Origin of the sequence: Aquimarina aggregata (genome assembly GCF_001632745.1) — a bacterium.
GTDB classification, from domain to species: domain Bacteria; phylum Bacteroidota; class Bacteroidia; order Flavobacteriales; family Flavobacteriaceae; genus Aquimarina; species Aquimarina aggregata.
In genome coordinates, this window is sequence record NZ_LQRT01000035.1 from 576,714 (window position 1) to 622,573 (window position 45,860).

Sequence of the window (45,860 nt, forward strand, 5' to 3'; positions counted from 1 at the left end):
GTGCTACCCCAATAGTTGTACCCGTATTATCATTATTAAAAAATCCACGATCACCTTCTGAGTTTATGTAATTCGTTGTTAACGATAATTTTGCTTTTTTATCAAAAAAGTCGTGATCAAGATTAAAACGTATAGATTTTCTATCATATCCTGTGTTTTTTACGATACCATCTTCTTCATTATTAGAAAATGCAGCATAAAACAATGTGTTTTCTGATCCCCCAGAAATGTTTACACTTGTGTTAGAAATGAATCCTTTTTCCCCATATATTTCATCTTCAAAATCAACTAAAGTTCCGTTATTCTGCGCTGCAGTAAATAAGGCACCATTACCAGCTCCCAATGCTTCTGCAGTTGCTGCTGTAAAATTTCTTTGTCCTCTTGCTCTTAATATGGTATTAAATCCAACATCTTGAGAGAACGATATTTTAGTTTTACCTCTTTTACCTTTTTTTGTGGTAATAATAATTACCCCAGCAGCTGCTCTTGCTCCATAAATTGCAGCAGCAGAAGCTCCTTTAAGGATTTCTAAACTCTCGATATCATCTGGATTTATATCTGCAATCCTGTTTGATGGATTATCTTGGTTAGACGCATTACCGCCTCCAGCAGCTCCAGAGACCGCATTTAAACCAGCCGCAGCAATACTACTGTTATTTACGTATACCCCATCAACGATATAAAGTGGTTGTGAATTACCATTGATCGAAGTTACACCTCTTAATTTAACAGCGATACCACCTCCTGGTGCTCCTGAACTCTTTGTAATTAAAGCACCAGCAAATTTACCTGCTAAGGCTCCATCTAAAGTTTGTGGTGGTGTTAGACCAGCCAACTCTTCTGCAGATACAGAGGCTACTGCATTTGCTGCATTACTTCTTTTAACAGAAGTTGCCAGACCTGTTACGACTACCTCGTCTAAGGCTTCAGAAGATTCTGCGATTGTTATTGTAATAGCATCTGTACTAGAAACAGACACTACTTTTTCTGCAAATCCCAAGGCAAAAACTTTAATATTTACTGGTAAACTGCTTACAGAAAGTGTAAAATTACCATCAATATCGGTTGCAGTACCGTTGCTAGTACCATCTTCGACAACGTTAATAAAAGAAGCTCCAACTCCCGACCCCTCGATGACTACTTTCCCAGTAATAGTCTCTTGAGCTAATAGTATAGCCGGAACAAAAATTAATAATAGCAGAATCTTCATTCTGCTAAAATGAGTTTGTTTTTTCATAATGATTTGTTTAAATTATGCCTAAATCTATTAAAAGATAATCATAAATAAATGTTAAAACTAACAATTGTTCGTGCCCAAACCCGCCTTTAACGACAAAATAAATATGATAATTCTTAAAAACTTGTATTATTAACAATTTTCATTCTGTTGTTTAATATTTAACAAATTATTGTTCGTTGTATTTTCTTATGATCCTTACTTATTAACCTTAAAACTTTCTTATTTTTGCAGCCTTAATAACACTATTATGTACAGAAGTCATTCCTGTGGAGACCTACGTCTCGCTGATGTAAATAAAGAAATCACCTTATCTGGTTGGGTTCAAAAGACAAGAGACAAAGGTTTTATGATATGGGTCGACCTAAGAGATCGTTATGGGATTACCCAACTTATATTTGATGAAGACCGTACTCCAAAAGAAGTAGTTGAAACAGCCAAAACACTTGGAAGAGAGTTTGTTATACAAATAAAAGGAACTGTTATTGAGCGTGAATCTAAAAACCCTAACATTCCAACAGGAGATATTGAAATTTTGGTTTCTGAATTAACTATTCTTAATGAAGCCATTGTACCTCCTTTTACCATTGAAGACAATACAGATGGTGGTGAAGATATCAGAATGAAATACCGCTATCTTGATATTCGTCGTAACCCTGTAAAAAACAGCTTACTGTTTCGTCATCAAGTAGCAATGTTAGTGCGTAACTACCTATCTACAGAAGGTTTTGTAGAAGTAGAAACTCCTTATTTGATTAAATCTACTCCTGAAGGGGCAAGAGACTTTGTTGTCCCATCAAGGATGAACGAAGGACAATTTTATGCATTACCCCAATCACCACAAACGTTTAAACAACTTTTGATGGTTGGTGGTATGGATAAATATTTTCAAATTGTAAAGTGTTTTAGAGATGAAGATCTTAGAGCCGATAGACAGCCAGAATTTACACAAATAGATTGTGAAATGGCCTTTGTAGAACAAGAAGATATCTTAGGTATATTTGAAAATCTCACACGTCATTTATTAAAAGAAATTAAAGGTGTATCTATTGCTGATTTCCCAAGAATGACATATGATGAAGCCATGCGCACATATGGTAATGACAAACCCGATATTAGGTTCGGAATGAAATTTGGCGAGCTTAATACACTTGCGCAACATAAAGATTTTAAAGTTTTTAATGATGCCGAGCTTGTCGTGGGGATCGCTGTACCTGGTGGTGCCTCATATACTAGAAAAGAAATTGATAAACTTATTGATTGGGTAAAACGACCTCAAGTTGGTGCATTAGGCATGGTTTATGCAAAATGTAATGAAGATGGTACATATAAGTCTTCTGTTGACAAATTTTATGATCAAGATGATCTAGCCAAATGGGCTTCTACAACAGGTGCTAAACCTGGAGACCTTATATGCGTGCTTTCTGGCCAAACAAATAAAGTACGAGCGCAACTAAGTGCACTGCGTATGGAATTGGCAGAACGACTTGGACTAAGAAACCCTGAAGAATTTGCTCCTTTGTGGGTTGTAGATTTTCCTTTGTTAGAATGGGATGAAGATACAGAAAGATACCACGCTATGCATCATCCATTTACATCTCCAAAACCAGAAGACATTCCTTTATTAGATTCTAAACCTGGTGATGTAAGAGCCAATGCATACGATTTAGTACTAAACGGAAATGAAATTGGTGGAGGATCTATTCGTATTCATGATTCAGAAACACAAGCCTTAATGTTTGATCACTTAGGCTTTACTCCTGAAGAAGCTAAGGAACAATTTGGATTTTTAATGGATGCCTTTCAATATGGAGCTCCTCCACATGGGGGAATTGCTTTTGGATTTGATAGATTAGTTGCTATTCTAGGAGGTCAAGAAACTATACGTGATTTTATTGCATTCCCTAAAAACAATAGCGGCCGCGATGTTATGATAGACTCACCTGCGAATATAGATACCGAACAACTCAAAGAGTTACATATAAAACTTGATTTATAATCATCTAATATTTAAAATCTAAATCCCGCTAATAGCGGGATTTTTTATTACCTTTAATAGTAATGAAAATTTTAAAAATATTTCTTTTAATAGTTATTTCATTATTTTTGGTTATTCTAATTACCATTGGTGGAGTATACTACTATTATATAGGTAGACACCCTGCTGATAACAAAAAATACCCGCACTATATTGGATATTTAGATCCTGAGACAACAGTGTCTAAAGATGGTTTCACATTATGCGAAGAAAAAAAACCTAAATACACACATCATGGCGCTCCAAAACGCGCTTATCGCATTAACAAAAAAGAGTTTGATAAAAATATAAAATCTAAGTACCAAAATAAAGGATACACTGATTATGGATATCTTAATTTTAGGTTTATTATTAATTGTACAGGAGAAACGGGTATGTTCGAAACCATCCAAATGAATATGGATATGCAAGAAAAACAACTTCAACCTGAAATGGTAAAGCATCTGTTTGAATTAACATCAGCATCTGAAAACTGGAACATTATCAAATACAAGGAAGAACCTGTAGATTATTATATGTATGTATCTTATAAAATTGAAAATGGAGAGATCACAGAAATACTTCCTTAAGCTTGTTTTACTGGTATTCATGATTGCTTGTAATTCCACAAAAACCAAGGAAGAAAAAGAAGCTATATCAAAAAAAATTATGCGAAGCTCTGTGGTTCATAATTTTCAAGGGCTTCCAAAATCTATGACAGCCATTGAAAAAGCGATTAAATTAGATCCTAAAAATGCTGATGCATGGAGGGAGTTATCGGTTCCTTATCTTAAAAGAGGAATGCCCACCCAATGGAAACCTCTATTTGATAAAGCAGTAGCTCTTAATCCAAAAGAATGGCAAGGATGGAGAGGATATCTTTATCTATACTTTTATAGAAATTATAAAAACGCCATTATAGACTTTGATGCTACTGATGCTCTAACTCCTAATTTTGATGATCATCCTCAAGGGCAAAGTGTAAATTACATGAGAGGTGTTGCATATCTTGGACTCAAAGATTACACCAAATCAAAAATGTATTTTGATACTTATATTCGTGATCAAACCAAAACTTATGGCGAAGATTATGCCGATGTAACTGCTTTTTTATATCGTGGTATCATTGCATATACAAAACAAGATATAACAACTGCTAAACAGGATTTCTTTAAGGTATTAAAATACTCTGCAAATCATTATGCTGATGCACATTACTATTTAGCAAAATGTTTTCTTGAAGAAGGAAATAAGGATAAATCAAACTTTCATATTCAAGAAGCTGTTAAAGATTTTAACGCAGGGTATTTTCACACACGAGACTATATAGAAGTATTACATCAAATTTATATACAAGATTTGAATGAAGTAATAAATCAATTAGAAAATAGTTAACTTTATTCAACAAAGTATTTTATGTCGGCTTCAAAAAAAACATTTTTGTACAAGCTTTTAAAATGGCGCTATCGAAATATTTCTGACAAGAATTTTATTCTTGTTTTAAGTATCATAGTTGGTTTTGCCGCTGGTTTGGTTTCTTTACTTTTAAAAAACATAACACACTTAATCCAAGTTGTTTTAGAAAGTGATATTATCTCATGGCAAACTTCCTTTTATTTTATTATACCTGTTATTGGGCTTTTGCTTGTTTATGTTTTTACCAAATTTATTGTAAAAAAAGAAGTTCAATCGGCTATCCCCTTAATTTTATATTCTCTTTCAAAAAAAAATGGGGTTATCAAACGAGTTAGTGGTTATTTACCACTTATTTTGGCTCCCATAACCGTTGGTTTTGGGGGTTCGGTAGGGCTACTTGGTCCGGCAATAGGATCAGGGTCTACATTAAGCTCTGATATCGGAAACCTTTTTAAACTAAACACTAAAACTAGATTTTTATTAATTGGGTGTGCTGCAGCTGGTGCTATATCCGCCGTATTTAAATCCCCTTTGGCAGGACTAGTATTTGCTGTAGAAGTATTTAGTTTAGATCTTACCCTTACTTCATTATTACCTCTGCTTTTTGCTTCAGTATCTGCAATCATAACTTCTTATTTCTTTCTTGGAGATGAAGTACTCTTTAGATTTGATGTAGCCGAAAAATTCGATATTTACGATACTCCTTTTTATATAATTCTCGGGGTAGGTACAGCTATCGCTTCTATATATTTTACTAAAATGTATTTTGGAATTCTTCACTTTTTTGATCGTTTTTCAAAAAAAATACATAAGCTATTAATTGGAGGACTGGCAATTGGTGTAATGCTTTATTTCATACCCCCTTTATATGGAGAAGGTCTTGGTTTCATAAACAATCTACTTCGTGGAGATCATTTATCAGCCCTTGGGCAAACACCTTTTGATGATATGACAGGAAACATATGGATTATTATCGGTTTACTTACAGGCCTAACCATATTTAAAGCTATTGCCATGACAGCCACTTTTGCCGCAGGTGGTTCTGGTGGAATATTTATCCCTACTATGGTAATGGGCAGCGCACTAGGAAATGTCGTTTCTAAAGTAATAAACAATCTTGGTATTGGATTTCAAGTTTCTGAAGCAAATTTCACCTTACTAGGCATGGCTGGTCTTATTGCCGGTGTACTACATGCGCCTCTAACCTCTATATTTTTAATTGCCGAAATCACCACTAGTTATGAATTATTTGTACCTCTGATGATAACAACCTCAATATCATTTATTATTTCTAAAAATAGTATTGAGCATAATATTTATACCAGAGAACTAGCAGAACAAGGGCATTTACTTACACATGACAAGGACCAAACTGTGCTTACACTAATGAACCTTGAAGACTGTATAGAAACAAACTTTGTTCCCACAAAATCAAATCACACATTAAAACAATTATTAAGCGATGCCGTTGCAAAATCTAATAGAAATTTATTTCCGGTGACAGATGAATTAGATCATCTTATAGGAATTGTTTCTCTAGACGATATTAGAGATATAATGTTTGACATCACTTTGTATCATAAAGTAACTGTAGAAAACTTGATGACAGAAACATCAACCGTAATTATATATGAAAAAGACAATGTAAAAATGGTGATGCAAAAGTTTCAAGATTCTGGAGTCTGGAACCTACCTGTTATTAAAGATGGTAAATATTTTGGTTTTATTTCTAAATCTAAACTTCTTACCTCCTATCGCAGAAAGTTAATTACTTTTACACAATGATTTTAGTGCAAAATAGAATAGATTCATGAAATACATTATTAAGATATTGTTTGCAGCAGTTGTGATCATGGTAGCTGTAGGATATTACTTTAAAAACACAGGAGATCACCCTACTGGTGATAAGTGGGTAGGCTTAGGAATTTTGGGAGCGTCATTTATTCTTATGCCAATTTTTATCTATCATAGATGGAAAAACAAAAAAGTAAAAGATTATATGCTAACTGAAGAAAACCTCAAAAAAATGCGGGATTACGGCAAAAAAAAGGGGGATTTGAAGCACTAAAAAATCAAAATATTCACATTTCCCTAACTATTCATAAAAAATTTAAAACTACCTTTAGTATTCAACTACAATATTATTTTAATTACAATGGAAGGAACAGTAAAATTTTTTAATGAATCAAAAGGCTACGGATTTATCACTAACGACCAAACAGGAAAAGACATCTTTGTACATGCATCTGGATTAAACGGAGAAGCGTTAAATGAAGGTGACAAAGTTGAGTACGAAGAAGAAGAAGGCAGAAAAGGTATTATTGCTGCGCAAGTGCGCGTAATTCATGATTAAGATAAAAAAATCTAACCTGCAAAAGCACTACAGATGTAGTGCTTTTTTATTTTTCAATATTATATTTTTCCTTAAAAGTTATACTCTTAGCAATTAAATACTCTAGCACTTTCAACTTATCATTTGATTGTAATACAACAACTGTATAAGGTTGTTCATTCACAAAATCTACAAAATCATAATATGATGTTTCTGGAATTTCTAATGCTTCTATTACGAATTCCTCTTTGTAAAAATCAGCAATTTCAAAATTTGTCTCAATATATTTTCTTTTGCCTTTAAAAGCTTTGCCTACTAGATCAACGATTCCTAATAAATTCATAGGTGTTAGATCCATCTCATCAAGAAGTACGGTATTTTTAACAGAAGATTGAGCATCATTAAATGTACCTACCCCCATTTGTTTTAACTCTGCTGCATTCCAAAAAGGTAGATTTTCTGTATACGTAGGTATCTTCTGTAGATCTTTTTCTATTTTACCAGTTAATGAATGTTGTGATACAAAAACTTCATCTAATTGATTAACAGACAACCTTAAACTTATTCTAAAATCATCAGAATCGAGATCTTTCTGGGTAACAATATGTTCTTTAACTTCATATTGCACCGAAGAAAAACTGATTATATCCCCTGGGTTTGCTTTAATCTGAAAAAAACCGGATGTATCATTAATCACACCTATTTCCTGAGTTTTATTAACAATATGTATCGTTTCTAATTTTAAAGTATCGATTACTATTCGACCTTTGAGTAAATTAGACTCTTGACCATATCCAATGCATGAGATAAACCCTATTAAAATAAAAGTAATGCTACGCATGTTACACAATTGCTTTCTACTAAAAGACATTGTGTTCTGCCTATCGTTGCAACATAATGATTATCGCAATAAACTTTTAAGTTCTATTTTTTTGTTTCGAAATAATTTAGAGACTATTTTCAAGAAGGCAATTGCAGTGATATAAGCATCACCAGAAGCCGTATGCCTGTCACTTTTAGATATTTTAAGATCATTGCACAATTCGTCAAGACTATAATGCACTGGACTATTTGTATGATACACTAAATGTTTTGTTTTTTTAAACAATACAGCTGTATCTAAAATTTTATTTTTCAAAACCCCCAGTCCATTCCTTTGCAATGCTTTATTCACCATTTTTTTATCAAAATTTGCATGATGAGCTATCAAGATAGCATCCTCGATATAAGCAATAAATAATCGCAGTGCTTCTTTTTCTGAAAGTTTTAGCAAACTCCCATGTTTACGTATCCCATGAATTTCTACAGTACTCTCTTTAAAAATTTCCTGTTCTAGATATACCTCAATTTGATCAGATACCTGGATACTTTTATTTTTAATACCTACTGCTCCAATAGATAATATTCTATCATTATCATAATCAAAACCTGTCGTTTCGGTATCAAAAGCCACAAAACGAACATCCTTAAACGTAGATTTTTTACTTTTTCTATCAAATAACTTTTCATATTCTTTCCAGAAATCAGGATACTCTTCTTTATTTTTTTTAAACCAAAATCCCATAGTAAGAAAATATCACATTAATGATTTAAGTTGAAATCGAACTCTCAAGATTTCTTGTATATCTCGTATAGGCCTGAAACATCGTTTTAGTCTCAATTTATCTTCTTTAGTCAGTGTATTTAAATCAATAAACCTTCCTGAGTCGTTATGAAGTAAACCTTGTCTGGTCCTGAACTTAATTAATACCCTAAAGGCCTTTGCACAGCTTTCAAAAATAGCGGCATTATTGGGTTCTAATTCGGCTAATTTTTCATAACGCTTTAACGTATTATTTATACTTTTTACATTATGATGTAATGTCAAAATTCGAGCAGCATCGATTAATACCATCATTGCTCTTGATTTTATATCAAAAGAATCTTTATGTTCCCCGTTCTGTTCTACTAAAAATCGATTAAAGAACCCTAATGGAGATGGTTTTTGCAAGGCACTTACTCCTAACATTCCTAAAAATCTATTACTTTTATTTACGCCATCAAAAACAACTTTAGATAATTTATCAACCATAACGGTATCACCAAAAACACACTGAAAATCAAAAAATATCGAAGACAATAATGTTCCTTCTTCTGTGGGTTTAATCATCCAATCTTTAAATTGACTCTCCCAATTTGATACCGACATACACCACCTCGGATTACTCGCCATCATTTCTGCAGGGCAATATTCAAATCCAATAGTATGCAGCCCTTTGGTTATTTTATAAGCTAATTCTAAAAAATAGTTTTGGGTTGTTTTATAGTCTTTATCATCAACATCTTCAAAAACAATTGCATTATCCTGATCTGTTAAAAGTAACTGTTCTCCTCTTCCTTGGCTTCCTAGAACCAGAAAACTAAATTTTACCGGGGGAGCAGTTTTCATTTCATCCAACGCCAACTCAATAACACGAATGATTAATGCCTCATTAATCTCTGAAATAATATGCAATAAGTGGGGAGTTGGGATATCTTGATCTAAATACGTTTTCAGAAGTTTTTTTACTTGCGTACGAATGTATCTTAGCTTCTGAGTCTTCTTAACACGTTTGGCCTCTTTAATTAAAACCGAAGGATTATTTCCAAAAGAGACTAATAAATCATGTTCTGATAGGATTCCGATTAGTTTTGAATTGCGTGTTCCATCCTTTGTTATGCAAAGATGATTAACATCATGTTTAATTAATGCTATTTGTGCCTCGGCAACTGTTAGTTTTTTGGCATATGTAATTACAGGTGATGTCATTATTTCTGAAGCTAATGATCCTATAGCGTATGTTCCCGTAAGTACTTTTGCCCTCAAATCTATATCTGTAATAATTCCAACAGGATATTTATCTTCATTAACAACAACTGCATAACTTGTATTTCGAGCCGTCATTTTTTTAGCTATCACCTCGACACTATCGTCTGAAAGACAAGTAAGAGGTTTTTTTCTATACGTGATACTTCGCAACTCTGAAAGATCTTTAGCAACCTCTATTGAGATTGTATTATCTATTCGATTTCCTTTTTCCGTTTCTGTATAATAGTGACGTGCATGTGATGCAAAAGTGCTTAATACAAATTTGTTTACTTTTATATTTTGCTCGATTAACGGTTCAAAAACTTGTCCCGGAATTGCGTATACAATAGATTCTTCATCTGCTTTGGCAGACATGCGATACTTCTTTTTTATAATCATAATACGAAGACCAAATAAATCCCCTGCATCACAGATATCAACCAAATCTTCTTCGTTAGAGGTGTTTCTATAGAGTCCAACAGCTCCTTCTCTTACAATATAAAATTCATCGTGACAAAGTGTATCTTGCTTAAAAACGTGTTCTCCTTTTTCAACATACAATACTCTAATTTGACCAGATATTGCTAATAACTCTTCTTTTTTAAGAATGTCGAATGGTGGAAATTCTTTTAAAAAATCTTGTATTCTTTCTGCGATCGTATTTTTCATAACTCCGATTATCTGTCAATTGAGATTTCTCTTTTCTATAAAAAATCGCTTTATAAGTTCGCTACATTCTTCTTTAAGTATTCCCCCAATAATTTCTGTTTTAGGATGAAGTTTGGTCCCCATAATACCACAACCTCTTTGTTCATCTATAGCTCCAAACACCACTCTTTTAATTTGACTCCAATACAGCGCTCCGGCACACATCTGGCAAGGCTCTAATGTTACATACATCGTACACTCGTTTAAATACTTACCGCCAAGAAAATTTGAAGCTGCCGTTATTGCTTGCATTTCGGCATGTGCAGTAACATCGTTTAAAAGCTCTGTCAAATTATGAGCTCTTGCAATAATTCTATCCCCCACAACAATAACAGCTCCAACAGGTACTTCATTTTTTTCATAGGCCATATTAGCTTCCTGAAGGGCTCTTTTCATATAGTATGCATCATCAAATGGTTCTAGCATGATATCATGTTTTAAGTAAGGCAAGTAAATTAATCATTTTTATTTTCAATGAAATAAAAGTTCACAAAGAATAGTACAAAATAGTATTTTTGCTTTATGCCTGCATCATTGCTTTCAAAAATAAAACACCCATCAGATCTTAGAAAACTTTCTGATGATCAATTACCCCTATTAGCAAAAGAACTAAGAGATTTTGTGATTAATATTGTTGCCACAAAAGAAGGGCATCTAGGGGCAAGTTTAGGAGTTATCGAACTCACCATTGCATTACACTATATTTTTGACACACCGAATGATCTTTTAGTATGGGATGTGGGACATCAAGCCTATCCCCATAAAATTCTTACCGGAAGAAGAGAAACATTTCACACCAATCGCCAATTAAATGGTTTAAGTGGTTTCCCTAAACGTAGCGAAAGTGAATATGATACTTTTGGAGTAGGTCATTCTTCCACATCCATTTCGGCCATTCTTGGTATGGCAATAGCTTCTAAACTTAAAGGAGATACCAGCAAGCAACATATAGCTGTTATAGGAGATGCATCTATTGCTAGTGGAATGGCTTTTGAAGGACTTAATCACGCAGGAGTAACAGACACCAATATGCTGGTCATACTTAATGATAATGCAATCGGAATTGATCCTAGCGTAGGCGCTTTAAAAGAATACCTTACTAAAGCAAAAGTTGGAGTAAAACCCAGAACCAACAACATAATAGAAGCCTTAAATTTTAATTATTTTGGACCTATTGATGGGCACGATCTTTCTTCTTTACTAAACACCCTAGAAAGATTAAAAACTATAGAAGGCCCTAAACTTTTACATATTATTACCACCAAAGGAAAAGGTTTAAAACAAGCAGAAGAAAATCAAGTAAAGTATCACGCTCCTGGTAAATTTAACGCTTCTACAGGAGATTTGATTCCAAAAGACAGTACAGATCTACCTCCTAAATTTCAGGATGTATTTGGGCATACACTGGTAGAACTTGCTCAAAAAAATGATAAAATTGTTGGAATCACTCCTGCAATGCCTACAGGAAGCTCTTTAAAATATATGATGCAAGAAATGCCTGATCGTGCTTTTGATGTGGGTATTGCCGAGCAACACGCAGTTACTCTAGCCGCAGGGATGGCGACACAAGGATTAGTTCCTTTTTGTACTATCTATTCAACATTTTTACAAAGAGCATACGATCAAGTTATTCATGATGTCGCACTACAAAACTTACCTGTTATTTTTTGTGTAGATCGAGCAGGTCTGGTTGGAGCAGATGGAGCCACCCATCACGGTGTTTTTGATATTGCATATTTAAGTTGTATCCCGAATATGATTGTAGCTGCACCTGCTAATGAAATTGAATTAAGGCACATGCTTTACACAGCATCTTTAGGACTAGAACATCCTATCGCTATTCGATATCCACGTGGGAGAGGACATATTATTGATTGGAAAGTTTCACCACAAAAATTAGAAATTGGTAAAGCAAACTGCCTAAATAAAGGAACAAAAATTGCCATTATCTCTACCGGAACCATAGCTCATAATGTTACTCAAGCTATTGAAACTATCGAAGAAAACATTGCACACTATCACTTTGGGTTTATAAAACCCTTAGATACAACGCTTTTGCAAAAAATATTACAACAATACCAAACAATTATAACGGTAGAAGACGGTGTGATAAAAGGTGGTTTTGGAAGCAGTATTATTGAATTTGCTAATCAATATAAATTTAAAAATAACATCACTTCTTTAGGGGTTCCTGATCAATTCATCCACCATGGTACAACAGATGAGCTATACGAAATTTGCGGAATTTCTATCAAAGGAATTCAAAAAGTAGTTCTCGAAAACCTTTAATTTTTCATCAGGTTTTATCGCATATTCTTCTCTATTCAGAACTGTAACAATTTCAAATAGTTAAAATAAATTTTATAGGGTAACACTTTCATGTGTTATAACACATACATGCGTACAAACAAAAATCAAACAGTTATTAGCTCACCTTAGGCATAATGTTATGTTAAAAAGGCTATTTATACCGCAAACTATATTTTCTATAGAACTAAAACATAATAAAACAAAAACTTCCCAACACATTCTATAGTACAAGAGCATTTAACTTTTTTACTTTGATCTAGAATTATTATAAATTTCACAATATGTACGAGGCACTATTCCATTTTCAGAGTATTAAAAAAATATCCACATCTTCAGATTTACAATTTAACAGGGATTTATGAAAAAACAAAGAAACAGAACTGTTCTTAACCACATTAAGTTAAAGTATAAACTAATATTTAATCTTAAAACTTAATTATGAAAAAATTCTTTTTATTGTTTTTAATTACATCAATCTCGTTTATTTCTTGTGAAAAAAATGAAATTGATAGTGACATTGAAACTTCTGAAATTACTGTTGATTATGACCAAAAATCTGCACTTCAAAGAGATTTTGCTAGAGCTATGGCTTTAGCTCTAAAAGAAAGCATTCCTCTACGGAAATTTATTAAAGATGAAGCATTAAAAATGTTTGACAATGATTATGATATTTTATATCATATGGTAAAAAACAAACAACTATCTGATGGAAAGAAATTAAGGGATGTATTAAAAAAATATTATAAAGATGAAAATCGTCTAGATGAGATAGAGAATCAAGTTCCTCTTCTAACTATTTTAGTACCTACTTTACCAAAAAACTCTTTTTCAGCAGAACTTTGGGATGTTCAAAATGAAGTGCCTGAAGTAGCTATAAGAATGAATAATACAAACCATGTTCCTGTAATTAACAATCTAGGAGAAGAATATATTATAAAAGGAGGTCATATTCCTGGGTTTCCCATAATCGTAATAAAAGAAAATGAGAGAATAGTTTATAATAGTGGACTGACTAAAGAAAATCGCTATCTTAAAGGAGCTGAATTTTCAACAAAAGATAATAGAAGCTTTCAGTTTTTAAGTGATGCTTTCGATAGATCTAAAGTACAAAATATATCAAAAAGAAGAACGCGAAGGCTAGATCAGAAGATATTAGATGCATATGATATATATAAAAATACAGATGGATGGCATAGGGATTATATATATTACGATCTAACACAAAATAACACAAGAGATCAATTTTCTTTTGATTTTCAAGAGCATATTACAGATTTTGTTTTAATAGATGCTATGAACGCATATCAAAAGATTGCTGACCAAAGTGGTGAACCCAATTACCTAAATTCGAAAAAAGAAAACTCATCAGGTTGGACCGGAGGGTTTTTTGAATTTAAAGTAAAGGTTTTAATAAATGCACGTAATGGTGTTGGAGAAGAATTAACAACATTTTTCACTGCTAAACCTGAAGAATTATTTCTTATTGAGTATAGACAACTTACTGAAAATATAAATATATATGTGTTTGAATCTATATACTCTAAGACAAAAAGGATGATGCTTCCGCTTTTTAACTGGGATTTAAATCAGTATGCTTCATCAATAAAAATAGAAATAGAAGAAGTCGATTTAACTGAAACAACGACAATTACTGATACAAGACTTGTGAAATTTGCGAATAATTTCTCTATTGATCCAACTGACGGCATACTAAAAAAAATAGGCCTTAAATTTGGAGCTAGTCTAGAACAAAATGTTTCACAATCGGTACAGAAAAAAATCACACAAGGAAATGATGAATTAGGTGAAGTAATTATTAATTTCGCAGATAATGTTTACACTGGTAAAAAACATAGAAGAAGGTATATTACTAGACGATATTATACAGGGTTATTTGGAATAAGTGTAGAACCTATCAGGGTACAAAATTAATTGTTCATAAATATTCTTAGAACAGCTTTAAGTCCGAAAGTCCACTGATAAAAAACTGGGAATCCTGAATATGTAAATATAACTCTGAAAACAAGGTTATATTTACATATTCTAAAATGGTTGATTTTGCATATTCAATGTATAAGAATTATTATTTAAGTAATTTCTTCACAACTGTAACCCTCGTATTTTCTGAAATTTCAATAAGGCATTTCCATCAGTAAGGCTAGCTACATAATTACTTATACTTATTAAGCGACTATATAAATTTTCATTTTTATAATCAAAATTTTGACCTTCTGCCCTTAAAATAAGTTTATCATAATTTGAGCTCTTGTTTTGATTAAAATTATCGGTAGCCACGCAATATCGATCCAGTAGTGTTGCCAGAATCTCATATCCCGCAATTTCCTTTTCTGTTACTTCTTGACTTTGGTAAATTTTATCTACGCTAATTTTAATAATATCATCAATTTGGGCCTCGTATTTACTCTTATCAATCAGCGCCATATCAAATTCTCCTGATAATATCTGTTCTTCATGATCAACAAACACACTAGCTGCTTCCTGTATTAAGGTATTAATTGCCAATGCTCGCAAATAACTTAATCGATCTGCGGTAGTAGCTAATTTATTATATTTTGATGTATTGATCGTATCTTTAACTAATTTGATTAAGTACTCTAAGGCGTACTCTTCATCAATTAATCCTAGATTTATACCATCTTCAAAATCGATAATGGTATAACATATATCATCTGCTGCTTCAACCAAAAACGTTAACGGATGACGACTGTAAGTAACCTCACCTCCTATCTTATATTTTACTAAACCTACATCTTCTGCTACTTCATCAAAAAAAGATTTTTCATTCTGAAAATATCCAAATTTTTTGTGAGCGATATGTGATGTTGGCTTTTTAGGCAGTGATTCTTTTGGGTATTTCATAAAAGCACCCAAAGTGGCATAAGATAGTCTGAGTCCGCCTTCTATACCTTCTCTAGACTCTGTTAAAATTTTAAACCCATTAGCATTTCCTTCAAAATCAATTAGATCTTGATATTGTTTTTCTGTAAGTTGTTCTTTGTATCGGGTTCCGCTACCGGTTTTAAAATACTCTCCTATAGCTTTCTCTCCAGAATGTCCAAACGGTGGGTTACCTATATCATGCGCCAATGCAGCTGCAGCGACAATGGCTCCAAAATCATTAAAACGGTACCCATGAATAGTATCTAAATGAGGATGCTTTTCTAAAATCTTTTTACCCACTACTCTACCCAAAGAACGACCAACAACCGATACCTCTAAACTATGCGTTAGTCTGGTATGTACAAAACTAGTTTTGGATAACGGTATTACCTGAGTTTTATCTTGTAAACTTCTAAAAGCAGAAGAAAAAATAATCCTATCATAATCTACCTCAAAGCCCAGTCGAGTTTCATCCTGTTCTTTACGTAATCTTTTATTTGTATCTCCTTGTCGTTTTAAAGACAGAAGTTGCTCCCAATTCATCATAAATTAAAATTCTAACTATATGTCATAAAAGTAATAATGGTATCAAAGATACTATTATCGCGTAATGTATGATATCATTTTATTCTTTGAATTGGTAATAAAACAAAAATCAAGGAGTAAATGAATTATCACACCAATTATTTCACTCTTAAACAGGAAATACGATGAAATATTTTTATTCAAATTTTTATGTCAAATTTGAGTATACCACATAAAATCAAACTATATGAAAACAGACTATGACATCATTATTATTGGTGGAGGAGCTATGGGTCTTTCGACTGCTGCCGAGTTAAGTACTTCAGGAAAAAAAACTCTTGTTCTCGAACAATTTGGTTTTTTTAACGATAAAGGAAGTTCTGCGGGTCTATCAAGACAGTTTAGAGTTCAATATGCACAAAAGTACATGGCACAACTTGCATTAGACTCTATCCCATATTGGGATAAATTACAAAAATCAACTAAAGATATCCTCATCGATAAAGTTGGTTCCTTATGGTTTGGTGACCCTTCAATTAGTTCTCAAGAAGGTGGTATACAAGCAGCAATAGATGTCATGAAGGAATTAAAAATCCCATTTACAGAGTTAACTGCTAAAGAGATAGAAAAAGACTTTCCTTTTAAAGATTTACCCAAAGATTATTTTGGTTTCTTTCAAGAAGATGGAGGAATTATTGATCTAGGTGCAACCTTAAGAACTTTATTTAATATCGCTAATAGTTCTAAAAATATCGAATTAAAAGAATATGAAAAAGTAACTGATATACAATCTAAAAACGATGGAATAATTACTGTTTCAACAGCCAATGAATCATTTAGTACCGAAAAACTAATTATTACTCCTGGAGCGTATATCAATGACATATTAAAACATTTTGGATTATCTGTAAATGTTGATATATGGGAAATGTCTTCTGCTTACTATAAAAAAATTGAAGATATTAAACTCCCAACGTGGTTCGTTTTTCAAGAACCGCAAAACACTAGTTTATTTTATGGGTTTCCAGAGGTAAACTGGGCCAACCCAGGTTATATTAGAGTGGCTCCAGATATTCCGGACGCTATTTTAAAAGATCCTTCACAAAGATCAGGAAAACCTAGTGAAAAAAGCTTACAACTTAACTCAAATTGGGTAAAAGAGCATATGATTGGATTAAACGATCAGGCAGAATTTACATCTACTTGCTTAATTACACTAAACAATAACAATAAAGAACTCATGATTGACACACTTCCTGAGTGGGTTCATAATCATAAGAATATTATAGTATATACTGGTGGTTGGGCCGCTAAATTTATACCCTTACTTGGAAAAATATTGGCCGATTTAGCTGTTACAGGCACTACCAAATTTGACATCTCTCCTTTCAAAATTCAGTGGCCAGTTGTAAGAGGTGAAATAAGCAATAGATTATTGACTACACAAAGAGAAAATCTAAAATTAGATGTAGCCATTGTAGGTGCGGGAGCTTCTGGTTTATATTCGGGGTATCGTTTGTTAAACGGTACAGACAAAAATGGCAACAAATTAAACTTGGATGTAGGAATTTTTGATCTAAGTGATCGAATTGGTGGAAGACTAGAATCTATCAAACTTCCTGGGATGAATGTTGTAGGAGAATTGGGTGGTATGCGTTATATGACAGAGCAAAAAATAGTTACTGCCTTAATAGAAGATGTGTTTTCTACTCAATATGCTCTAAAGCCTATTGATTTTCCTATGGGTGATGCCAATCATCATTTATTTTATTTAAGGAAACAACGTTTTTTTGCGAATCGATTTTCTCAAGCAAAAATTACAGGAGAGCATTTTGAAACCCGATATTTTGTTGAGGATAAATTTAAAGGAAAAAGCTCTGATGATATATTTACTGAAATTATAAGTGAAGTACTTGAAGCAGACGGATATTCTTTAAAACAAATTCAAGAAAGCCCTTATGCAAGAGAAGTATGGAACGAGGTTAAACAAAAGCTAGTGTATCGATTTCCTGGTCCCTATGAAAATATGCTTGTCTATAAAATTGGCTTCTGGAATTTATTAAAAGATCGTTCTTCGCAAGAATGTTATGAATTTTTAGCTCAGGCAGGAGGATATTATTCTAATACCATAAACTGGAATGCTGCAGAGGCTTTTCCTTATATGGTTGGTGACTTTGCCAGTGATGCTGTAAAATACAAAACCATCGAAGGAGGTTACGATCAGGTTTTAACTTGCCTAGCCGATGATTTTATTCAAAAAGGAGGAAAAATACGTATTAAAAACAGGCTGAAAACTTTTAGAAAAAACCCAGACAATTCGAGTGAATACAAATACATATTAACTTTTTATAATCTCGAAAAAAAGGATACTTGGGAAGTAGAAGCAAAAGACATTATACTTGGGATGCCCAAACGTTCCTTAGAGTTATTAGACCAAGATAATTTCTTCTTTAATATAGACACACAACAGAAATTACACAACAACATGAATTCTGTAACTCCTGAACCTTCTTTTAAAATATTACTAGGGTTTGAGGATCCTTGGTGGGAAAAAGGTTTAGGCGCAAAAGCAGGTGAATCCATTACTGATTTACCTATGAGGCAATGCTATTATTTTGGTGTTGATCCTAAAAACTCACATTCTCTATTTCTAGCCAGTTATAATGATATGAGAACTGTAAGTTTCTGGCAAGCATTAGAAAAAGGAGAGAAATTCCAGACTACAGAAACAAGACTTGTACGTGCTAAAAATACAATATATCCAAATTATGAACACGCCAGTAAGGTAATGGTAGACGAAGTTATGAGTCAAGTAAAAGAATTACACGGTCCAGCTATCGAAATACCGAATCCGTATACTTCTGCTTTTAAAGATTGGACAAAAGATCCTTATGGCGGCGGTTATCACGCATGGAAAAACAATTATAAAGTATGGGAAGTAATGCCATATATGAGACATCCTTATAAAGAAGAAAGAATCTTTATTGCGGGAGAAGCCTACTCTGATCAACAAGGATGGGTTGAAGGTGCGTTTTGTGTTGCAGAACATATTATGAGAGAGAAATATGAACTAGAATGTCCTTCTTGGTTAGATCAGGATTATTATATCGGATGGTAAAAATAAGCTATTTACAGTAAACACAAAAGGGGAAGTATCCTATGAAAACTTCCCCTTTTTCCCTATTATAAATTGGATCTTAAGATCCACACATTAAACAGTCGTCTCCTTCGCCTTCTTTTGATTGTGCTATAATTGCACGAAGTTCTTCTGGAGAAAGCGCTGTTCCTTCTACAGGAACTGGCTCTGATTTTGGTTCTGCTTTAGCAGTTGCTTGCGCTTCCATCACCTGTGCAGCAGCCACAGCTACTTTTTCAGGTTGTACATCTTCTTTCTTTTCACTTTTAAGTGTAAACTTAATAGCATCAACGGCAGATTTTGTTCTTAGGTAGTACATTCCTGTTTTCAATCCACTTTTCCAAGCATAGAAATGCATAGATGTTAATTTTGCCATCGTTGCACCTTCCATAAACAAGTTCAATGATTGAGACTGGTCAATAAAATACCCTCTATGACGTGACATATCAATAATATCTTTCATACTTAGCTCCCAAACAGTTTTATATAACTCTTTAAGATCTTGCGGAATAATGTCTATATTTTGGATAGATCCATTTGCACGCATAATAGCATCTTTAAGATCATCTGTCCATAATCCTAACTTTACTAAATCCTCTAATAAATGCTTATTAACTACTATAAATTCTCCTGATAATACACGTCTTGTATAAATATTGCTTGTGTATGGCTCAAAAGCTTCGTTATTTCCTAATATCTGAGAAGTAGATGCTGTTGGCATAGGAGCAACTAATAATGAGTTACGCACACCATTTTTAAGCACTTGCTTACGCAATTTTGCCCAATCCCAACGACCACTTAACTCTTCATCTTTTATACCCCATAAATTGTATTGAAACTCTCCTTTTGATATCGGAGACCCTTCATAACTCTGGTAAGCTCCATCTACTTTTGCTTCTTCCATAGATGCCGTTACTGCAGCAAAATAAAGTGTTTCAAAAATCTCTTGATTTAATTTTTTAGCCTCATCACTTGTAAATGGTAAACGTAATTGTATAAAAGTATCTGCTAAACCTTGTACACCTAAACCAATCGGGCGATGACGTACATTAGAGTTTTCGGCTTCTTTTACCGGGTAATAATTACGATCAATTACTTTGTTTAAGTTTTTAGTTACTCGTTTTGTAATTCTAAACAGTTCTTTATGATCAAATTCTCCATTTTTCACAAACATTGGTAATGCTATAGAGGCAAGATTACAAACTGCTACTTCATCAGGGCTTGTATATTCTAAGATCTCTGTACATAAATTAGAAGAACGAATAGTTCCTAAATTTTGTTGATTAGATTTGCGGTTTGCAGCATCTTTATACAACATATACGGTGTACCTGTCTCAATTTGTGACTCTAAGATTTTCTCCCAAAGTTCACGTGCTTTTATAGTTCTACGTCCTTTACCTTCTGATTCAAAACGTAAATACGCTTCTTCGAATTCATCACTATGGATATCAAATAAACCAGGGCATTCGTTAGGACACATTAATGTCCATTCTGCATCATCTTGTACACGTTTCATGAATAAATCAGGAATCCACATTGCATAAAACAAATCACGCGCACGCATTTCTTCTTTACCATGGTTTTTCTTAAGATCTAAGAAGTCAAAAATATCTGCATGCCATGGTTCTACATATATTGCAAAGGATCCTTTTCTTTTTCCTCCTCCTTGATCAACATAACGAGCTGTATCATTATACACTCTAAGCATAGGTACAATACCGTTAGATGTACCATTAGTTCCTGCTATGTATGATCCTGTAGCACGAACATTATGAATAGATAACCCTATACCTCCTGCAGATTGAGAAATCTTAGCCGTTTGCTTTAACGTATCGTATATACCATCTATACTATCATCTTTCATTGTTAAAAGAAAACAAGATGACATTTGTGGTTTTGGTGTTCCAGCGTTAAATAATGTAGGGGTAGCGTGTGTAAAATATTTTTTAGACATTAACTCATAGGTCTCTATAGCTGCATCCAAATCATTTGGATGAATCCCTATAGAAACTCGCATAAGCATATGTTGCGGACGTTCTGCAATCTTACCGTTTATCTTAAGTAAGTATGAACGTTCTAATGTTTTAAAACCAAAATAATCATAACCAAAATCACGATTATATATAATAGTAGAATCTAATTTCTCTTTATTCTTAATAATCACATCATATACATCATCTGCGATTAACGGTGCTTTTTTACCTGTTCGCGGATTAACATACTCATATAGATCAGTTACTACTTCTGAGAAAGTTTTCTTTGTATTCTTGTGTAAATTTGAGACTGAAATTCGAGCCGCAAGTTTGGCATAATCTGGGTGTGTTATCGTCATCGTTGCTGCTATTTCTGCTGCAAGATTATCTAACTCACTAGTTGTCACCCCATCGTACAATCCTTCTATCACTCTCATCGCAACCTTTACTGGGTCAACTAATGGATTAAGCCCATAACATAATTTTCTTACCCTTGCGGTAATTTTGTCGAACATAATTGGTTCTTTACGTCCATCTCTTTTTACTACATACATACGTTTTTTGGTTTTTAAAACTTTCTTCCCTAGAAGAAAATGCAATTACTTTGTGTTGCTAATTATACAATTTGAATCCCAAAAAATCATATTTCATCTACTAGAAATAAGCTAATAAACAGAATCTTTACAATTCTAAATTAGAATAGCCCTACTACATCAAATATAATTCTCTGACTTTCGTCCCTTTTTGTTGTTGTAACTCGCTTTTAAAAAGCTGTATCAAACTGAGCTAATCTTCATAAAACAGAAGAAATGTTTGTGACTAGCTCAGAATGATTATATTATTAATGTTTGGAGGTAATTTCTAAGAACTAGAAATCGGCATCAAAACTTATTTTGTTCTCTTCGGTATCTTTGTTGAGTACTCCAGCTTTTTGATATTCTGAAACTCTTTTTTCAAAGAAATTAGTTTTTCCTTGCAAGGAAATCATATCCATAAAATCGAATGGATTTGCGGTTCCGTATTCTTTCTCACATTCTAATTCTACTAATAATCTATCTGTAACAAATTCTAGATACTGCGTCATTAATTTTGAATTCATACCTATTAAACTTGCAGGAAGTGATTCGGTAATAAACTCTCTTTCTATATTTAACGCATCTACAATAATCTCACGAATTCTTTCTTTTGGCACTTTGTTTACTAAGTGTTTATTATGCAAGTGTACTGCAAAGTCACAATGAACACCTTCGTCTCTAGATATTAACTCGTTAGAAAATGTTAAACCTGGCATTAGTCCACGTTTTTTAAGCCAAAAAATAGAACAAAATGCTCCTGAAAAGAAAATCCCTTCTACAGCAGCAAATGCTATAAGACGTTCTGCAAAAGAATCAGAATCGATCCATTTTAAAGCCCAATCTGCTTTTTTCTTAATCGCAGGGAAATTTTCAATTGCATTAAACAGTAAATCTTTTTCTTTTTCGTCTTTTACATAAGTATCTATAAGTAGTGAATACGTTTCAGAATGAATGTTTTCCATCATGATCTGAAAACCATAGAAAAATTTTGCTTCACTATACTGAACTTCATTTACAAAATTTTCTGCAAGATTTTCATTTACAATTCCATCTGATGCTGCAAAAAATGCTAAAATATGTTTGATAAAATACTTTTCATCTGCTGTAAGTTTTGTAGACCAATCTGTAAGATCCTGATGTAAATCAATTTCTTCTGCAGTCCAAAAACTAGCTTCGGATTTTTTATACCATTCCCAAATATCATGATGTTGAATCGGGAAAATCACGAATCGATCTTTGTTTTCTTGCAAAATAGGTTCTACGATGCTCATCTTAATTTTTTTTAGCTGTTTTTCTTACAATTTCTCTCTTTCCGCTATGGACTAACAAAGATCAAAAAATACCGTAAAAGTTCTACCAAAAGTTAACAAACGTTTTCAACAAAGTTTTCAACACGAAGTGAATACCATAAAAAAACATAGGCTTAACAATACATTTATAAAACACTGTTAATCAGATATTTATATCTATTTTAAAAAATACAATTATGCCATGTTTTGTTTCAAAAAACTCTTATTTCTCGGCTGCTAACCGTGTTTTTTTAACAAAAAAAACAAAACCTCAAAACAAGTCAATTTACGGCAAAACCGTAACGTTAAAACTGTTGTTTTTCACTAAAAAAACATTAAAAATAAATTTTAATTAAGCTAGGAAATCTAAAAAGTGAAGTTATTTTTTTAGATTTTCGGCAACTTTTTCAAGTTCTAAATACCAATTCTCTCCGAATTTTCGGATCAAAGCGTCTTTAACAAATTTATACACGGGCACCTGTAATTCTTTCCCTAAAGTACACGCATCATCACATATTTCCCATTTGTGATAATTTACTGCTGAAAACTCGGTATATTCTTGCACGCGTATTGGATATAAATGACAGGAAACGGGTTTTTTCCAATCTACATCTCCTTGGTTATATGCTTCTTCAATCGCACATGATGCTATACCTTTTTCATCAAAAATAACATATGCACAATCAGCTCCATTAATTAAAGGAGTTTCAAGCTCTCCATTTTCTGTCTTCACAAAGGTTCCTTGTTCTTCTATAGCTGCAATACCTTCTTCTCGCAAATACGATTTAATTACAGGATATATCTCTTCTAGCTTTTGGGTTTCAGATACTTCTAGCGGAGCTCCAGCTTCACCATCAATACAACATGCGCCCTTGCACGCAGAGAGATTACAGACAAAATCTTTCTCGATAATATCTTCAGAAATAATAGTTTTCCCTAATTGAAACATGCCGCTAAGATAATTCTTATACCAGAGAATTTTTACAATTTATTCACCTTTTTATAATACCTTTATTAAATAAAGGTTATTTACATTTACAAAAAAACTGAAACCATCGCTACATGAACTTCGACCTTAAAGAAATATTAACAGCAAGTATGATCTTATTTGCCGTTATAGATATTGTAGGAAGTATTCCTATTATTATTGATCTACGTAAAAAAGCAGGACATATTCAAAGTGAAAAAGCATCTATCGTTGCTGCCATTATTATGATTCTTTTCTTATTTGTAGGTAAAGAAATCTTAAGCCTAATAGGAATAGACGTTAATTCTTTTGCTGTTGCTGGTTCTTTTATCATTTTTTTCCTTGCCATAGAAATGATCTTAGGTATCCAATTATACAAAGACGATGCTCCAGAAACTGCAGCTGTAGTGCCATTAGCTTTTCCTTTAATTGCCGGTGCAGGTACTATGACTTCAATCTTATCCCTGAGAGCAGAATATCAACCCATTAATATTGTAATCGCAATTATCATCAATATTATCTTTGTATATGTAGTATTAAAAGCTTCTGGAAGAATAGAAAAAGTCTTAGGAAAACAAGGAATTAATGTGGTAAGAAAGATATTTGGAGTAATTTTGTTGGCGATAGCCGTTAAATTATTTGCGACTAATATTAAAGGATTATTTTAAATCTTTAAATCAAACATTTTGAAATATTTTATTTACGCATTAATTACAATTGCGACAGTTTTATTAATTTACAATGCTACACATTTAGAAATTGACAATTTACTTATCGGTGATAGTAAAACAGCTCTTATTGGTATTTTGGCTTCTGCATGTGTTATTATATTATTGCTTATTTTATTAATGTCTAGGCGCATTCAACAAAAAAACACAAAGCGCTAATAACTATTTAAAAGTTCTATGTTTATTTGAAAACAAAGAAACATGCGATAATTACTGGTGGAATAGATATCACCATAAGAATCATAAATAAATTATGAAGTTTTCTGAAAATTAAAGCTCTTTTTAATGATTTCCTGAGCTTTACATCTCCCGAGTTTATATGTTCTCTTATAATATCAGCAGACACATATGAGGTATCTACCAAAATATCATGTTTCAGAAAAATAGCTGCACTATTATCTAGTAGTCTAAAGGCAACTGCTATAATGAAGAAAAAAAGTGGCGAGCAAATTGCTATGGCAGTCAAATACTCAATAAATTCTTTCATACTATGGGGCTTACACCTATTTAGCCTTATAATTGGCCGGTTATTACTCTTCTTTATATATTGATAATACTTTATTAATCATTGCATCGTCTTCATTTAAAATTTTCTCAAACACATCTGTACCAAATAGCTGCTGTGCCATTGTGGCTTTTAAGTATTTCTTAAGTTGTTCTTGATAATTACTTAATCTAATATCAATCCCTATTCTTTTTGCATACGCTAAAAAGCCTTCTGCAAATTCATCATCTATAGTGATTTTTTCATCAAATTCTTCTTGAGATACGCTGTTATAAAATACTCTTTTTTTATCTAATTCTTCAAACACATAACGTCCCATTCGCCCAGTACGAAGCAGATAATTAAGTGTCTCACCAACTCTTGTTGTATCTTTACTTACAAAAAGATCAGGAATTATACCTCCACCTCCGTAAACTGTTTTTCCGCCAGGTGTTTTAAATTTTAAAGAATCTGCTACTTGAATACTATCCGCACTTTGCAACTCTCCGTTCTTATATCGCTCTAAATATTCATTAAAATACTCTTTATTACCATTTTCATATGGTTTTTGTATAGATCGCCCTGTTGGCGTATAATATCTAGAAATTGTTAATCTCACGGCACTACCATCTCCTAATGCCATTTCTCTTTGCACTAATCCTTTACCATAGGATCGTCTACCTACTATAAGACCTCTGTCATTATCTTGAATTGCTCCTGCAAAAATTTCACTAGCAGAAGCTGAGTTTTCATTAAGAAGCACATAGACTTTACCTTCCTCAAAATCTCCATCACTGGTAGCAAAATTATTGTCTATTGCCCCTTTCTTATTTTTGGTAAACATAATGAGCACATCATCCTCTAAGAATTCATCTGCCATTCTTAATGCTGGTGCGATAAAGCCACCGCCATTATCTCTTAAATCTACAATCATGCTATTAGCTCCCTTATCTTTTAGAGAATCTAACGCTATTTTAAATTCTTTATATGTTGTCTCTGCAAATCGATTAATCTTTATATATCCTAGCTTATCTTCTAATAAATACGCTGCATCTACACTTTGCAAAGGCACTCTGCCTCGTTTTACTACAACATCAAAAACACCTTCTCCTTTACGATAGACTTTAAGCTGAACTTGACTATTAAGTTCTCCTTTTAATTTATTAGCCAACCCTTCTCTTTCTAGACTTTCGCCATACAAAGTATCATTATCTGCCATTAATATTCTGTCCCCAGCCTTTATACCAGATCGTTCGCTTGGACCACCTTTGATCGTATTAATAACAGAAATAGAGTCTCTAAAGGAATAGTATGTAACGCCAATCCCAATAAAATCACCTTGCATACTTTCTGTAATGCCTTCTAGTTCTTCTGGCGGAATGTATACCGAATGAGGATCTAAGTTTTCTAAAATCCTATTTACTGTTACTTCTACAATACTATCGGTATTAATATCATCTACATATTCATAATCTATATAATCGATAAGACGGTTAAGTTTTTCCTTTTTGGCATTTGAAGAAAATAGTTTTGCTGAAGGGTTATTAAAATCTAATTTACTACCCAAAAACACTCCTGCTCCAACCGCCAATCCTAAAAATAAAGGCAAGTATTTTTTCGAATATCCCATTTACTGTTCTAAATCCGTAATCTGTTCTATTTCTACTCCAGCTTTAGCAAGAAATGCTAATCCAGAGTCATCTTTATATCCTGTTTGATACACTATCCGTTTTATTCCGGCTTGATGAATCAATTTACTACACTCCTTACATGGTGATAACGTGATGTATAATGTTGCTCCTTTGCATGACTGCGTAGATGAAGCTACTTTAGAGATAGCATTAGCTTCTGCATGTAACACGTACCACTTTGTATATCCTTCTTCGTCTTCGCATGGGTTTTCAAAACCCGTTGGGGTCCCGTTAAAGCCATCCGAAATAATCATTCTATCTTTAACAATAACCGCTCCAACTTTTTTTCGTTCACAATGTGATAATTTCCCCCATTCGGCTGCTATCCTTAGATAGGCCTTATCGTACTTAAGTTGTTTCTTTTTAGGCATAAAATAGAATGACTTGTATTCTCATAACAATCAAAATACGAATATATTATTACCATGTGGCAAATACAACTCTAAAGCTCACTTAATTACCAAATTTTATTTGCAATAAGCATTGGGATCACCATTCCTATTACAACAGATGAGATAACTAAAATCCAATCTCGTTTAGAAAATCTAAAAAATGTTTGCATGATAAAACTTATAAAAATCACTATAAAAACCACAACTATTTGAGACAATTCAACCCCTAATGCAAACTCGATTAAAGGTAAAATCTTTGAGCTCACATTACTGCTTATTGCCTTAAAATAACTTGAAAAACCTAAACCGTGTATAAGACCAAAAAACAATGTTGTTGCATATAGAATTCCCATTTTTCCATTTCTGGAACCTCCCTTAGAAGACAGCACATTAAATATCGCGGTTACTAGTATTGTAACAGGAATCAAAAACTCTACTAATCGTGAATTTACAGATACAACATTGTATGTTCCAAGTATTAAAGAGATGGTGTGCCCTAAGGTAAAGATCGTAACGAGTATCAAAACCTTTTTCCACTGATCGAAGGTATAACCTACAGTAAGCACAATTAAAAATAAAATGTGGTCGTATGCATTCCAATCTAATACATGACTAAAACCTAATTTGACATAAAGCCAAAACTCTGACATATTCTAAAATTTTGAGGTTAGGCTAATGTACAAATAAAAACACGTATCAAAAGTTTAAAGAAACTATAAAACTCGTATGATCTGTCTATTTTTATAAATTATCCATAAAGAAAACCATTAATACCTTTATTTTTTGGTCTACTTGATGATTATCGTTTCTGAAGTTATCTTTTTATAAACCTTGTAAAACACTATAAATACTAATACTCTTAAAAAATCAGCCATATTTAGGGTAACATTTGTCTGCCAATTGTAACTAATAGTAAATCAAAAAAGTATACTTTTGTCAACCGCTTCCTCCAAAAAATTTATTAAAACACTAGTTATGAATGCTAAGATATATAGGCTCAAAGCTTTTAATCTTCAGGAAATGTTATTGGTACTAGCAATTATAGGAATATTACTATTGATTGCGCTACCAAATTTTTTACCCTTAATTGCACAGACCAAAGCACAGGAGGCCAAAATACAGTTGAAAACCATAAGTAATATGGAGACTCAGTACAGGTATTTGAATTCTAAGTATTCTATTGATTTTACAGAAATTAATTATGAAGCCCCTGCTACAGTTAAAAATGGTGGCACTGCAAATTATAGTTATGAAATTATCGAGGCATCTGTTTCTAATTTTAAAGCTAGAGCAACCGCAGTTGTAGATTTTGATGGTGATGGGGTCTTTAATGTATGGGAAATTGACGAAAAAGGTAGCCCAAAACAAATTGTAAAAGACTAATATGCTAGTTTTAAAAGGACTTATTATATTTAATCTGGGATATATTACTTATCAGGATATCAAGAGTAGAACTGTTTATTGGTTTCTATTTCCTACTCTTATGCTTTTACTTGGATATTTACATTACTCAAACACGCAACAAATACAATTCTTAACAGCTATTGCAATTAATATTACTTTGGTTTTAGCAATACTAGCTATACTATATTTATATACTGTTTTAAAGATAAAACGTCCATTTTTTAAAGAAGTTTTCGGATTAGGTGATGGGTTGTTTTTTCTAGCTATTGCATTAGCTTTTCCTACGATTTCTTTTATTATCCTATTTGTATCTGCTCTTATTTTTTCATTAGTAACTTGGTTAGTTTTAAAAAATAAGGCATTACATAAAACAATACCACTCGCTGGATATATGTCGGCTTTTTTATTGTTTATTTTCATAGGAAATTGGACAACTAATTCTATTAATTTATACCTGATTTGATGAGTAACGATACCTTTAAAATACCTGTTACTCTAAAACAACTGATCACCTCAAACCAGGCTTTTCATTATAGAGCCGTTCCTATTAGTCATGATGGTGAGACTATTCATTTTAAAACAGATTCAGAACATATAGAGAGCTTACAACAAGAACTTTCAATCATTCTAAATCAGAAAATTGTTTTAATTCCTGAAACTCAAGATAATCTACAGTCTTATTTAACCTTAAATTACCGCAAGGCTAATGCTACTCAAGAAAAATTACACTACGAAGATAATTTTCTTCAAAAATTAATTGCCACGGCAAAAGATTTTGGCAGTAGTGATATTCATATGGAGCCCTATGAAAAATTCTGCAGGGTTCGATTTCGCTTAGATGGAAAACTAAAAGAGCAATATACCATTGCTAAAAAAGAATTCCCACAACTAGTCAATCAAATTAAAATACAATCGGGTTTAGATATCTCTCAAAAAAGATTAGCTCAAGATGGCCGTATTACCTTTAAAGCAGGGTCTCAGGAATTTGACATTCGAGTATCTACAATGCCAACTCTTTATGGAGAAAAGATAGTATTAAGATTACTTAATAGAGATACGCAACAAGTACAGTTAGACGATCTCGGTTTTACTAAAGCCGAATTAGCATTGTACAGAGAGGCTGTAAAAAACCCTCAAGGAATTATCTTAATATCTGGTCCTACAGGTTCTGGTAAGACCACTACTTTATACGCCACTCTTAAAGAGTTAAACAAAGAAGTTTCTAACATACTTACGATTGAGGACCCTATAGAATATACTTTAGAAGGTGTTAATCAAGTACAATTGCGTGAGGATATCGACTTTGATTTTCCTGCAGCACTTAGAGCATTTTTACGCCAGGATCCAGATGTTATCATGGTTGGTGAAATCAGAGATGACAAAACCGCTAATATGGCTATAAAAGCAGCTTTGACTGGACATTTAGTACTATCAACGATACATACTAACTCTGCTTGGGCAACAATTTCAAGATTGATTGACATGAATGTTCCTTCATTTCTTTTGGCCAGCACTCTAACCATGAGTATAGCACAACGTTTGGTAAGAAAATTATGCCCGCATTGCAAAAAAGAAAAAAATGTGGAAACAAAAGATTTTCCTATAGGATTTGAGATTCCTGAAACTTTACAAAAACACTTTGTAGCAGTGGGCTGCAATCAATGCTATCAAACTGGGTATTTAGGCAGAAAAGCCATTTATGAAATACTACCCATTACTAAAGAACTAGAAAAAACAATACGACATAACGAATTACAAATTGATGATTACCTAATAGAAAACAATATTAACACCTTAAAAACTAATGCAATCCGTCTTGTTATAGAAGGGCACACCTCTGCCGAAGAGGTGTATGCATTATTAGGAAGTAATTGATCCATTTGATTTTAGAAAATTAGCATATCACATGAAAAAACATATAATTCTCATATATTTCATTTTAGGTTTTGGAGTCTTCTCTTTTGCGCAGGAAGATTTTCAAAGTCAGACCCAAAATAACACCAGAATAACTACCATTCAAAACAAATTACAGTTATTAAGTGTTGACATCCCTGGTTTATCTGAAAAAGTAAATATTAACATCTCGAATACAAGTCTGCTTAATTTTTTAAGAGCTATTTCTCAAGTCCATAAAATCAACATAAATATTGCTGAAGAATTAAACAGCATTACTGTTATTAATGGATTTAACGAGGTAAATGTCCAGGATTTATTGGTATTTCTAGCCAAAGAATACCAATTAGATATCGATTTTACAGGCAATATATTATCTATAAAAAAGCACACCCCACCTACTGTAACTCCGGCCGAAAAAGAGATTATAGCGACATACGATGTCTCTTTAGAGACCTTATCAACTGATTTTAATAACGATCCGTTACCCAAAGTTTTCAGAAAAATAACTGAAATTTCAGGTAAAAACTTACTGTACGCACCAGAATTAAACACAAAGACAATTACGCTCTATTTAAGTGATGCCCCCGTAGATGTGGCTCTGCAAAAATTAGCAGAATCCAACAATTTAGATTTTAATAAAACACGAGATGGGTTTTATGAATTCGAGTCCATACCAAATAATGGTCAAAATGGAACTGGTAGGCCTAGAAGAACTAGAAATAACTTTCACTACCAAGTTGTTGACACCATCAATAGAGTATTATCTGTTGATCTTAAAAACACACCAATTGCCGATGTAGTATACAATATTACCGAAGATTTAAATCTAAATGTTTTCACTGCTTCTCCTTTAGAAAATGCAGGCACAGTTACTGTAAAAGCAGATGCAATCAGTTTTGACGACCTTTTAGTTAAGATTTTTGAAAGTGGTTCGGGCAGCAATACAACTAGTACTAGTTCGCAATCAAACAATACTAATACGAACAACAATAATCAACAACGAGGTTTTCAAAACAACGTTTCTTCTAACAATAACACTAGTAATGCAACAAATTTCACCTTCAAAAAAGAAGGTAATGTATACTATTTCGGAACTGAGAATCAATTATCTGTTAAAAAAATTGATTTAGTCCAGATGATGCATCGTTCTATTGCAATGCTTGGTGATGCCAATCCATCTACATCCTACGGAAATAGTTTTGGCAACAATAGCAATAACTTTGTTACTGGTGGAACTAGTTTCTTTGGAAACCAAGGAAACAACGGGTTAAACCAAAACAATAACTCCTCTAGAAATAGAGTAAATACAGGTTTTTCAAGAAATACTTCCTCTTCTTCACAAAACACAGAAGCGGGCTCTATTTCTGACATATTTCCTGCTTCTATTACAGAAGGTTTAGATATTAAAATTGATACAGAACTAAACAGTTTTGTAGTAAGTGGATCTGGAGCAAGAGTCGAAAAGTTTAAAAAATTCGTAAAGTACATTGACAAACCTGTTCCGTTAATCTTAATAGAAGTAATGATTCTGGAGGTTAATCGTACTGCTACTGTTGAAACAGGAATAGAATTTGGTTTAGGCGAAGAACCCAGAACAGATCAAGGAATTGCTTTTCCTAACGGAAATATAACTTTAGGTGCACAGACCATAAATCGTATTATCGGTGGATTTGACGGTTTTGGATCACTAAATTTAGGCAATGTAGTTCCTAATTTCTATCTCGATATTAAAGCAATGGAAACCAATGGTAATGTCAAAATATTATCTACCCCAAAACTAAGTACACTTAATGGTCATAAAGCCTATTTATCTAGTGGCCAAACTACATATTATGCGGTAACTAGTCAAAATATTTTTGGGTCGCAAAATCCACAAACTTCAGAAATTGTAAACTACCAACCTATAGATGCAGAATTAGCGTTAGAATTCAAACCTTTTGTATCTGGAGATGGACAAATTACATTAGACATACAAGTGATACAATCTAATTTTAGTGGTGAACGAATCGCAGAAAATGCACCGCCGGACATTAACAGCAGACGCTTTTCGTCTATCATGCGCATGCAAGCCAATGACGTGGCAATTCTAGGAGGTATCGAACAAAAAGTTAAAAATGATTCTGGATCTGGAGTACCTTTACTTGCTCGTATCCCTATTATTAAGTGGTTATTTAGTAAAAGAACCCGAGAAGATTCTAAAAGAAGATTAAACGTAATCATAAAACCCACTGTGTTTTACTAATGTTACAAAAAATTGCATCATATAATCCTGTTAGAAAAAACCTTCTTGCCATAGAACATTCTCAGAGAGATGGCAATTACCATATTCTCGGTCTAGAATTAGCACTTAAAAAAGGCGAACTCGATATCGTTAACCGTTTTATTGTAACTAGTATAGATCAATTATCTAGTACTATAAAAAATTTAGGCAAAGCGAGTTTGGCAATAACAGATACTCAAATTCTAACCAAAGAATTATCGAGTGTTGGAACAGATAATGAGATTTTATCAGAAGCTTTTCCTAACTTAAACCTTGATGATTTTTATTATCAAATCCTAAAGACCAGTACAAAATCATTTGTAGCTGTTTGCAGAAAACAACATATCGATAGTATTATACAACAATACCAAAAAGCCAAAATAGAAATCACCGAAATATCCTTGGGTAATTTAAAAATGGCAGCATTATCCTCGCATATCGATAGTGATGAAATTTCAAGCAATTCGGCAATAATTAAAGTCTACAATGGCGAAATTTCAGCCATGCTCCCTAAGGGAAATACTACAGAAAGGATATACACTATAGAGGGACTTACATTAGATTACACCTATACCCTTCCGTTAGCGATAGCCTTAAATTATTTTTTGCATCAGATCAACACTACTGGTTCTATTGAAATAAAAAATCAAAGCATAGCAAATGAATATAAAGAATCACAATTTTTTAAAAAAACCTTGCAATTTGGAATTGGATTTTTATTGATCAGTTTGTTAATCAACTTTTTTGTTTTTAATACTAAATACAAAAAGTGGCAAGAGTTACAAGGTGAAATTCAGGTCTATACTACACAAAACGAAAGTATCAAAAATCAACAAGAATCGGTTGATACCAAAGAAGCTATTGTAAAAAGCATATTAAATACAGGGTTCTCTAAAAGTTCGTTGTATATCGATCAAATTATTAAATCACAACCCACAACGGTTATACTAAACTCGTTTGTTTATCAACCTATATCCAAAACTATACGCAGCGATAAACCTATTGCCATTACTAAAAATATGATTTCGGTTGCCGGTAATTCGATCGACAAAGCGGACTTTACCACATGGATAAACACCATAGAAAGTTTAGATTTTGTAGATACAGTAACCATCATTAAATATGGTATTGATAAAAAAAATACATCAAGTTTTGAAATAATGATTAATCTGATTCATGACACAGCGAAATAAAAATATTCTTCTAATTGCCGGATTATTACTGGTATTATTTTTTGCGTACCACTTTGGTTTTGCCAAAACATTTTCTGTGAGCGAAGAAGTAAGTAAACTTGAAAGTCAAAAACAAGCGTATCAATCTGCTCCCGCTCAATTAGCAGCACTTGCCAATAAAGAAAAACAGTTAGATGAGATTTTACAAAAAAACAATGTAGAAGGCAGTTCTTTACAGAATAACATTCTTAAAACTCTTAATTCACTATCTACCGATTCTGGATTTTCGATTATTGCTTTTGAAGAACCTCATATTTTTAGGGATGAGACATCTCAAAAAATGACCACAACCTATAATTTCACACTACAAGGAGATTACAAATCATTGATTAATGTTGTTTATGCTCTTGAACAAAAATATAGCTTCGGAAATGTGGTACAAGTGAATTTTGAAAAGAAGAAAAACTTTAGAACAAGAAAAACCTATTTACAGTGTAATATTCTATTGCAACGACTCAATTAATACATTAATAACAATCTAAAGTTTAAATCATAATAACTTCCCAATTTTTATACATTTCCACCCTTATATTCCTACCTCCCTCGGAATGCATACAACAATAATTTAATTACTAAAAAAGTGATTCTTCACAATAGCTTCGTTAAAACATTTACGATTCAAGGTAACATTTTACACACTTCTAACATAAAGTATATAACAAAACATATTATATGAAAAATCTATTTCTTTTATTAGCTCTAGTGGGCTGCCTACCCCTTGTTAATGCTCAAGACGAACAAATAAATGGCAATCTCCAAGTAAAATCCAACGGAATTATATCCGCTAATAGAGGAAGGTTAGGTTTTTCTCATTCGTGGACAGACTGGAATCACACGATCTACAACAATTATTTAAATATAGATAGTGAAGGTGTTTGGGATGGTATGAAATTTAATGTTTATAAAGGTGCTAATTTTAGAGTTGGTCCGAGTAAGGTTAGTGCTTTTTTCATTAATGAAAATGGTAATATCGGTGTTGGCACTACTAACCCCAAACAAAAATTAGAAATCTTTAATTCAACTGCCTTCAATACTAATATGACTGCGGAAGACCAGGATCATATTTCATTGATTTCGAATGACCCCGGAAATGGTGGTTTCTTCGGAGGAATTACATGGAAGACCGGAGAAAGGCGAAGAGCTGCTATAGCAGCTACCAGAGAACATACTGACTTAGATTATGTAGGGTTAGCATTTTTTACTAGAGGAACAGATGGGCCAGGTCCTATATACGAAAGTATGAGAATTACCCGATATGGTAATGTTGGTATAGGAACTACCACCCCTGACGCCAAACTCACAGTAAACGGTAATATCCATACCAAAGAAGTAAAAGTTGATCTAAGTATTCCTGCTCCTGATTATGTATTCAAAAAAGAGTACCATCTTCTAACTATTGAAGAAGTACAACAACACATCAAAGACAATGGGCATTTACCTAATATTCCTTCTGCAAAAGAAATGGGAAAAAATGGAGTAGAATTAGGAATCATGAATATGAAACTCTTAGAAAAAATAGAAGAGCTTACCCTCTACACCATTAATCAAGAAAAACAATTACATAGTCAAGAAGAACGCATCAAAGATTTAGAGGAAAAATTAACCCTTTTATTAAAGAGTAAATAAGAAAACTGTCATGAAAAAATCACTTTTTATATTATTTGTATCAATTTCAATTCATGTAAGTGCCCAAAACACTTTCCCTTCTTCGGGTAATGTTGGTGTTGGAACAATGACTCCATCTTCTACTCTTGAGTTAAAAAAAGGAGGTCAAGGAATTAAATTTTTAACGGGCACTAATACTAGTGGATACTCCTTAAATATCGGAATAAATGATGATGGAATAAACTTTAAAAACAACTCTACCGTTCGAGGGTTTAATTTTATAAATGAACAAGGGAACCTCATAAGTATTTTACCAGATGGAAACTTTGGTATTGGAACTAATAATCCTAAAGCAAAACTCCAAATTTCTGGAAGGTCTAGTAATTGGGACGAAATAACTCAAGGATTATCAACAGGTACAATACATTTAGACCCTAACAATACCAGCAATCATTTTGGAAATGCTATAACATTTGGCGCTTCTGATACATCTAATAAAAATGCTCAAGCAGGTATCTATGTTAGAAGTGATGGTAACTACGGTACAAAGATGTATTTTTCTACAACAGATTCCTATGCTACTGGCTCTAAAACAGCTATGTCGATAGATCATAAAGGTAATATTGGTATTGGAACTGCTAATCCTTTGGCAAAATTTCATACAGAAGGTCAAGCCAGATTTGGTACTTCTGGTGTATTAACTGCCGATTGGACATACCAAACTAATTGGGGAGGTAGTTCAAACAAATGGGCTGGATACATAGGTTTTAATGCCTCTAGAAATAATGAAGATACCAAAGATCATTACAAAGGTACTAACAAATATACTTCTAAAGGTGTCTTTGAAGGATCAAACTACGGATTTAGATGGTTATACAGAAATCATAATAATCACGATTCTGATGGGCAACATCAACTTACCGAATTTATGCGTTTGGCTAATAACGGTAATTTAGGAATCGGAACTACCGCCCCAGATTCAAAACTCACGGTAAAAGGAAAAATACATGCCGAAGAAGTAAAAATAGATTTAAGCGTTCCTGCACCGGATTATGTATTCAAAAAAGAGTATAACCTTCTATCTATAGCAGAAGTACAACAACACATCAAAGACAATGGGCATTTACCTAACATTCCTTCTGCAAAAGAAATGGAAAAGAACGGAGTAGAATTAGGAATCATGAATATGAAACTCCTAGAAAAAATCGAAGAACTTACCCTCTATACTATTGATCAAGAACAACAATTACAACAACAAAAAGAAACTAATAAAGTACTAGAAGATCGACTAGCAAAACTAGAAGCTTTGTTAGTTAAAAAATAAAATAAAAGACACCTTAACAATTATGAAAAAAACAGAATATTTGGACCCAAAAATTGTTTTTACTATATGTTTTAGCATGTTATTTTATGTTACATTAAGTTTCAGTCAGTCAAATGGGAATAATGCTTTTAATAATATTATACCGGGAGATGAACTTGTCGCTACACCAGATGTAATGGCATTTCATAAATACAATTCATTACCAGTAAACTTATATACAGGTAAAGTTCAAATCAGCTTACCGCTGTATGAAATCAAATCAGGAAATATTACTATTCCAATAAATCTAACGTATAACTCTGGAGGTATTAAAGTAGATGATATCGCCTCTAATGTTGGATTGGGTTGGAATCTTAATGCTTCTGGAAGTATAGCTAATATTATTAAAGATATTCCTGACCAAACTTTTAGAAGAGGTAAAATAAGTGAAAAAGACTTTGATTTTGGATCAATCACGTATCAATATGTTACTAAGAAAGGGTATTTAAGAGACTATGATGAAATATTGCAAGGTAACTTAATACCTGAGCTATATCCAGGTTACAAGTTAGAAGCCGAAGAAGATGCATCCCCTGATATTTTTATTGCAAATGCACCTGGCTTATCTTCAAGATTTATTCTAGAAAAGAATAACAACTCATATACTATTCTTCCTGTAGATGGTTCAGGTATTATTAATAGTAATACAATTACCTATGGAGAAGTAGATAGTAGTAATTTGGGTTTTCAACTCAATGAAATAGAAATAACTGATTTTGGTGGGTACTCTCCTACTTCGAATTTTACAAACAAATTTAATTATTACGGGTATGATACTTTTGAATTAGTAAATACAAATGGTATTAAATATATTTTTGACAAAAAGGACTTAAGAGAATCATTGGCAAGACAAGCTAGATACAGCCCTATAAAAGGGGGACGAATTACTACTAGTGTTACCGCACATCATTTATCAAGTATGTTTGACCCGAAAAGTAATAAAACGGTTAATTTTAATTATGAAGCCTATCAAAAAGGTACAGTACAATATGAGCGCTCAATGATTGAAGATGCTTTAACCAATCATGTTAACCCTGATGATTGGGTTTCTGTTCAGGTTTTTGGTCATCTCCCTTTGATTAACTCTTTCAATGATAATAATAATCAAATTGATGAAAACGTATTCAGATCATCATTGAGTTATGTAAAATATAAAAAAGCACATCGTTTAAATGAAATCAGTTTTGATAATGGCAAAGTAGAATTTTTATATACCAATATAAGACAAGATACATATGATGAAAAGGCATTAACAGAAATTGTAGTAAGAGATTTTAATAACAAGATCATTAAAAGATTTGCATTTGATTATACTTATTTTATTGCAAAAGAAAATTGTTCTCAACCAGAATGTAAACGATTAAAGTTAGAACGTATTCGACAAATAGGAAGCGATAATACGTCTATTGATTTATATACATTAGATTATTACTATACTAATCCTTTACCAAAAGTTAAAGCTTTACAACAAGATTTCTTAGGATATTATAATAACAACGGTGTTATAACACCACCTAATACAAGTGCCCAAAGAAAACAGCCTACGCTTTATTATCATAAAAATAAAGGAGCAAATTCTGTACTTCCGTTCCCATTAGAAGGTGAAAGTGCTTTAACCATTACAGGTGATTTTAGTTTACAACCAAATGATTATTCTCTATCGGGAACATTGAAATCTGTCGAGTATGCTACCGGAGGTAAAAGCGAATTTGAATATGAGATGCATGATTTTAACTTCCTAGGAAATCAATATGCTGCCGGAGGAACTAGAATTAAACGTCAGAAACTAGTCGATGAGAATCAAAATGTAAAAGTTTTAGAATATGAGTATAAAGACTCAAACGGAAAATCAACGGGTTACATTAATAATTTACCTGTTTTTGGGTATCCCTTTATGTGGGATCCATCAAGGACTAGCAATAATGTATCTTTTGCTGTTTTTGATAAATCGCGTACAGCGTTAGAATTAACGGATGGAAGTTTTGTAGGATACTCTGAAGTTATAGAAAAAGAAGTAGGTAACGGTTACATGAGGCACAAGTTTATCTCACCACAAACAACACCTAATATACCAGAAACTTATGTTACTAGTAATACTGGTAATCCAAACTATGTAGGATCTAATGATCGAGCTGCTCTAGATTTTTTAAGAAATAATAGCGCTTACCCTTCCTCAAGTTATATTGATAATGATATTTTACGTGGACGTCCGTTATTTTTAGAATATCGAGATGAGTCCGACAACATTGTAAAGCAAATTAATTATGAGTATGATAGAAAAATTTTCAATACTATAAACCTAAATTATAGAGACGTTTTGGATAATTATGGTAGAAACGATCAAAGTTTGGATTTTGGAACTTGGCATTACTATCACTCATCAAAACTAAATATTGAAAGAAATTTACAATCAAAGAAAATAACAACCGAATATTTTGTGGAAGGAAACAAAGTAACAGAAGAATATTTCGAGTATGATACTACTTATCCATTTCTAAAACAGTATAAGGTAATTGATAATGGAAATGAATTAAAAACCAATACATTTTATTCCTTTGACTCTACAATAAACAACCAACCCTATATGTCTAATCTGGTTGGTTCTAATAGGCTTTCTGAACCAATTAAAGAAGAAACAAAGTTTAACAATACTGTGACGAATACAAATCTAATTGGTTATCACAATTTTGGAAATAATGTTACTTTACCTAAAAACATATTTCAATCAAAAGGAAATTCAGCTCTACAAGAATTATCAACTATTGATAAACGTGATCAGTATGGAAACATAACACAATATCGCAAAAAAAACGATACACCTACTACCCTAATTTGGGGGTATCAAAGCATCTATCCAATTGCCAAGATAGAAAACGCCACGTATACCCAAATATCATCATTTGTTACTAATCTAAAAGCCAAGTCTAACGCAGACAATGATAGAACAATAGGGAATACTGGTAAAGAAGGAGTCTTACGACAACATCTTCAAGCCTTGAGAATAGCATTACCTAATGCACTCGTTACTACCTATACCTATGACCCTTTGATCGGTGTTACAAGTATGACAGATCCAAGGGGATATACGATGTATTATCATTATGATACTTTTAACCGTTTGGAATTTGTAAAAGATGCCGATGGTAATCTCGTATCAGAAAATAAGTATAACTACAAAAACTAATCAAAACCATGAGAAAAATAGCTAAATATATCGCGGTTGCCTTACTTTTTGTAGGTAGTATTGCACAGGCTCAAACTCCAGCTAACATTGTAAAACAAGGAGACTATACAATCACAGGTTCAGAAACACTTACTGCTACACAAAGTATCACCTTAAAACCCAATACCTGGATCAAAGCAGGAAGTAACTTTTCTGCTATCCTTACCCCCAATGCTTATTCCTCTCCTAGCCTAAATACAAATGAAAATTATGTATTTACTAGGGTTTATCAAGAAGCAAAAAAGACTTCTGAAGCTATTAGTAATAATAGTGATGTAATCGAGAGTGTTTCTTATTTTGATGGATTAGGTCGACCAAAACAACAAATTGAAGTTAAAGCATCTCCTGATAAAAAGGATATAGTAACCCATATCAACTATGATGCTTATGGCAGACAGGATAAACAGTACCTTCCTTTTGAACGACAAACTGGGGCTATAGGAAGTTATAATACCGTTAATATCAATACAAATATTAATAGTTATTATCAAAATAAGTATGCTAGTGATTTTGCAGGGAGTACACTGGTAAATGTAAATGCATATACCCAAAGTGTTTTTGAACCCTCTCCTCTAAACAGAATAAAAGAACAAGGAGCTCCTGGTAAAGATTGGAAAGCCAATCTTAATAGTGATACTGATCATACCATTAAATTTGATTGGGCTACGAATACAGCTACAGAAGTGTTTTATTTTGATGTAAACTTTACGAGCTCTACTGAAATACCTAGCTTATCCAAAAATGGATACTATCCTGCTGGAGAACTTTATGTAACGGTTACTAAAGACGAAAATTGGCAACCTGGACAAACACATCCTAATGATCATACTACCAAAGAGTATAAAGATAAACTAGATCGTGTTGTATTAAAAAGGGGTTATAACAATAACATCGCACATGACACCTATTATGTGTATGATGATTTTGGCAATCTCACCTATGTGATCCCTCCAAAAGTAACCTTAAGTGCTACAAATGGTGTAAGTGCTACAGAACTATCTGAGTTATGCTACCAATACAAATACGACTATAGAAACCGATTGATCGAAAAGAAAATACCAGGTAAAGGAATCGAATCTATTGTATATGACAATCTAGATCGTCCTGTACTTACTCAAGATGCAAATCAAGCTACCAAAAACCCTAAAGAGTGGCTATTTACCAAATATGATGTATTAGGTAGAGTCATTTATACGGGGGTTTATACAAATAACAAAAATAGAGCCGACATGCAGTTAGATCATTTTACCAATAAAACTATACTGCAAAACTATGAAGTCAAAGTATCTACAGGTTCCGGGTATGACAATACGTATTATAGTAATGATGATTTCCCTAATACCAATCTTGAGGTACTAACAGTGAATTATTATGACAATTACTATTTTAACAAAGCAACACTTACTTTACCATCAAAAAGTTATGGGGTAGATATTGTAAATTATAATGATGCCAATACCCTACAAACTAGAAGTCTGAGTACAGGTAGCCGTGTTAAAGTGTTAACCACTAATAATTGGATCACAACCATTACTGGATATGACAAAAAAGCTAGACCAGTCTATGCAGCTAGTAAAAATGACTTCTTAAATACTACTGATATAATAGAAAGTAAATTGGATTTTGCCGGTAAAGTGCTACAAACCAAAACCAGTCATACCAAAGGTAGTAATCCAACCATTGTAACCATAGATCGTTTTACATATGATCACGTAGCCAGATTGCTAACTCAAACACAACAAATCAACTCACAAACACCAGAAACTATAGTTGCTAACACCTATGATGAAATTGGACAATTATCGTCTAAAGAAGTCGGTGGTGGATTGCAAACTATAGATTATACGTATAATGTGCGTGGATGGTTAAAGAGTATTAACCAAGGTATCACAGCCAATGGAGATTTATTTGGCTTTGCTATAGATTACAATAGTGGCACCAACCCTTTATATAACGGGAATATTGCTAAAACTTCTTGGCAAACCGCAAATGATAATGTAAACAGAAATTATGCGTATACTTATGATGCTTTAAATAGGATTACTTCTGGGATTACTAATATGCCAGGGCAGGCATATAGTCTAAAATCCGTGACCTATGATAAAATGGGGAATATTGGATATTTGTACAGAAGAGGTTCAGAAATTCATGGCAGTAATTCTTCTGTCGATATAGATAATCTACATTATAACTATTATCAAGATAGTAACAAGTTAAAATCAGTAACTGATACTGCACCACCCTATGGAGGATTTGTAGATGGAAACACAACAGAAATAGATTATGTGTATGATTTAAATGGTAATATGACCGAAGATAAAAACAAAGGAATCTCAAACATAACTTATAACCATTTAAACTTACCCAAAACAGTTTCTATAAGTAATAGTGAAGGTACAGGAAGTATTTCTTATATTTACGATGCTACAGGAATTAAACTAAGAAAAGTGTTTGTTAAAGGTAGTACTAATATATCTACAGATTATGCCGGTGACTACGTCTATAAGAATGGAATTCTTGAATTCTTGAATCAACCTGAAGGATATGCGACTGCAGAAGGAAACACATATCAATATGTTTATAATTATAAAGATCATTTAGGGAATACGCGTTTAAGCTATACCAAAACTGATACTGGTAATTTAGATATTATTGAAGAAAGTAACTATTATCCATTTGGATTAAAACATAAAGGATACAATAATACTATTGTTGGTAGGGAACATCTGTATAAATACCAAGGGAAAGAACATCAACAAGAGTTAGGACTTGATTGGTATGACTTTGGGGCAAGAAATTATGATGCAGCTATTGGACGTTGGATATCACCAGACCCATTAAGTGAAGAATTTTCAAGTTGGTCGCCATATAATTCAATGATGAACAATCCTGTCAGTTTTATAGATCCAGACGGGCGTGCAGCTTTCTCGCCAATTTATGATACAGGTGGTAATTTCTTAGGCACTGACGACCAAGGTTTACAGGGAAAAGCTATTGTAATGGATAAAAAGAATTTTACACAAGGAATGTCTCACGATGAAGCTTTAACTAAAAGTAAAGGAGTTGAAGGCTTAAGTAGTACTGAAGCAGGCTCAAAATTACAAAACCACTATGAGGGATTAAAAGACAGACCAGATTATGATGGTTTTGTAACTGTATCAGAAGGTGTTGATTGGGCAAAGGCAAATCCTGGAGCATTAGACAACCCTACGCCTGATAATATGTTGTATATAGATGCTTCAAAATTAAATTTTGGAGACCTTAATATTGGGGATTTTCCAAAAATAAATGAGTCTACACCTCAAAATTTGTTTAGTGTTGATAATACAATGGCAGCGGTTGGTAGTTCTAAGATACGGGCAACAGTTTATGCTCTTGGTAGGGTAAATATGGTATTAAATGATAGAGATAGCCGTTCTGTATCAATTGTAAATGATTATAATCTGCCATCTGGAAGAGCTACTGATTATGACTGGAATGGAGGTGGCGGAAAAATGCGAAATGCCTTTATTAATGGAGAAAGAGCAAGAACAGGCTTAAATTCATCCCATGGTTTTAGAGCATATTATTATGGAACAGGAACATTAAATCGAACCTATACACCAAACTTTCCAAATGCACCCGGAGCAAAAAAATATATAAAGAATTAAAAAATGAAAGTAAAAACTATATTTATCACTTTACTAGCATCTATTTTTCTATCATCGTGTAATCTTTGTGGATCTTTTGGTGCAAACGAACTTGGAAAAAATCTAGTTTTATTGGAAGGGGACCATCTAGAAGATAGAATTATAGTCTTGTGTTCAAAAAAAGAGACTGAACGAAAATGTTGTACAGGAGGTTCTTATATTATCCCTTTATCTTATGAAGAAAAAAAAGGTCAATATGTTGACGTAGCAGAATTTGACGAGAATTGGATAATTGCAAAGACTATTAAGTATTCTGAAAACAACAAAGAGGAATATTGGATAATAGACAAGAATATAAACCTTGAAGAAATAGATTGTTATGATGTTGATTGTGAAAGCATTGTTAAGTCTAAAATTATAGGTCCATTAGAACTTGAAGAATTTAATGCTAAACTCAAAGATTTTAATATCGATTTGAATTTTAAATAAAAAACCGATAGCGCGGAAATGTTTTTCGTGCCAGTATAAGTAAGTAAAGTCGTAACTTTTTATCGTTGCGGCTTTTATATTAGTATTTTAGAAATAATATTAAAAAATCATAGTTTTAAACATATTTTAGAATAGAAAACACGGATTGTAAATCCGCGATATCGGAGTAGGTCTTGCCCACGAATTAGGTCACGCTAGAGATATAGCAAATGGAACAGAGCCTACCATAGATATAAATTCTCAATATATAGAACCATATGAAGATCTCGGGTTTGAAAACCAAGACCCAAATCTTTTTATTTCAATACCTCAAAGAGAAGCTAATGTCAGAAAAAATGTAGAGAACCCTGTACGTATTGAAAGAGGTTTACCTAAAAGGAGATTAGTTCCATCAAAAAAGTTTAAACGCCATGGGAAGTTTTAGAATGTTAACACTTGCAATTTTTTGTTTTTTAATTAGTTGCAATACAAATACTGATAAGTTTAAAATAGATAACGATTTAATAGATAAAGCAAAAAGTAATAACAATTGCTTAGATATTTTAGAGACTTATTACAATATTGATTCAAAAAAAATAGAAGAAACTAAATATTTTGAAACATTATTAAGTCGATATATAGATTTAAACGAAAATAAAAAATACACCCGTTTTTTATTTTTAAAACTAGAAGTAGTAGGAGAAGTAATGGAATCATTGACATTTTCTATAGGAGAGTACTCAAATGGTGAACTAGAAATTGTAAAGTATTTTGCAGAGGATGATGAAATAAAAACTCAAAAGAAAGTGTTAAAAAATCAGACTATCAATAACCTATATAATTTTTTTGAAAAAGATAGTCCTCAATATAGTGTTGGGAAAATCTTGATTTTAGACTTTTCTTTCGCTAACTCTAAATGTGGTTTTTATAATTATCTATCATCAAAGGATATTAAGAAAATAAAAGAGTTAGCTTTTTTTGAACCATAGAATAAGCTAAGAAAACATAGTAAAACCTGATAGCCTTTAGATTCGTATCAAGATAATTTTATGATTAAATTTAAAAAGAACGGAGTGAACTTTCCCGATCGCTAGATTTATAAGATCCAGTCCGCGTATTAGTCTCCGTCCTTTTTTCAAGTTACTTAGAACCATATAGAATTTTAGTTTGTCCTTATTAAAGGTCTTAGTTAAAGTAACTCAATTATTATCCTAAAATTAAAGTTATGAATTTTAAAAATGTAATTGGTATTGATATTAGTAAAAATACCAT

35 protein-coding genes (1 of these 35 only partly in view) are annotated in these 45,860 nt (G+C 32.7%); 22 read left to right on the forward strand and 13 right to left on the reverse strand.

Annotated elements, in window-relative coordinates:
- A protein-coding gene (locus AWE51_RS20800) for a SusC/RagA family TonB-linked outer membrane protein (RefSeq protein WP_066317689.1) crosses the window boundary here: on the reverse strand, window positions 1-1,237 show its start. Its footprint begins 1,742 nt before the window's first position; 1,237 of the gene's 2,979 nt are visible here — the first part of the coding sequence; the start codon lies at window positions 1,235-1,237; the stop codon falls past the left edge of the window.
- A 250-nt stretch (window positions 1,238-1,487) separates the two neighbouring features.
- Here AWE51_RS20800 and aspS point away from each other — a divergent pair, with 250 nt between their 5' ends.
- From aspS to AWE51_RS20830, 6 genes are all read left to right on the forward strand, one after another.
- Window positions 1,488-3,236: an aspartate--tRNA ligase gene (gene aspS, locus AWE51_RS20805; protein WP_066317690.1), complete on the forward strand. Its 1,749-nt coding sequence runs from the start codon at window positions 1,488-1,490 to the stop codon at window positions 3,234-3,236.
- A 62-nt stretch (window positions 3,237-3,298) separates the two neighbouring features.
- Window positions 3,299-3,844: a hypothetical protein gene (locus AWE51_RS20810; RefSeq protein ID WP_066317692.1), complete on the forward strand. Its 546-nt coding sequence runs from the start codon at window positions 3,299-3,301 to the stop codon at window positions 3,842-3,844.
- On the forward strand, window positions 3,816-4,649 hold the full coding sequence (locus tag AWE51_RS20815) for a tetratricopeptide repeat protein (RefSeq protein WP_066317694.1): 834 nt from the start codon (window positions 3,816-3,818) through the stop codon (window positions 4,647-4,649). Before AWE51_RS20810 ends, AWE51_RS20815 begins: the two co-directional genes overlap by 29 nt.
- A gap of 21 nt (window positions 4,650-4,670) precedes the next feature.
- Window positions 4,671-6,455 (forward strand): chloride channel protein, encoded by a 1,785-nt coding sequence (locus AWE51_RS20820; RefSeq protein WP_066317696.1) that lies wholly within the window; start codon window positions 4,671-4,673, stop codon window positions 6,453-6,455.
- Between the two features lie 25 nt (window positions 6,456-6,480).
- Window positions 6,481-6,738 (forward strand): hypothetical protein, encoded by a 258-nt coding sequence (locus AWE51_RS20825; RefSeq protein ID WP_066317701.1) that lies wholly within the window; start codon window positions 6,481-6,483, stop codon window positions 6,736-6,738.
- An 87-nt stretch (window positions 6,739-6,825) separates the two neighbouring features.
- On the forward strand, window positions 6,826-7,023 hold the full coding sequence (locus AWE51_RS20830; protein WP_066317711.1) for a cold-shock protein: 198 nt from the start codon (window positions 6,826-6,828) through the stop codon (window positions 7,021-7,023).
- Between the two features lie 46 nt (window positions 7,024-7,069).
- Here AWE51_RS20830 and AWE51_RS20835 read toward each other — a convergent pair whose 3' ends face one another.
- The 4 genes from AWE51_RS20835 to AWE51_RS20850 are packed head-to-tail and all read right to left on the reverse strand — an operon-like array spanning window position 7,070 to window position 10,963.
- Window positions 7,070-7,843 carry a hypothetical protein gene (locus tag AWE51_RS20835; protein WP_066317713.1) on the reverse strand — a complete coding sequence of 258 codons (774 nt, stop codon included), beginning with the start codon at window positions 7,841-7,843 and terminating at the stop codon, window positions 7,070-7,072.
- Window positions 7,844-7,903: 60 nt separating this feature from the next.
- Entirely contained in the window at window positions 7,904-8,566 is a 663-nt protein-coding gene (locus AWE51_RS20840; protein ID WP_066317716.1) for a 3'-5' exonuclease, read from the reverse strand.
- Window positions 8,567-8,578: 12 nt separating this feature from the next.
- On the reverse strand, window positions 8,579-10,498 hold the full coding sequence (locus AWE51_RS20845) for a DUF294 nucleotidyltransferase-like domain-containing protein (protein WP_066317718.1): 1,920 nt from the start codon (window positions 10,496-10,498) through the stop codon (window positions 8,579-8,581).
- Window positions 10,499-10,513: 15 nt separating this feature from the next.
- Window positions 10,514-10,963, reverse strand: a complete 450-nt coding sequence (locus AWE51_RS20850) for a nucleoside deaminase (RefSeq protein ID WP_066317720.1) — start codon at window positions 10,961-10,963, stop codon at window positions 10,514-10,516.
- 96 nt (window positions 10,964-11,059) lie between these two features.
- Here AWE51_RS20850 and dxs point away from each other — a divergent pair, with 96 nt between their 5' ends.
- A complete protein-coding gene (dxs, locus tag AWE51_RS20855) occupies window positions 11,060-12,826 on the forward strand; it encodes a 1-deoxy-D-xylulose-5-phosphate synthase (RefSeq protein ID WP_066317722.1) in 1,767 nt (588 codons plus the stop codon).
- A gap of 459 nt (window positions 12,827-13,285) precedes the next feature.
- Entirely contained in the window at window positions 13,286-14,779 is a 1,494-nt protein-coding gene (locus tag AWE51_RS20860; protein ID WP_066317723.1) for a hypothetical protein, read from the forward strand.
- Between the two features lie 168 nt (window positions 14,780-14,947).
- Here the strand turns inward: AWE51_RS20860 and AWE51_RS20865 are convergent, their stop codons facing one another.
- On the reverse strand, window positions 14,948-16,291 hold the full coding sequence (locus AWE51_RS20865; RefSeq protein ID WP_066317834.1) for a deoxyguanosinetriphosphate triphosphohydrolase: 1,344 nt from the start codon (window positions 16,289-16,291) through the stop codon (window positions 14,948-14,950).
- A 229-nt stretch (window positions 16,292-16,520) separates the two neighbouring features.
- On the opposite strand from AWE51_RS20865, the gene AWE51_RS27055 reads away from it, so the two are divergent.
- On the forward strand, window positions 16,521-19,391 hold the full coding sequence (locus AWE51_RS27055; protein WP_232517422.1) for an FAD-dependent oxidoreductase: 2,871 nt from the start codon (window positions 16,521-16,523) through the stop codon (window positions 19,389-19,391).
- A gap of 79 nt (window positions 19,392-19,470) precedes the next feature.
- Here AWE51_RS27055 and AWE51_RS20875 read toward each other — a convergent pair whose 3' ends face one another.
- The 3 genes from AWE51_RS20875 to AWE51_RS20885 all read right to left on the reverse strand — a co-directional run bounded on the left by AWE51_RS20875 (window position 19,471) and on the right by AWE51_RS20885 (window position 24,195).
- Window positions 19,471-21,936, reverse strand: a complete 2,466-nt coding sequence (locus tag AWE51_RS20875; RefSeq protein WP_066317726.1) for a ribonucleoside-diphosphate reductase subunit alpha — start codon at window positions 21,934-21,936, stop codon at window positions 19,471-19,473.
- Between the two features lie 314 nt (window positions 21,937-22,250).
- On the reverse strand, window positions 22,251-23,228 hold the full coding sequence (locus tag AWE51_RS20880; RefSeq protein ID WP_066317728.1) for a ribonucleotide-diphosphate reductase subunit beta: 978 nt from the start codon (window positions 23,226-23,228) through the stop codon (window positions 22,251-22,253).
- Window positions 23,229-23,625: 397 nt separating this feature from the next.
- Window positions 23,626-24,195, reverse strand: a complete 570-nt coding sequence (locus AWE51_RS20885) for a DUF3109 family protein (protein WP_066317730.1) — start codon at window positions 24,193-24,195, stop codon at window positions 23,626-23,628.
- Window positions 24,196-24,308: 113 nt separating this feature from the next.
- Between AWE51_RS20885 and AWE51_RS20890 the strand changes: the two genes are divergently transcribed.
- Complete coding sequence (locus tag AWE51_RS20890; protein ID WP_066317732.1) at window positions 24,309-24,881, forward strand: MarC family protein; 573 nt, start codon at window positions 24,309-24,311, stop codon at window positions 24,879-24,881.
- Between the two features lie 241 nt (window positions 24,882-25,122).
- Here AWE51_RS20890 and AWE51_RS20895 read toward each other — a convergent pair whose 3' ends face one another.
- The 4 genes from AWE51_RS20895 to AWE51_RS20910 form a co-directional block, all read right to left on the reverse strand.
- Window positions 25,123-25,428 (reverse strand): hypothetical protein, encoded by a 306-nt coding sequence (locus tag AWE51_RS20895; RefSeq protein ID WP_066317735.1) that lies wholly within the window; start codon window positions 25,426-25,428, stop codon window positions 25,123-25,125.
- A 43-nt stretch (window positions 25,429-25,471) separates the two neighbouring features.
- Window positions 25,472-27,055 (reverse strand): S41 family peptidase, encoded by a 1,584-nt coding sequence (locus AWE51_RS20900; protein ID WP_066317742.1) that lies wholly within the window; start codon window positions 27,053-27,055, stop codon window positions 25,472-25,474.
- Window positions 27,056-27,487 carry a deoxycytidylate deaminase gene (locus tag AWE51_RS20905; protein ID WP_066317744.1) on the reverse strand — a complete coding sequence of 144 codons (432 nt, stop codon included), beginning with the start codon at window positions 27,485-27,487 and terminating at the stop codon, window positions 27,056-27,058. It lies immediately after the preceding gene.
- Between the two features lie 86 nt (window positions 27,488-27,573).
- Window positions 27,574-28,158: a HupE/UreJ family protein gene (locus AWE51_RS20910; RefSeq protein ID WP_066317745.1), complete on the reverse strand. Its 585-nt coding sequence runs from the start codon at window positions 28,156-28,158 to the stop codon at window positions 27,574-27,576.
- Window positions 28,159-28,483: 325 nt separating this feature from the next.
- On the opposite strand from AWE51_RS20910, the gene AWE51_RS20915 reads away from it, so the two are divergent.
- The 12 genes from AWE51_RS20915 to AWE51_RS20970 all read left to right on the forward strand — a co-directional run bounded on the left by AWE51_RS20915 (window position 28,484) and on the right by AWE51_RS20970 (window position 45,577).
- Window positions 28,484-28,891 carry a prepilin-type N-terminal cleavage/methylation domain-containing protein gene (locus AWE51_RS20915; RefSeq protein WP_066317747.1) on the forward strand — a complete coding sequence of 136 codons (408 nt, stop codon included), beginning with the start codon at window positions 28,484-28,486 and terminating at the stop codon, window positions 28,889-28,891.
- Window position 28,892: 1 nt separating this feature from the next.
- A complete protein-coding gene (locus tag AWE51_RS20920) occupies window positions 28,893-29,375 on the forward strand; it encodes a hypothetical protein (RefSeq protein WP_066317749.1) in 483 nt (160 codons plus the stop codon).
- Entirely contained in the window at window positions 29,375-30,787 is a 1,413-nt protein-coding gene (locus AWE51_RS20925; protein ID WP_066317752.1) for a GspE/PulE family protein, read from the forward strand. Before AWE51_RS20920 ends, AWE51_RS20925 begins: the two co-directional genes overlap by 1 nt.
- A gap of 31 nt (window positions 30,788-30,818) precedes the next feature.
- Complete coding sequence (locus AWE51_RS20930) at window positions 30,819-33,050, forward strand: type II secretion system protein GspD (RefSeq protein ID WP_066317753.1); 2,232 nt, start codon at window positions 30,819-30,821, stop codon at window positions 33,048-33,050.
- Complete coding sequence (locus tag AWE51_RS20935; RefSeq protein ID WP_066317755.1) at window positions 33,050-34,261, forward strand: hypothetical protein; 1,212 nt, start codon at window positions 33,050-33,052, stop codon at window positions 34,259-34,261. Before AWE51_RS20930 ends, AWE51_RS20935 begins: the two co-directional genes overlap by 1 nt.
- Complete coding sequence (locus AWE51_RS20940; protein ID WP_066317757.1) at window positions 34,245-34,763, forward strand: hypothetical protein; 519 nt, start codon at window positions 34,245-34,247, stop codon at window positions 34,761-34,763. The genes AWE51_RS20935 and AWE51_RS20940 overlap by 17 nt, the downstream gene beginning before the upstream one ends.
- Window positions 34,764-34,972: 209 nt before the next feature.
- A complete protein-coding gene (locus AWE51_RS20945) occupies window positions 34,973-35,926 on the forward strand; it encodes a tail fiber protein (RefSeq protein WP_066317759.1) in 954 nt (317 codons plus the stop codon).
- Between the two features lie 10 nt (window positions 35,927-35,936).
- On the forward strand, window positions 35,937-37,229 hold the full coding sequence (locus tag AWE51_RS20950; RefSeq protein WP_066317761.1) for a tail fiber protein: 1,293 nt from the start codon (window positions 35,937-35,939) through the stop codon (window positions 37,227-37,229).
- A gap of 22 nt (window positions 37,230-37,251) precedes the next feature.
- Entirely contained in the window at window positions 37,252-40,452 is a 3,201-nt protein-coding gene (locus AWE51_RS20955) for an RHS repeat domain-containing protein (RefSeq protein ID WP_066317763.1), read from the forward strand.
- An 8-nt stretch (window positions 40,453-40,460) separates the two neighbouring features.
- Window positions 40,461-44,141 (forward strand): DUF6443 domain-containing protein, encoded by a 3,681-nt coding sequence (locus tag AWE51_RS20960; RefSeq protein ID WP_066317766.1) that lies wholly within the window; start codon window positions 40,461-40,463, stop codon window positions 44,139-44,141.
- 3 nt (window positions 44,142-44,144) lie between these two features.
- Window positions 44,145-44,609: a hypothetical protein gene (locus tag AWE51_RS20965; RefSeq protein ID WP_066317768.1), complete on the forward strand. Its 465-nt coding sequence runs from the start codon at window positions 44,145-44,147 to the stop codon at window positions 44,607-44,609.
- Window positions 44,610-45,019: 410 nt separating this feature from the next.
- Window positions 45,020-45,577, forward strand: coding sequence for a hypothetical protein (locus tag AWE51_RS20970; protein WP_066317771.1), 558 nt, complete (start codon window positions 45,020-45,022; stop codon window positions 45,575-45,577).
- Window positions 45,578-45,860: the final 283 nt, after the last annotated feature.

Coding starts and splice junctions, on each gene's coding strand:
- AWE51_RS20965 (WP_066317768.1), top strand. CDS start 44,145: ATGAAAGTAAAAACTATATTTATCACTTTACTAGCATCTATTTTTCTA.
- AWE51_RS20835 (WP_066317713.1), bottom strand. CDS start 7,843: ATGCGTAGCATTACTTTTATTTTAATAGGGTTTATCTCATGCATTGGA.
- AWE51_RS20850 (WP_066317720.1), bottom strand. CDS start 10,963: ATGCTAGAACCATTTGATGATGCATACTATATGAAAAGAGCCCTTCAG.
- AWE51_RS20935 (WP_066317755.1), top strand. CDS start 33,050: ATGTTACAAAAAATTGCATCATATAATCCTGTTAGAAAAAACCTTCTT.
- AWE51_RS27055 (WP_232517422.1), top strand. CDS start 16,521: ATGAAAACAGACTATGACATCATTATTATTGGTGGAGGAGCTATGGGT.
- aspS (WP_066317690.1), top strand. CDS start 1,488: ATGTACAGAAGTCATTCCTGTGGAGACCTACGTCTCGCTGATGTAAAT.
- AWE51_RS20815 (WP_066317694.1), top strand. CDS start 3,816: ATGGAGAGATCACAGAAATACTTCCTTAAGCTTGTTTTACTGGTATTC.
- AWE51_RS20845 (WP_066317718.1), bottom strand. CDS start 10,498: ATGAAAAATACGATCGCAGAAAGAATACAAGATTTTTTAAAAGAATTT.
- AWE51_RS20880 (WP_066317728.1), bottom strand. CDS start 23,228: ATGAGCATCGTAGAACCTATTTTGCAAGAAAACAAAGATCGATTCGTG.
- AWE51_RS20910 (WP_066317745.1), bottom strand. CDS start 28,158: ATGTCAGAGTTTTGGCTTTATGTCAAATTAGGTTTTAGTCATGTATTA.
- AWE51_RS20920 (WP_066317749.1), top strand. CDS start 28,893: ATGCTAGTTTTAAAAGGACTTATTATATTTAATCTGGGATATATTACT.
- AWE51_RS20960 (WP_066317766.1), top strand. CDS start 40,461: ATGAGAAAAATAGCTAAATATATCGCGGTTGCCTTACTTTTTGTAGGT.
- AWE51_RS20895 (WP_066317735.1), bottom strand. CDS start 25,428: ATGAAAGAATTTATTGAGTATTTGACTGCCATAGCAATTTGCTCGCCA.
- AWE51_RS20810 (WP_066317692.1), top strand. CDS start 3,299: ATGAAAATTTTAAAAATATTTCTTTTAATAGTTATTTCATTATTTTTG.
- AWE51_RS20900 (WP_066317742.1), bottom strand. CDS start 27,055: ATGGGATATTCGAAAAAATACTTGCCTTTATTTTTAGGATTGGCGGTT.
- AWE51_RS20890 (WP_066317732.1), top strand. CDS start 24,309: ATGAACTTCGACCTTAAAGAAATATTAACAGCAAGTATGATCTTATTT.
- AWE51_RS20970 (WP_066317771.1), top strand. CDS start 45,020: ATGGGAAGTTTTAGAATGTTAACACTTGCAATTTTTTGTTTTTTAATT.
- AWE51_RS20905 (WP_066317744.1), bottom strand. CDS start 27,487: ATGCCTAAAAAGAAACAACTTAAGTACGATAAGGCCTATCTAAGGATA.
- AWE51_RS20940 (WP_066317757.1), top strand. CDS start 34,245: ATGACACAGCGAAATAAAAATATTCTTCTAATTGCCGGATTATTACTG.
- AWE51_RS20820 (WP_066317696.1), top strand. CDS start 4,671: ATGTCGGCTTCAAAAAAAACATTTTTGTACAAGCTTTTAAAATGGCGC.
- AWE51_RS20830 (WP_066317711.1), top strand. CDS start 6,826: ATGGAAGGAACAGTAAAATTTTTTAATGAATCAAAAGGCTACGGATTT.
- AWE51_RS20930 (WP_066317753.1), top strand. CDS start 30,819: ATGAAAAAACATATAATTCTCATATATTTCATTTTAGGTTTTGGAGTC.
- AWE51_RS20950 (WP_066317761.1), top strand. CDS start 35,937: ATGAAAAAATCACTTTTTATATTATTTGTATCAATTTCAATTCATGTA.
- AWE51_RS20875 (WP_066317726.1), bottom strand. CDS start 21,936: ATGTATGTAGTAAAAAGAGATGGACGTAAAGAACCAATTATGTTCGAC.
- AWE51_RS20865 (WP_066317834.1), bottom strand. CDS start 16,291: ATGAATTGGGAGCAACTTCTGTCTTTAAAACGACAAGGAGATACAAAT.
- AWE51_RS20885 (WP_066317730.1), bottom strand. CDS start 24,195: ATGTTTCAATTAGGGAAAACTATTATTTCTGAAGATATTATCGAGAAA.
- AWE51_RS20915 (WP_066317747.1), top strand. CDS start 28,484: ATGAATGCTAAGATATATAGGCTCAAAGCTTTTAATCTTCAGGAAATG.
- AWE51_RS20945 (WP_066317759.1), top strand. CDS start 34,973: ATGAAAAATCTATTTCTTTTATTAGCTCTAGTGGGCTGCCTACCCCTT.
- dxs (WP_066317722.1), top strand. CDS start 11,060: ATGCCTGCATCATTGCTTTCAAAAATAAAACACCCATCAGATCTTAGA.
- AWE51_RS20840 (WP_066317716.1), bottom strand. CDS start 8,566: ATGGGATTTTGGTTTAAAAAAAATAAAGAAGAGTATCCTGATTTCTGG.
- AWE51_RS20825 (WP_066317701.1), top strand. CDS start 6,481: ATGAAATACATTATTAAGATATTGTTTGCAGCAGTTGTGATCATGGTA.
- AWE51_RS20860 (WP_066317723.1), top strand. CDS start 13,286: ATGAAAAAATTCTTTTTATTGTTTTTAATTACATCAATCTCGTTTATT.
- AWE51_RS20925 (WP_066317752.1), top strand. CDS start 29,375: ATGAGTAACGATACCTTTAAAATACCTGTTACTCTAAAACAACTGATC.
- AWE51_RS20955 (WP_066317763.1), top strand. CDS start 37,252: ATGAAAAAAACAGAATATTTGGACCCAAAAATTGTTTTTACTATATGT.